The 40,520-nt window shown below is 42.0% G+C and carries 35 protein-coding genes and 7 tRNA genes; 14 read left to right on the forward strand and 28 right to left on the reverse strand.

The genetic code is table 11. The features are described from left to right. From BN3456_RS03025 to BN3456_RS03070, 10 genes are all read left to right on the forward strand, one after another. Positions 1-491, forward strand: a 491-nt coding sequence (locus BN3456_RS03025) for a hypothetical protein (RefSeq protein WP_347457625.1), incomplete at its 5' end; no start/stop codon positions are given. Between the two features lie 252 nt (positions 492-743). Beyond that, positions 744-1,055 carry a hypothetical protein gene (locus BN3456_RS03030; protein ID WP_089982689.1) on the forward strand — a complete coding sequence of 104 codons (312 nt, stop codon included), beginning with the start codon at positions 744-746 and terminating at the stop codon, positions 1,053-1,055. Positions 1,056-1,058: 3 nt separating this feature from the next. After that, a complete protein-coding gene (locus BN3456_RS03035) occupies positions 1,059-2,105 on the forward strand; it encodes a V0D/AC39 family V-type ATPase subunit (protein WP_089982690.1) in 1,047 nt (348 codons plus the stop codon). After that, entirely contained in the window at positions 2,102-4,048 is a 1,947-nt protein-coding gene (locus BN3456_RS03040) for a V-type ATP synthase subunit I (protein WP_089982691.1), read from the forward strand. Before BN3456_RS03035 ends, BN3456_RS03040 begins: the two co-directional genes overlap by 4 nt. Before the next feature lie 14 nt (positions 4,049-4,062). Beyond that, a complete protein-coding gene (locus tag BN3456_RS03045) occupies positions 4,063-4,491 on the forward strand; it encodes an ATP synthase subunit C (protein WP_089982692.1) in 429 nt (142 codons plus the stop codon). 1 nt (position 4,492) lies between these two features. Then, positions 4,493-4,801 carry a V-type ATP synthase subunit F gene (locus tag BN3456_RS03050; RefSeq protein ID WP_089982693.1) on the forward strand — a complete coding sequence of 103 codons (309 nt, stop codon included), beginning with the start codon at positions 4,493-4,495 and terminating at the stop codon, positions 4,799-4,801. Between the two features lie 26 nt (positions 4,802-4,827). Next, positions 4,828-5,415, forward strand: coding sequence for a V-type ATP synthase subunit E (locus BN3456_RS03055; RefSeq protein ID WP_242862784.1), 588 nt, complete (start codon positions 4,828-4,830; stop codon positions 5,413-5,415). Continuing rightward, positions 5,408-7,174, forward strand: coding sequence for a V-type ATP synthase subunit A (locus BN3456_RS03060; protein WP_089982694.1), 1,767 nt, complete (start codon positions 5,408-5,410; stop codon positions 7,172-7,174). Before BN3456_RS03055 ends, BN3456_RS03060 begins: the two co-directional genes overlap by 8 nt. A 17-nt stretch (positions 7,175-7,191) precedes the next feature. Beyond that, positions 7,192-8,559 carry a V-type ATP synthase subunit B gene (locus BN3456_RS03065; protein WP_089982695.1) on the forward strand — a complete coding sequence of 456 codons (1,368 nt, stop codon included), beginning with the start codon at positions 7,192-7,194 and terminating at the stop codon, positions 8,557-8,559. A 120-nt stretch (positions 8,560-8,679) separates the two neighbouring features. After that, a complete protein-coding gene (locus BN3456_RS03070) occupies positions 8,680-9,306 on the forward strand; it encodes a V-type ATP synthase subunit D (RefSeq protein ID WP_089982696.1) in 627 nt (208 codons plus the stop codon). A 111-nt stretch (positions 9,307-9,417) separates the two neighbouring features. Here BN3456_RS03070 and glgB read toward each other — a convergent pair whose 3' ends face one another. The 15 genes from glgB to BN3456_RS03145 all read right to left on the reverse strand — a co-directional run bounded on the left by glgB (position 9,418) and on the right by BN3456_RS03145 (position 30,965). Next, positions 9,418-11,343, reverse strand: coding sequence for a 1,4-alpha-glucan branching protein GlgB (gene glgB, locus BN3456_RS03075; protein ID WP_089982697.1), 1,926 nt, complete (start codon positions 11,341-11,343; stop codon positions 9,418-9,420). A 141-nt stretch (positions 11,344-11,484) separates the two neighbouring features. Beyond that, on the reverse strand, positions 11,485-14,385 hold the full coding sequence (locus tag BN3456_RS03080; RefSeq protein WP_242862785.1) for an AAA family ATPase: 2,901 nt from the start codon (positions 14,383-14,385) through the stop codon (positions 11,485-11,487). 1,038 nt (positions 14,386-15,423) lie between these two features. After that, complete coding sequence (gene metG, locus BN3456_RS03085; RefSeq protein WP_089982699.1) at positions 15,424-17,328, reverse strand: methionine--tRNA ligase; 1,905 nt, start codon at positions 17,326-17,328, stop codon at positions 15,424-15,426. A gap of 437 nt (positions 17,329-17,765) precedes the next feature. Beyond that, on the reverse strand, positions 17,766-19,172 hold the full coding sequence (locus BN3456_RS03090) for an FAD-binding oxidoreductase (RefSeq protein ID WP_089982700.1): 1,407 nt from the start codon (positions 19,170-19,172) through the stop codon (positions 17,766-17,768). A 2-nt stretch (positions 19,173-19,174) separates the two neighbouring features. Further along, entirely contained in the window at positions 19,175-20,368 is a 1,194-nt protein-coding gene (locus tag BN3456_RS03095) for an electron transfer flavoprotein subunit alpha (RefSeq protein WP_089982701.1), read from the reverse strand. 16 nt (positions 20,369-20,384) lie between these two features. After that, the gene (locus BN3456_RS03100; protein WP_089982702.1) at positions 20,385-21,173 is read right to left on the reverse strand and encodes an electron transfer flavoprotein subunit beta/FixA family protein; all 789 of its coding nucleotides are present in this window, start codon (positions 21,171-21,173) and stop codon (positions 20,385-20,387) included. A 194-nt stretch (positions 21,174-21,367) separates the two neighbouring features. Continuing rightward, positions 21,368-22,063, reverse strand: coding sequence for a FadR/GntR family transcriptional regulator (locus BN3456_RS03105; RefSeq protein WP_242862786.1), 696 nt, complete (start codon positions 22,061-22,063; stop codon positions 21,368-21,370). Next, entirely contained in the window at positions 22,029-22,586 is a 558-nt protein-coding gene (locus tag BN3456_RS03110) for a transcription repressor NadR (RefSeq protein WP_347457734.1), read from the reverse strand. The genes BN3456_RS03105 and BN3456_RS03110 overlap by 35 nt, the downstream gene beginning before the upstream one ends. A 126-nt stretch (positions 22,587-22,712) precedes the next feature. Continuing rightward, positions 22,713-23,687, reverse strand: a complete 975-nt coding sequence (locus BN3456_RS03115) for an NYN domain-containing protein (RefSeq protein WP_089982703.1) — start codon at positions 23,685-23,687, stop codon at positions 22,713-22,715. Then, on the reverse strand, positions 23,663-24,217 hold the full coding sequence (gene yfcE, locus BN3456_RS03120) for a phosphodiesterase (protein ID WP_089982704.1): 555 nt from the start codon (positions 24,215-24,217) through the stop codon (positions 23,663-23,665). The genes BN3456_RS03115 and yfcE overlap by 25 nt, the downstream gene beginning before the upstream one ends. Before the next feature lie 206 nt (positions 24,218-24,423). Continuing rightward, a complete protein-coding gene (locus BN3456_RS03125; protein WP_089982705.1) occupies positions 24,424-25,101 on the reverse strand; it encodes a TIGR00266 family protein in 678 nt (225 codons plus the stop codon). Between the two features lie 96 nt (positions 25,102-25,197). Next, positions 25,198-27,894 carry a cation-translocating P-type ATPase gene (locus BN3456_RS03130; RefSeq protein ID WP_176699086.1) on the reverse strand — a complete coding sequence of 899 codons (2,697 nt, stop codon included), beginning with the start codon at positions 27,892-27,894 and terminating at the stop codon, positions 25,198-25,200. 103 nt (positions 27,895-27,997) lie between these two features. Further along, on the reverse strand, positions 27,998-28,444 hold the full coding sequence (locus BN3456_RS03135; RefSeq protein WP_089982720.1) for a GAF domain-containing protein: 447 nt from the start codon (positions 28,442-28,444) through the stop codon (positions 27,998-28,000). Between the two features lie 26 nt (positions 28,445-28,470). Next, positions 28,471-29,079: a nucleoside recognition domain-containing protein gene (locus BN3456_RS03140; RefSeq protein WP_089982707.1), complete on the reverse strand. Its 609-nt coding sequence runs from the start codon at positions 29,077-29,079 to the stop codon at positions 28,471-28,473. Positions 29,080-29,213: 134 nt separating this feature from the next. Then, positions 29,214-30,965 carry a DUF885 domain-containing protein gene (locus tag BN3456_RS03145; RefSeq protein ID WP_089982708.1) on the reverse strand — a complete coding sequence of 584 codons (1,752 nt, stop codon included), beginning with the start codon at positions 30,963-30,965 and terminating at the stop codon, positions 29,214-29,216. 162 nt (positions 30,966-31,127) lie between these two features. On the opposite strand from BN3456_RS03145, the gene BN3456_RS03150 reads away from it, so the two are divergent. Both BN3456_RS03150 and BN3456_RS03155 read left to right on the forward strand, forming a co-directional pair. Then, entirely contained in the window at positions 31,128-31,658 is a 531-nt protein-coding gene (locus BN3456_RS03150; RefSeq protein ID WP_089982709.1) for a spore maturation protein, read from the forward strand. A 59-nt stretch (positions 31,659-31,717) separates the two neighbouring features. Then, the gene (locus BN3456_RS03155; RefSeq protein WP_089982710.1) at positions 31,718-32,389 is read left to right on the forward strand and encodes an ABC transporter ATP-binding protein; all 672 of its coding nucleotides are present in this window, start codon (positions 31,718-31,720) and stop codon (positions 32,387-32,389) included. A gap of 78 nt (positions 32,390-32,467) precedes the next feature. On the opposite strand, the gene rsmI is transcribed toward BN3456_RS03155, so the two are convergent. The 4 genes from rsmI to BN3456_RS03175 are packed head-to-tail and all read right to left on the reverse strand — an operon-like array spanning position 32,468 to position 35,916. After that, positions 32,468-33,310 carry a 16S rRNA (cytidine(1402)-2'-O)-methyltransferase gene (gene rsmI, locus BN3456_RS03160; protein ID WP_089982711.1) on the reverse strand — a complete coding sequence of 281 codons (843 nt, stop codon included), beginning with the start codon at positions 33,308-33,310 and terminating at the stop codon, positions 32,468-32,470. A 12-nt stretch (positions 33,311-33,322) separates the two neighbouring features. Beyond that, positions 33,323-34,021 carry a tRNA1(Val) (adenine(37)-N6)-methyltransferase gene (locus BN3456_RS03165; RefSeq protein ID WP_089982712.1) on the reverse strand — a complete coding sequence of 233 codons (699 nt, stop codon included), beginning with the start codon at positions 34,019-34,021 and terminating at the stop codon, positions 33,323-33,325. Further along, positions 34,011-34,916, reverse strand: coding sequence for a PSP1 domain-containing protein (locus BN3456_RS03170; protein ID WP_089982713.1), 906 nt, complete (start codon positions 34,914-34,916; stop codon positions 34,011-34,013). The genes BN3456_RS03165 and BN3456_RS03170 overlap by 11 nt, the downstream gene beginning before the upstream one ends. Positions 34,917-34,920: 4 nt before the next feature. Then, positions 34,921-35,916: a DNA polymerase III subunit gene (locus BN3456_RS03175; protein WP_089982714.1), complete on the reverse strand. Its 996-nt coding sequence runs from the start codon at positions 35,914-35,916 to the stop codon at positions 34,921-34,923. 172 nt (positions 35,917-36,088) lie between these two features. Between BN3456_RS03175 and BN3456_RS15810 the strand changes: the two genes are divergently transcribed. Further along, a complete protein-coding gene (locus tag BN3456_RS15810) occupies positions 36,089-36,244 on the forward strand; it encodes a hypothetical protein (protein ID WP_176699084.1) in 156 nt (51 codons plus the stop codon). 34 nt (positions 36,245-36,278) lie between these two features. On the opposite strand, the gene BN3456_RS03180 is transcribed toward BN3456_RS15810, so the two are convergent. Continuing rightward, entirely contained in the window at positions 36,279-36,872 is a 594-nt protein-coding gene (locus BN3456_RS03180) for a guanylate kinase (protein WP_089982715.1), read from the reverse strand. Continuing rightward, complete coding sequence (locus BN3456_RS03185; RefSeq protein ID WP_347457739.1) at positions 36,865-38,310, reverse strand: aminotransferase class I/II-fold pyridoxal phosphate-dependent enzyme; 1,446 nt, start codon at positions 38,308-38,310, stop codon at positions 36,865-36,867. The genes BN3456_RS03180 and BN3456_RS03185 overlap by 8 nt, the downstream gene beginning before the upstream one ends. Positions 38,311-38,768: 458 nt before the next feature. Between BN3456_RS03185 and BN3456_RS03190 the strand changes: the two genes are divergently transcribed. Then, positions 38,769-39,656 (forward strand): SDR family oxidoreductase, encoded by an 888-nt coding sequence (locus BN3456_RS03190; RefSeq protein ID WP_347457741.1) that lies wholly within the window; start codon positions 38,769-38,771, stop codon positions 39,654-39,656. A gap of 79 nt (positions 39,657-39,735) precedes the next feature. Here the strand turns inward: BN3456_RS03190 and BN3456_RS03195 are convergent. The 7 genes from BN3456_RS03195 to BN3456_RS03225 form a co-directional block, all read right to left on the reverse strand. Beyond that, a tRNA-Lys gene (locus BN3456_RS03195) sits at positions 39,736-39,808 on the reverse strand. 32 nt (positions 39,809-39,840) lie between these two features. After that, a tRNA-Phe gene (locus tag BN3456_RS03200) sits at positions 39,841-39,913 on the reverse strand. Between the two features lie 24 nt (positions 39,914-39,937). Next, positions 39,938-40,011 (reverse strand) — tRNA-Met (locus BN3456_RS03205). Positions 40,012-40,042: 31 nt separating this feature from the next. Then, positions 40,043-40,115, reverse strand: a tRNA-Thr gene (locus tag BN3456_RS03210). A gap of 16 nt (positions 40,116-40,131) precedes the next feature. Continuing rightward, positions 40,132-40,213: transfer RNA gene (locus BN3456_RS03215), tRNA-Tyr, on the reverse strand. A gap of 14 nt (positions 40,214-40,227) precedes the next feature. Next, positions 40,228-40,300, reverse strand: a tRNA-Val gene (locus BN3456_RS03220). 5 nt (positions 40,301-40,305) lie between these two features. After that, positions 40,306-40,379 (reverse strand) — tRNA-Asp (locus BN3456_RS03225). Positions 40,380-40,520 lie beyond the last annotated feature (141 nt).

Here is a 40,520-nt window from a genome sequence, read left to right on the forward strand (position 1 = left end):
ACCTCTCCCATGTGAAGGTACAGATTACTGCATCAAGAAAAGATATTTATCTTGTGCTGGTTTATGGCATCACCGAACATCCAATGATGCTTGCCACCAATAAAAAAATTGAATCAAAAGAAGATGTGATCCGTGTAGCACGAACATACTTTTCCAGATGGAAAATTGAAGAATATTTCCGTTGTAAAAAACAGATGTTCCAGTTTGAAAACTTCCGCGTACGGAAGCTTTGTGCAATCAATGCACTTAACTTTTATATCACCTTATGCATGGCGTTTCTGGCCTTGATCTCAATGGAAGAAGAGACAAATGCACTCAAGGTTTCAATCATAAAAACGGCAGATCCCATCAAGGAAAAAGTTTTCTTCTGCTATTACCGATTGGCAAAAGGCATCTCAGGCATACTGTCGTATGCGAAAGAGGGCGTCAGACTCTGGTTTCGGACAAAACGTCCGGCATACCGTCAACTTTGCTTTAAGCTGGTCGCTTAGATAGAGGGTCTGCCCCATTGGGCATAAAAGAATAATTCTCCTAAAGTCCGGTTCCGGCGGGGCTTATTTCAGTACCTCTATTCACAATACTGTCTTTTCATTTTTTTCAAAAATAGGACAGATTGGTACTTTAGAAGAAGTTATCTCTTTTGAAATTACATTTTGCGGAAACTCAAGTGTACTCTCCTTGCTTTTTTTTCTGAAGGGTGTATTATAGAGATAATTACTAACAACGAGTACAGGAGGCTTACTATGGACTCTATTGTAAAGAGATTAACAGAGATAGAATCTTCTGCCGCTGCCATTGTGGATCACGCGGAAGAACAGAAAGCTGCCCTGGATGAGGAGTACCAGGAAGCACGCCGCAAATTTGACGAAGAGCTTGAGGCAGAGACACAGAATAAAATCGCAGAGATACGAGAGGCACTGGAGCGCAGCAAGACAAACCGCCTTGTGGGACAAACCGGGGCAAACAATGATTTCATTACGGCTTTGCACCATGAATATGATGAGAAGCACACAAACTATGCTCAGGATATCTTAATGAAGATAACAGAGGTGTAGTCTATGGGAAATCTACTTGTTTACAGCGGAATTGTGACGAAAGTTCGCGCTATGGAAGCCAAGCTTTTAAAACCGGAGCAATTTGAAGAGATTGTCGGACTTCACAGTGTACCGGAAGTTTTTTCTTATCTCAAGGAAAATTCCTCCTATGCCGGCACCCTGGAGGCAATCGATCAAACCAGACTTCACAGAGGTGACATCGAGAAGATTTTAACTCTGTCCTTGTATCAGGATTACCGGAAGATCTTTAGCTTCTGCAATCTGGATCAACGTAGATTTTTAAAGCTTTACATGAAACGCTATGAAATTGATCTAATCAATTATTGTTTTCGCATCGTAATCAATCATTATTCACAGCCCTTTGATATTGATTACAAGAAGCCGTTTTTTGACAGATATTCCAGCATTTCGATTGAGAAGCTGATTGAATCAAGAACTACGGACGAGCTGGTTGAAAATCTGAAGGGAACGGAATATTATCTGCCGTTAAAGAGGTTGCAGGAACGGCAGCCAATCACCTTATTTGATTACGACCTGACACTGGATTTATATTACTTTTCCACTATATGGAGAGTGCGGAAAAAGGTACTGAAGAAGAAAGAACTGGAGATTTTTACCCATGATTACGGTTCACAGATAGATTTACTGAACATGCAGTGGATATACCGTGCAAAAAAATACTACGATATGCCCCCGGCCCATATCTATTCTCTTCTGATTCCCATACACTATAAGATCTCTATAGATTTAATAAAGGAACTTGTGGAATCAGCCAATATGGATGATTTTTTTGCGGCCATGGCAAAGACATCTTATTCACGTCACTATGATTTTGAGCAAAACCTGACGATTGAACAGATGTACACCAATTGTCTGTATCATCTTTACATGGCGGACAAAAGGAGTAATCCTTATTCCATTGCCACAATTAATACCTACTTGTTTCTTAAAGAAGAAGAGCTCAGAAAGCTGACAACCGCCATAGAATGTATCCGCTATAATCTTACACCCGGCGAAACGCTGGCATATGTTGGAGGTATAACTCAATGATTGTTAAAATGAAATTCGTTAACATCTCCGGCCCTCAAAACGATATTGATCGGGTGACTGATCTTTACCTGTCAAGGTATGAGATTCAATTGGAGTCGGCCCTCTCCGAATTGAAGACCGTTGATGATCTCAGACCCTTTGTGGAAATGAATCCATACCGGGATGCACTGAATAAATCAATACAATTTGTAGACTATCTGCCCGATTCTGAAAATATCACACCGGATGATTCACTTTCTCTCAATGATATGTTTGAGGTCATCCGAAATGCAAATCAGAACTACACAGGTTTTCAGGAAAAGAAAGATAAGCTGAAGAAGAAAATGGATGATTTGAAGAAGAAACAGCAGATCATCGCACCTTTCAGGCCAATGGACTGTTATTTGGATCAAATTCTGAATTTCAGGTTTATCGCATACAGATTCGGCCGCATTGCCATCGAATATTTCGACAAGATGAATAAATATCTGATAGATAACCTCAGTGCCATATTTGTAGAGGGAGAAAGAGATGACAGCTATGTCTATGGGGCTTATTTTTTATCTCCGGAGGACACCCAAAAGGTAGATGCTGTATTCCGTTCTCTTCATTTTGAAAAAATAGAATTGACCGATGAATTCCGAGATACCCCTACAGAAGAATATCAAAGGTGTATTCGCGAAATTTACAATACGAACCAGGAGATGGACGATCTGGATAAAGCCATTGGCGAAATGTTTCTCTCCCAGGCCCCCCAGCTCATTGCAGCCAGGGACCGTCTGGAGGAGTTGGCCAATAACTTCGACGTCCGCAAAATGGCTGCCCGTATGGAGAACAAAAAGGAAGACTATTATATTTTATGTGGGTGGATGGCTGAAGATGATGTAGGTAATTTTCTGCAGGAAATAAAAAATGACGATAAAGTATTTGTTGTAGTGGAGGATGATCGAGATACTTATTTCGGTGATCCCCCGACAAAGCTTGAAAATCCGGGAATTTTTAAACCTTTTGAAATGTTTATCCGAATGTACGGACTTCCTTCTCATGATGAGATAGACCCTACAATATTTGTAGGCCTTACCTATTCTTTCATATTCGGTATCATGTTTGGGGATGTAGGGCAGGGCCTTCTGCTTCTGATCGGCGGCAGCCTCATTTATTATATTAAAAAGGCTCCCCTGGCAGGAATTATAGCAACAGCAGGCATCCTTTCCACAATCTTTGGATTTATGTTTGGCAGTGTATTTGGATTTGAAGATATTATCAAGCCTCTCTGGCTGAGGCCTATCGACCATATGACCACATTGCCTTTCATTGGAAAACTGAATACAGTCTTTATTGTATCCGTAGCCTTCGGCATGGGAATCATACTGATAGCAATGATTTTGCACATTATCAATGCCATCCGGAGCAGAGATACCGAAAATATCTGGTTTGATTCCAACGGACTCGCCGGATTTGTATTTTATCTTTCCATTGTTGTTACGATTGTATTATTTATGACCGGTCATAAAACTCCCGGTGGGATTGTCATGGGCATTATGTTCGGGGTACCCCTTCTGCTCATTCTCTTTAAAGAGCCAATTACTAAGATAATACAAAAACGAGCCAGGAAAATGGACGAAGGTGCCGGCATGTTTCTGGTACAGGGATTTTTTGAATTATTTGAGACCTTGTTGAGTTACTTTTCCAACACTCTTTCTTTCGTCCGTATCGGTGCCTTTGCAGTCAGCCATGCTGCCATCATGGAAGTTGTGCTTATTTTGGCTGGAGCAGAAAACGGCTCCCCCAACTGGGCAGTTATTATACTGGGGAACCTGTTTGTATGCGCTTTTGAAGGTCTGATTGTAGGAATTCAGGTACTTCGTCTGGAATATTATGAAATGTTCAGCCGTTTTTACAAGGGAGGCGGCAGAGCCTTTGAGCCATATACTAAGAGAACAAAAAAAGCAAAGAAAAAGTAGGGAGGACCTTAATTATGACATTGGCAACAAAAATTGTTTTTATTGTAGCTTTAATCCTGAGTATTATTATTCCGTTTGGTTACTATCTGATTGGAGAAAAGAACAAAAAGCGCTATAAGAAAACCATCGGTGTAAATGCATTTTTCTTTTTTGGTGCATTCGCCATTGCCTCTATTATGATGTTTGGCGGTGACGTGCAGGCAGCTGACACTTCCGCTGCCGCATCCACAGCAACAGGACTTGGCTATCTCGCAGCCGCTCTGGTTACCGGTTTATCCTGTATCGGCGGAGGTATTGCCGTGGCAAGTGCAGCCAGTGCGGCTTTAGGAGCTATTAGCGAAGACTCCAGCGTACTGGGTAAGTCACTGATTTTTGTAGGTCTTGCAGAAGGTGTCTGCCTCTATGGGCTGATCATCTCCTTTATGATCCTGGGTAAACTGTAATATGAAAATGTATCTGATCAGTGATAATGTCGATACCTATACAGGAATGCGCCTTGCAGGGGTAGACGGAATCGTCGTTCATGAGCGCAGAGAGCTCTACGATGCTCTCCAGAAAGTTCTGCAGGATAAAACCATAGGCATTGTTCTCCTCACAGAAATGTTCGGGCAGGAGTTCCCCGATATCATCGATGAATTCCGGCTGGAAAGAAAAATGCCTCTTCTTATAGAGATTCCTGACAGACACGGAACCGGACGTAAAAAAGACTTTATCACCTCTTATATTACAGAGGCAATTGGGCTAAAACTATAGGACAGAACATAAAGGAGGTACCCAACTTGGATCTGGAAGAGAAAATTTCGCGCCTGCGGACTACCTCTATGAGAGAGGCCAGAGCAGAGGGAAATGCCATTATTGACAAATACCGGGAAGCATTACAAAAAGTATTAGAAGATCACAAAGAAGAAGCGCTCCGTCAGTCTGAAACCCGGGTTAAGGCTGAAAAGATCAATGCCAGGCTTCAGTTAAATCAGGCTATGGCTCATTCTCAGCTTGAACTAAAGAGAGTGCAGGGAAAAGTTCAGCAGGAGTTAAAGGATAAGATTTTTAAGGAAACCGACGCCCTGGTGCAGGATTTTATGAAAACAGATGCTTATAAAGAATATCTGATAAAATGTATCCGCAAATCAGCAGCTTTTGCAAACGGGGATGATATCGTCATCTATATTAATCCTTCTGACGAAAAGCTTCTCCCTGCTTTGGAGGAAGCTGTCGGGACAAAGCTTACAGTCAGCAAAGAAGATTTTACTGGCGGCATCCGTGCCGTCATTCGAAGCCGTAATGTTTTAATAGATGACTCATTTAAAACAGCTCTTCGAAATGAATATGGCAAATTCTTTTTCTCAGGAGGTGGCACTATTGGTTAATACTGAAAAAATATACGGAATCAATGGTCCCATTATCTACCTGAGAGGCAATACCGGCTTCCGCATGTCGGAGATGGTATATGTGGGAACTGAAAAACTAGTAGGGGAAGTTATTGCCCTGGACAAAGATATAACTACGATACAGGTTTACGAAGAAACAACCGGACTTAATCCCGGTGAAGAAGTGATTGCATCGGGCAGCCCGGTCTCTGTGACCCTTGCCCCTGGAATTTTAAATAATATTTTTGATGGCATCGAACGTCCTCTGGAGAAAATTTCTGAGACAAGCGGAGCATTTATTACACGCGGTGTCAGTGTAGATTCCCTGGACAAAGACAAGAAATGGAAAACTCATATTACCGTTTCAAAAGGAGCATATCTTCATCCCGGAGATATTATTGCAGAGGTCCCCGAAACCCACGCCATTGTCCACAAATGTATGGTTCCTCCCGACATTCAGGGCACCGTTGTGGAAGTTGTGCCAGATGGAGACTACACAATTCAGGATACCCTGATTACACTGGAACTTAACAATGGAACAAAAACGGAGCTGACTATGACCCAGCACTGGCCTATTCGTACTGCACGACCGGTTCAGGAGAGATTTTCTGTGTCAAAGCCTCTCGTCACGGGACAACGTATTATAGATACCATGTTTCCCATTGCAAAAGGGGGTACGGCAGCCATTCCCGGTGGGTTCGGCACCGGAAAAACGATGACACAGCATCAGATAGCAAAGTGGTCCGATGCTGATATTATTGTTTACATCGGCTGCGGAGAGCGGGGAAATGAAATGACCCAGGTGTTGGAGGAGTTTGGAAAACTCATAGATCCCAGATCAGGCAATCCATTGATGGACAGGACAATTCTTATCGCCAATACTTCCAACATGCCTGTAGCTGCCCGTGAGGCCAGTATTTATACGGGGTTGACGCTGGCGGAGTACTATCGGGATATGGGCTATGATGTAGCGATTATGGCGGATTCCACCTCCCGCTGGGCAGAGGCACTGCGTGAGCTGTCCGGCCGTCTGGAAGAGATGCCCGCAGAAGAAGGGTTTCCTGCATATCTTGCCTCCCGGCTTTCTGCCTTTTATGAAAGAGCCGGCATGATGCAGAATCTGAATGACACTATCGGCTCTGTCACAATTATCGGCGCTGTTTCACCCCAGGGCGGTGATTTTTCCGAGCCTGTCACCCAGAATACAAAACGTTTTGTCCGCTGTTTCTGGGGATTGGATAAGAGCCTGGCATATGCGAGACATTTTCCAGCTATCCACTGGCTGACAAGTTATAGTGAATACCTGGGTGATCTGGCCTCCTGGTATCACGACAATGTTTCTCCTAAATTTGTAGACTACCGCAACCGCCTGATAGCTCTTTTGAATCAGGAAAGCAGTCTTCTGGAAATTGTGAAACTCATCGGAAGTGATGTGCTGCCTGATGATCAAAAGCTGGTGCTTGAGATTTCCCGTGTCATTCGGCTGGGATTTTTGCAGCAGAACGCTTTTCACAAAGATGATACTTGTGTTTCCATGGAAAAGCAATTTCTCATGATGGACACGATTTTATATCTCTACAAACAATCCCGTTCACTTGTAACTATGGGGCATCCAATGTCTGTATTGAAATCAGAGGATATTTTCGACAGGGTCATTGCTATTAAATATGATGTGCCAAATGACAAACCGGAATTGTTTGCCCAGTACCTGCGTGACATTGATGCCTTTTATCAACGAGTACTGGAAAAGAATGCTTAAGGAGGAAGACACGTCTTATGGCAATAGAATATTTAGGACTCAGCAGCATTAATGGCCCCCTGGTAGCTCTGGAGGGAGTTCAGGATGCCTTTTACGATGAACTCGTAGAATTTGTCGTGGGCGACACAGAGCATAAAATTGGGCGTATTGTCGAGGTCTATGAAGACAAAGCAGTGATACAGGTATTCGAAGGAACCGGAAGCATGTCCTTAAAGAATACCCATACCCGCCTCACAGGGCATCCCATGGAAATTGCCCTTTCACCAGAGATGCTGGGGCGCACCTTCGATGGTATCGGCCGCCCAATCGATGACCTGGGGCAGCTTACATCTACTCTAAAAAGAGATGTAAACGGCCTGCCCCTTAATCCCGTTAAGCGGGAGTATCCACGTAACTATATCAACACCGGCATTTCCGCCATCGACGGATTGACAACACTGATTCGTGGACAGAAACTCCCTATTTTTTCTGGAAACGGACTTCCACACGACCAGCTTGCTGCCCAAATCGTAAAGCAGGCATCTCTCGGCGAGGACTCTGATGAACAGTTTGCAATCGTATTTGCAGCTATGGGTGTCAAACATGATGTGGCTGACTTTTTCCGCCGCACTTTTGAAGAAAATGGAGTCTCCGATCATGTTGCCATGTTCCTGAATATGGCAAATGATCCTGTGGTGGAGCGCCTCATAACACCAAAAGTAGCTCTTACCGTAGCGGAATATCTGGCTTTTGATCAGAACATGCATATTCTGGTTATTCTTACCGACATGACCTCCTTTGCCGAGGCCCTCCGGGAAGTCTCCTCTTCCAAGGGAGAAATTCCCAGCCGGAAAGGATTTCCCGGATATCTCTACAGCGAGCTTGCTTCCATATACGAACGAGCCGGTATTATACAGGGGGCAAAAGGTTCCGTGACCCAGCTTCCCATACTGACCATGCCAAACGATGATATCACCCATCCCATTCCTGATTTGACCGGTTATATTACCGAAGGTCAGATTGTACTGGAACGAGGGCTTCATGGACAGTCCATCTACCCTCCAATCAACATTCTGCCCTCCCTCTCCCGCCTCATGAAAGACGGTATCGGAGAAGGTTATACCCGGGAAGACCACCAGGATCTGGCAAACCAGCTCTTCTCTGCCTACGCAAAAGTAGGTGATGCCAGAAATCTGGCATCTGTCATCGGAGAAGATGAGCTTTCGCCAATCGATAAAAAATACCTGGAATTTGGAACAGCCTTTGAAGAAAAATATATCGGCCAGGGACAGCAGGAAAACCGCAGCATAGAGGAAACATTAAATCTGGGATGGGAACTGTTACGGCTGCTGCCAAAAGAAGAACTGGACAGAGTAGATACAAAAATACTCGATAAGTACTTTTAAAGGGGACTGTCCCTTTTGCAAGCCGTTTTCAGAATATTCTGAAACTAACTGGAAGGACGTAATCGAGCCGGCCCTTCGGGTACTGATAATTGGAAGAAAACATTAGAGAGGAGGACACATATGGATCCACGTACTTTTCCTACAAAAGGGAATCTCATGCTAGCCAGGAATTCTCTTGCCCTAGCCCGGCAGGGCTATGATCTGATGGACAGAAAGAGAAATATCCTGATTCGTGAACTGATGAATTTAATTGACGAAGCCCGAGACATCCAGGATGAAATAGACAGTACCTTTACCTATGCCTACCACTGTCTGCAGCGTGCTAATATTGAGCATGGTATCAGTATGGTTTCCCAGCTCGCTTATACCATACCTATCGAAAATTCCATCACAATACAGACTCGAAGCATTATGGGTACCGAGATTCCTCATGTGAAATATACTCCCAGAAATAACGCCCCCACCTACTCCTTCCACACAACGAAGGAATCTATAGACATTGCTGTACAAGCCTTTCGAAAGGTAAAGAAATTGACTATCAAACTAGCTATGGTAGAAAATGCTGCCTACCGTCTGGCAGCTAATATAAAAAAGACTCAGAAGCGTGCAAACGCCTTGCAGAATATTACAATTCCAAAATATTCCCAGCTGGTGTACGATATTACAAACGCATTGGAGGAAAAAGAACGGGAAGAATTTACACGGTTAAAAGTCATAAAACGTACAAAAGAAAAAAAGAGGGCCTGATACCCAAAATATCACATGGGCCTATATTCGAAAAAGAGGAAAAGTTCTGTGTTTCTGCAGGACTTTTCCTCTTTAAATCTTCTTTTCCTAAATATATTCTAATTCGATAACTCAAAATTCAAATACCGCAACTCCGTATCCCGGCAGCGGATAAGCAAAAGAGTAAGCCCTGCCGTCACATTCCTTTGTCTCAGCTTTATATATAACCGGCCTTTCTTCACCTGTACCCCCATATTCTTTCTCATCGCTGTTGAGTATCAGTTTATACTGCTTTTTCCTCGGCACCCCTACTCTGTAATCAGAGCGCTCCACAGGTGTAAAATTACATACAAACAAGAGATTTTTTTCACTATCCCTTGAATGTCTTACAAAGCTAAAAATGCTCCGGAAGGTGTCGTCTTTATTGATCCATTCAAACCCCTTTGGTTCGTTATCCAGCTCATACAAAGCCCTGTTCTTCTTATACAAATGAAGCAAATCCTTATAAAATCTCTGTATCTGCCGGTGAGGCTCCTCTGCCAGTAAAAACCAATCCAGTTCCCGTTCTTCGCTCCATTCGCGAAGCTGCCCAAACTCCTGGCCCATAAAAAGCAGTTTCTTCCCCGGATGGCCCATCATAAATGCATAGGCAACCTTTAGATTTGCAAACTTGTCAAATCCATTTCCTGGCATTTTATTAATCAAGGAACGTTTCAAATGTACCACTTCATCATGGGACAACACTAGTATATAATTTTCACTGTATGCATATTCAATAGAAAATGACATCTGGTAATGTACATTTTTGCGAAACAGAGGGTCCAGCTTCATATATTCCGTAAAATCATGCATCCATCCCATATTCCATTTCAGACTGAAGCCCAGGCCGCCATCTTCCGGTGCACCTGTGACCCTGGGCCATGCGGTAGATTCCTCTGCAATCATCATAGCTCCGGGGTTTCTGCCCAGGACTACAGAATTCAAATGTTTAAAAAATGCAACTGCCTCCAGATTCTCATTTCCTCCGAATTTATTCGGAATCCACTGCCCTTCCTTTTTTCCATAGTCGAGGTAAAGCATAGAAGCCACAGCATCCACCCGCAGACCGTCCACGTGATAGTGCTCAATCCAGAACAACGCATTAGCTATAAGGAAATTTCGCACCTCCGGTTTGCCATAATCAAACACTTTCGTCCCCCAGTCGGGATTCTCTCCTTTTCTCTGATCTGCATATTCAAATACCGGGGTCCCGTCAAAAAGAGCAAGTCCATGTGCATCTCGGGGAAAATGGGCCGGTACCCAGTCGAGTATAACTCCAATCTTGTTTTTATGAAGGTAATTAATCATATAGGCAAAGTCTTCCGGCGTTCCATATCTGGATGTAGGTGCATAATATCCTGTCACCTGATACCCCCAGGAGCCGTCAAAAGGATGTTCTAAGATGCCCATCAGCTCTACATGTGTATAGCCCATATCTTTGACATACTTTGCGATTTCCCCGGCAAATTCCCTGTATGTGTAGAAACCTTTATCCTCCCTGTCCGGATGCCTCATCCATGACCCCATATGAACTTCATACACTGAAAGGGGATTATTCTTATTCTCCCACTCTATTCTGCTTTTCATCCAGACTTCATCAGTCCAGGCTAGATGGGAAACATCCATAATACGTGATGCGGTCCCCGGCCGCAGCTCAGCATAGGTGGCAAATGGATCTGCTTTAAATATACGTTTTCCCTGTGTAGTTTCTATGCAAAATTTGTATAATTCGCCCTGCTGCCTCCCTGGGATAAAGCAGGTATATATGCCAATCTCTCCCTGGCGCTTCATATAATTCTTTTCAAAACACCAGTCGTTGAAATCGCCCACGACAGACACCCGCCTTGCGTTCGGAGCCCAGACTGCAAAATATATCCCTTCTTTTCCCCTCGCTGTTACTTTGTGAGCACCAAGTTTTTTATAAATCTCATAATGAGTTCCCTGTCCAAACAAATACTCATCCAGTTCCCCAATTTCATATGCATTTGTCTTTTTCCGTACAGTTTTACTTTTCCCCATAAACCCACCTCACAGCTCGTATTTTATACTTATCATTATACTTGAAACGACCGAAAAAATAAAGGCAAACCCAATTCTATATACATAAAAACAGACAGACCCATAAAGAGCCTGCCTGCTGATTTTATGCTTTTATTTACCTTAAGCATTGAAATCTTTTTCTGTCAATATAATTCTGTCGGAATCATCTGTATTTTTCCCAAATACCCGCTTTACCAGTTTCTTGGCGGATGCCTTCTGTGAGTGGTCCATAGCACTGTCCATGACATCCTTTACCTCAGCAATCGATACCGCATGGTCTTCCCTCTGCAGAGCATCAATTCTGCTGTAAAGTGCCAGGATTCCCATCTCATCGATCCGATAGCCATTTTCCTGGGCATAGGTCTGGCCGAATGTTACAAGTTCATCATTAATAAAAACAGGTACCTCCAGGCGGGCTGTAAACTTTCTGCGGAACTGCCTGTTAGATGAGAGCAGTCTGTCCAGAGGTTTTCTCTGTTCCTCAAGTACAATCAGCATCTCTCCGGTATCTTGTTCCATAGCCTTGTTCATCCTTGCCACTGTTTTCTCATTCAGCTTACCGGCCTTTTCAATAATCAATGCCCCGCCGTGAAGCTTTGCAAATATATCGCTGATCCTTTTCTTGTTCAGTGAATCACCTGTTATAATTGCCACTTTGCCCTGGTGGATATCTCTTTGTTTCTGAATCGCCTTCACAACATCTACAGCCAGAACAGTTTTTCCATTTCCTTTATTTCCTATAATCAGTAAATTACCTGTATTGGAAGTTCCCTGTCGATTTGTACAATTGCGGTCCTGTTCAAGAACATCCACAAGCTGTTCGCTCATTCCTCTCACAGGCACAAAATATGAAAACAGCTTCTTCTGTTCTTCTGTAAGCCCTGCCCTCGTTCCGACACCACTCTGGGTTTCCAGTTCATAGCGTCCATGTACAATGAATCCAGTATCAGACATTGAAAGGGCATTGGAAATATCGTCCAGGGGAAGTGGTGCTGTCTTTCCTGTAGCAATCAGCTTCGCCGTCTCCTTACGGCTCAGCGGAGTTGTCGCAGACATAATATCTATACCATCATCGTCATCATCAGGAATTTCCCTGTCATCCGGTTCGTTGATATGCTCTGGCTTCGGGCGGAATTCTTCTTCAAAGCTGGCCTCAATATCTTTCAGATCATCTTCGGCGATTATCCGGTCACCATACTCATCATATTTCTCTTCAGGTTCCTCATAATCCCCCTCGTCAAAATCTTCTTCCAGTTCCTCATAGTCATCTTCGGAATAGTCTTCTTCAGGCTCCTCATAGTCCTCCTCATAAGAACCTTCTTCCAGTTCCTCATAGTCATCTTCGAAATAGTCTTCTTCAGGCTCCTCATAATCCTCCTCGTAAGAACCTTCTTCCAATTCCCCATAGTCATCCTCGGAAGACTCTTCTTCCGATTCGTCAGACCTTTCATCATAAAGTTCTTCTTCAGGATCATCTTCAATCAACTCATCATCAGTTTCTTCAACTTCCTCCGGCAGGTCATCAACAAAATCTTTTAGTTCATCTTCCATATCTTCTTTAGCGGATGTCCTTGTCTGCACCGGCTCTGTCTCTTCAGGGAACACTCCCTCAATTTCATCGATCATACGCTGTATATCTGTAGGCAGTATTGTCTCCGACTCAGCCTCTTCTTTTTGCTTATCTTCCATCTTAACCTCTTCTATCGGTTCTTCTTCTCTGTCCCAGCCCGACAGAATATCTTCAATACTAATCTGTCCATCAACCTGCTCGTCGTCTTCCGGCACACCAGACTCTGCTCCTGCATTCTCTGGTTCTACATCTTTTGGCTCTATATTTTTCGGTTCCTTATCTTCAGAATCTATATCCTCAGGTTCTGGATTCTTAGCATTTACAGCTTCAGATTCTTCAACTTTCTCATCCTCCTCAAACGGTTCTGCCTTTAGTTCCTCCAGATCTGTGTCAAACGACTTTTCTTTATCACTTTTCCCTGTAAGTTCATTTACAAGCTCGAGATCTATTACTGACTCAATCTCTTCAATTTCATCCTCCAGACCAGAAACATTTTCATCATTCTCTGATGTGTCGTCATTATCTGATTCATTTTTGTCTTCAGCCATGTTTTTATCCTTAGGCTTCAAAAGTCTCTGCAAAGCATCCTCCAGTTTCATTGTACTGCCGATGCCCTTTTTAGTCAGCTTCTGTATACTCTTGTCTTCATTGGCCGGTTCTGATTCGTCAATAGACTTCTCAGTCTCTTCCTCCGGAACCTGTTCCTCGGGAGCAGCTTCTTCAGCAACTTCCCTAATTGCCTTTTCTTCTCCAGTCTTTATATTATTCTTGGCCGCATCTATCATGCTTGCCTGATATTGTGTTAAGTCAGGAATTTGCTCTGTCTCCGCTTCAACTTTTTCATAGCGATGGTCATACCGCTCCTGCTGTGACGGAGTCAACGGCTTATACTGCATCTTTAATTCCATTGCTTTATAAACATACTTTCCCTCACTGAACCAGAGAATCAAATCATCACATTCCTCCAGACACTCTGCAGTCATTCCCGCTTCCTGGTACAACTTTGCAAGTTGAAATGCCCACTCTTCAATATATTCTGCTTTCTTAAATTCCTCAAGTGCCTCTATCTGCTGCTCAATTGGCGCTCTGCGCGCTCTAAGTATCTTATACTTTAAAACATGCTGGTTTGGATCTTTTGGAGCTATCTGCATAAAATCATCGTAATAATCTATGGCCTCATCCACATTGCCTGTCTTAAGCGCCAGCGCACACAAACGGTAAAGTACTTTCCTGCTGCCCTCTGCACGGTGATAAGCAATATTCAATACCTCATAACTTTTTTGATAATACCCGCTCTTTTCATATATATCGCTGACATTCATCAACATTGTTACATTTCTGACTCTTTTCCAGTCTATGACATCTGCAATCTCTGCCGCTTTACTATATGCACCGCTTTCCATAAGTTCAAGCATCTGTTCTGTCTTTAACTTATATTCGTACTTATCCACAGCACTCACCTCGTTAATATTATTTATACTCCTAATGGTTTTCAGGATAGTTAACTATATTCTTTATCCGGCATACGCCCGTTTATACGCACCTGTGCAGATAATTCTGAACCTAGTTTACCATAAGCACCCCATAATGTCAAAAAAATGCATCCTCAATTAGCATTGAAGATGCATTTTAATTTTTATTTAGTTTTCTCATAATATATATTTTATAAATCAGAGAAATCGTCTGATTTGTGTTCCTGTAAGACCTTTACCACTTTGTCTATTGAAACTTCAATCTGTTTATTAATACTGGCTTATTTAACCTCCTGTTTCAATATCCAAATTAGTTTATAACTAAAATCCGGTTACTTTCGTTCCCGGTGCCGATTCATAAGTTCTAAGTGTAATTCTAAGTTATTCATCCTATAACCTTTTGTCTTCTGCAGTATTGTGCTGCAATATTCCAAAAGACTATTACGCTATTTATCCTATAACTCTAACACTTCTTTGAAACGACATCCTCTTCATGTTTCTTTACACATTTGAGAACTTTTGTTATACGTGGTATCTATATTCAATACATTGGCAAATGTTAAATCATTGTTGTTCATCCAGTTTCTTGAACTCTCCGATTAGAATTATTATTATTCTATGTACTGGACTCCTTTATCTTTAGTTGGTAAAGGTCTCTTCTTCACAGGAACCTTCATCTGCCGTACCACTAACATATTGAATTGTAAATGATGCTACACTGTCCATTGGACCTCTGCCTCCTTATGCTAATATTTAATCAATGAACATCTCTTATTTGATGTTCTATTTGATAATATCCTTTAAGAGACTTTTAATATCTCTTTTGGATTGATTACATAGTAACATGGCTCGTTCTATTTGTCAATGCATTTTATATCATTTTCATAAATAAATTTATTATTGTATATTTTTTGGTGAATTGTCTGTATTATTACGGCTCTTGGTCAAGTTTTCTCCATTCTATTGTTAGAATTCGAAAACAATTCTGAAAAAGGGCGGTAAAAGGGTCTGACCCCTTTACCGTATTTCTGCTCCTGCAGGCATGTCTTTTTCTGGAGTTACTATTGACAGATTTCCGTCCTTGTCTTCTGCGCAGAGAATCATTCCTTCTGATAATACGCCTGCCAGTTTTGCAGGCTTTAAGTTTACAAGTACCATCACTTTTTTGCCGATCAGCTCCTCCGGCTTGTAATATGCTTTAATGCCGGATACGATTTGTTTTATCTGGCTTCCGATTTTTACCTGTGAGCATAGTAATTTTCTGGATTTTGGCACTTTCTCACAAGCTATAATTTCACCTACCTGAAATTGCATTGTTTCAAACTGATCAAATGTAATTTCTGGTTTTTCCTCTATATTAATCACATCTTCTTCCTCTTTAGCTTCTTCATTTACAGACGGATGAAGTTCTTCTACTTTCTTCATAACCTCGTCGAGATCCAGTCTCTGGAACAATATTTCCGGCTTCTCTGTGACATGTCCGCCATTTAACTGGGACAGGATTTTTTCGCCGGTGGAGGGCATAAAGGATTTAAGAAGCCCTGCACCTGTAGATATACTGTCTATCAAATTCCAGAGCACGGTTTCCAGTCTGTCTCTTTTTGCCTCATCCTTTGCAAGTACCCAGGGCATAGTTTCATCGATATATTTATTACAGCGTTTGAAAAGATTAAAGATTTCTGTGATTGCATCAGCAACACGCAGGTTATTCATTTTTGCTTCTACTGCCTTTGGCATTTCATCGGTAACTACTTTCAGGTCCGCGTCTACTTTTTCTGCTGCACCCTTGTCTGTCACCACACCGCCAAAATATTTGTTCGTCATGGATATGGTACGATTTACCAGGTTCCCCAGCGTATTAGCCAGTTCTGAATTCATGCGTTCTACCATTAATTCCCAGGTTATGACTCCATCACTTTCGAAAGGCATTTCATGAAGCACGAAATAGCGCACTGCATCCACGCCGAAGAAATCCACCAGTTCGTCTGCGTACAGGACATTTCCTTTTGATTTGCTCATCTTGCCGTCTCCCTGGAGAAGCCACGGGTGGCCGAAAATCTGTTTTGGCAGAGGCAGATCCAGCGCCATCAAGAAAATAGGCCAGTAAATTGTATGGAAGCGGATGATGTCCTTTCCGATCAGGTGCAAATCTGCCGGCCAATATTTTTTAAACTGCTTTGCTGAGTCTCCGTCGCAGTCATAACCAATACCTGTAATATAGTTTGTCAGGGCATCCAGCCATACATAGACAACATGTTTTGGATCGAAATCTACTTGTATACCCCAGTTAAAAGATGTCCTAGATACGCACAGATCCTGCAGGCCGGGAAGCAGGAAGTTATTCATCATCTCATTTTTGCGGGATACAGGCTGAATAAATTCAGGATGCTTGTTGATATGCTCAATCAGGCTATCCGCATATTTACTCATTTTGAAAAAATAGGCCTCTTCTTTTGCCGGCTGGACCTCACGTCCGCAGTCGGGACATTTCCCGTGTACGAGCTGTGACTCTGTAAAGAAAGACTCACAGGGAGTACAGTACATTCCTTCATAATAGCCTTTGTAGATATCTCCCTGATCGTACAGCTTTTTAAATATTTTCTGAACCTGCTTTTCATGGTCCCCATCTGTGGTACGGATAAACTTATCGTAGGAGGTATCCATTAGATCCCATATTCCCTTAATCTGACCGGCCACGTTGTCCACAAATTCTTTAGGGGTAATGCCTGCTTCTTCCGCCTTGAGCTCAATCTTCTGACCGTGCTCGTCTGTTCCTGTTTGAAAGAACACATCAAAACCCTGACTTCTTTTGTATCTTGCAATCGCATCTGCAAGAATAATTTCATACGTGTTCCCGATATGTGGTTTGCCCGATGTATAGGCAATCGCTGTAGAAATGTAATATTTTGGTTTTTCTGACATAGTAATCTCTCCTTTAGTATTATTGCGTAGTGCGCATCCCCCGGAAGGTTCTTGCATACCAGGAAACGAAGATTCCTAATATGTAAAAAACCGCCTTCTTACTATAATTAATATAGATAAGAAGACGGATCATTCCGTGTTACCACTTCTAGTTCATTCTGCCCTCACAGACAGAACCTTGTTAAGTGCATGCAGGCACCCCTCCGCTGTAAAGGGCGGATCCCCTCGCAGCCTTGCCGGAAAAAATATGATGCTCCCTGTTCGGTGCGCCGCTCAAAAGCCATGTTCACCTGCTTTTCATCCATCCCTCTCAGCTAAGGTTCTGCTATAGAACCGATGGGATTTCTCTGTAAGATATCCGGTAGGCTACTCTCTTTTTCATTGCGTTTGATTTTATTTGTCCTGTTAAAAAACAGTATCACAGCATTTTGAAAATGTCAAGGCTGAGCTACTTTATGAGGGTTCAAAATGTTTTTCGGATCAAATACCTTCTTAATACCATTCATAAGATTAATATTGTCTTCCGAAAGAGATTCCTTTAAATATGATTTCTTGGCATACCCGATGCCATGTTCCCCGGATACCTGCCCTTTAAGCTCGTATGCCTTTTTATAAATCTTTTCCATGGCAGCTTTCATCCCTTTTTCCCATTGCTCATCACTTAAATCATCTTTCAGGATGTAAGCATGAAGATTTCCGTCGCCTGCATGCCCGAAGCTCTTAATACGAACATCCACTTCATCGTGGAGACTGTGGAGATAGGTCACCATTTCATTGACACTGTTTCTGGGCACTACCATATCAACCTCATCCATATAGGTTGTGGATCCCTTAATGGCTTCGAGAAATGCACCTCTCGCTTTCCAAATAGACTCTTCTCTCTCTTCCGTATCTGAAATCAGCACATCCAACGCACCCTGGTCCAGACAGAGCCTTGCCACCTTGTCGTATGCTTCTTCAATTTCTTCAACAGAGTTACCGTCAAATTTCAAGAGTAGGTAAGCATCGGACTGTTTATCTGGAAATGCCTTGCCTAAATATTCTTCCGCATCCATGATAACTTCTCTCTGCATAAATTCTATGGCTGTCGGTATGGATTTTGATTTGATAATCAAAGGCACTGTATCGATAGCCTGCTTTAAAGTAGGAAATGGTATCAGAAGACTGATAACCTTTTTCGGCAGAGGTAAAAGTTTGAGAATAGCTTTTGTAATAAAACCAAGGGTTCCCTCAGAACCGATCACCAAATCCTTCAGGTCATATCCTGAGCTGTTTTTCACTACTTTTCCACCAAATTGTGTGATATCTCCATTTGGAAGTACCACTTCAAGACCCATTACATAGTCCCGGGTAACTCCATATTTTACAGCACGCATCCCACCTGCATTGGTGCTGATGTTTCCGCCGATTGTGGCTGATTTTTCGCCTGGATCCGGAGGATAAAAGAAATCGTGGTCTTCCACATATGCTGCCAGTTCCATAAGCAGAACCCCGGGTTCTACTGTAATTGTCAGATTTTCTTCGTCCAGCTCCAGAATCTGGTTCATCAGACTTGTGTCAATCATGATTCCCTGTTCCATTGCTACCGATGATCCTACCAGACCTGTCCCTGCGCCTCTCGGTGTTACCGGAATCGTGTTCTCGTATGCGTATTTCATAACTTTGGATATTTCTTCCGCAGATTTAGCCTGTATAACAATATCGGGATAGCTGCTGGTACCGCTTAGCTCATCATGGCTGTACTCTTCATTAATGTGCTCACCTGTCAGGATACGCTCATTATCTTTTATCATTTCTCTGATATAACGGATATCCGTTTCGTCTATCTTTTTATAATCCCCCATGGTTATGCTCCTTTCTTCTCTTCTATCTTTTGAATCAGCTGAGGAACCACTTCATAAAGATCGCCTACCATACAGTAATGTGCTGTCTTAAAAATAGGCGCCTTTGCATCCTTATTGATAGCAAATATATTTTCTGAGTGGTTCATACCTGCGGCAAACTGAACTGCACCTGATACCCCGCAGGTAATAATCAGCTTCGGCCGCACAGTACGCCCGCTTAAGCCAACCTGATACTTTGCATCCATCCATCCGTTTTCTACCATGGGTCTTGTACATGCCAGCTGTCCGCCCAGGAGATCCGCCAGTTTTTCCAGCATCTTCAGGTCTTCTTTTTTCTTTACTCCCCGGCCGGCAATAACCAGAACATCGGAGTTCTCTATAAATTTCTCTTTTTTCTTTGGTACAATGTCCAATACTTTTATATTTGAATCTAATTTTTTACGGTCAATTATACCGTTGACAATTTCGCCTGACTCCTGGTTCATACGTTCCGGTGCGTTCATAATCTTATATCTGACTGTTGCCATCTGTGGACGGTGATTTGGTGTCTTAATGTGCGCCATGATGTTTCCGCCGAATGCCGGTCTAATCTGGGACAGATCTGTATTTTCATTCATCTGAAGAATCGTACAGTCCGCAGTCAGCCCTGTTTTCATCCTGGCAGCAACTCTGGGTGCCAGCTGGCGACCTACGGTGGTTGCACCAACTAATATGGAAGAGGGCTTTACCTTGTTAATAAAATCTTCAAAAACAGCGGCGTAGGGTTCCATTTCAAATCGCCCCAATTCCGGTTCGTCGTAAACATAGATTTTGTCGGCACCGTAGTGTAAAAGCTCCCGGCTCTTTTCTTCGATATTACGGCCCATGAATAGTGCATATACGGGATAGCCAACCTCGTCTGCCATCTCTCTGGCCTTACCGATAAGCTCGAATGTGACCGGATGGATCACACCATCCACGTGATCCACATAGACAGCGATTCCCTTCCACTCATCTTTGTTTATCTCTTCCTTTACCTGATCCTCAACATATTCAACTGCGCCTTTGGCTCCCTTTTTTACACAGAGGCGGCACATCCTGCAGGCTGCATTGATGACAACCTTTCCATCCTGCTCCTCCATTGCTTTAAAAGGACATATTTGAATCAGTTCTTTATTATCCTTAATCTTCTCCTGATGTACGATTAATTTAGCCATACTCTTTTCGTCCTCCTTATGCGAATTTCATTTCTACTATTTTTTCAAATAGTTTTTCTGCCAAAACATCACCGGTGCCTTCCCATACTTCCTTCTTATCATTAACTTCCGGTGGGAATATCTTCTGCACTTGGGTTGGTGAGCCGTTTAAGCCGTAATGCTTCTCGTTACTATCCTGCATATCATCCAGTGACAATACCTGTATGTCACGGTCCTTTGTCTCTGTCTTTTTCACATAAGAGGGAAGCCTTGGCTGGAAAATATCTTTATCTACAGACAGCAGACAAGGGAATTTTACTTTTGCAACCTCTATTTCCCCGGGAAGATCCATGCTAACTGTAATTCCATCATTCTCAACTCTTTGTATCTCTACAATATCTGCTACACTGGGGATGCTGAGCCATTCAGATATTTCAGGCCCTACCTGGGCTGTATCTCCGTCTGTGGTCTGCTTCCCACAGAGAATCAGGTCGAAATCTCCGCAGGCTTTAATTCCCTGGGCCAGTGTGTAACTGGTGGCGAGAACATCTGCACCGCCAAATCTTCTGTCTGACAAAAGGGTGCCTCCGTCAGCTCCCATAGCAAATGCCTCGCGTATTACCTGCTTTGCCTGAGGCGGTCCCATAGATATAACCTGGATACTTCCTCCCATCTTTTCCTTAATCCGAAGCGCTGTTTCAAGAGCATACAAATCATAAGGATTCATCTTTGATGCTGCCCCGTCTCTTTTTAAAACACCTGTAACAGGATCCACCTCTACTCTGTTACTCTCGGGTACCTGTTTAATACAAACAAGAATTTTCATATATATAATCCGCCTTTCCTATATTACCATATTATCCATAAATTGGTTGTACCAATTTTCCCATAAAATAACTTCAGTCGTAAACTACTGAAGTTATTTTACTATTGGTGCCACCAATTCATTATATATTTAGTATAAAATGACGGTAATTATATGTCAATATTTGTTTATTTTTTCACGTGTATATTTATATTTTAACGATATTGCTGTCCCTTGTCCAAAATGTTATCTATCATGTCAAAATGCTCCCTTAATGCTTTTTGTCCCTTTTCCTCATTCTTTTCCTTCATACCTTGGACAAGCTCCCTGTGACACTCATTCAGCATTCCTTTTTGTTCCTCCGTGCGAAGAATTTCATACCTCATGTCTTTAATAAACTCATCGATAACTCCGGAACAGGCCTCCAGAATATTAAGAAGAAGCGTATTTCCGGACGCTTCTGCAAGTGTATAATGTATTCTTTTGTCTAATTGGGCATTTACTTTGTCATCCGTACTTTTATCCAATCTGGCTACGTACTCCTCCATCTGCTTAATACTTCTCTCGTCCCCATTGTCCAGTGCAAGCGAAAAAGCCAGTCTTTCCAGTGAGTATCGAACTTGACTGATCTGTCTGTGATCAATTTGATTCATGGCAGCCATCATCGCCATTGTCTCAGTTATACTCTTCTGAAATTCACAGGTAATATAATTGCCGGACCCTTGTCTGGAGGATATAATTCCTGCCATATCCATAATACGTATTGCTTCACGAACCGAATGTCTGCTGACATGCAGCATTTCTGCAATCTCTCTTTCAGGCGGCAGTTTATCCCCTGGCTTAAAATCTCCCGAAATTATTCTTTTCCTGAAGTGTTCAATTACTCTTGCATAAGCCTTTTGTTGTTCCATAATCTGATTCCTCCATATGCACAAGGTAGCCTTTTCTGCGAAGCATTTCTTCTATCATATCAAGGGTTTCCTCGTTCTCAGCCTCTACCCTGTGGTAATGATAATTTGATGTAATGTTTTTGAGAGGGCTGGACTTTCCTCTCCTGATATCTTCCAGAAATTCCATCACCTTTCTTCTGGAATTAATGTTAAGTTCAGCTTCCAGATGACCATATACCCGGTGATTAATCATCACATTTGCCACACAGCCTCCCAAGTCTACAATGGAACACAACTCCTGCTCCAGCTCCTCGTCTGTATGATGAACCTTAAATATTCTATACGCTACGTGAGGCATGTGCAATACATATCCACGGTTCGTAGACAAAATATCATAACCGGATGCCCGAATCAAAGCAATGTCCTGCACAATAACCTGACGGCTCACTTCATATTCCTTTGCCAACGTACTGCCGGATATCGGAACGGTACTACTTTTTATTTGATTGATTATTGCTTCCCTTCGCTCTAAACCTGTCATCATATGGTGCTGTCACTCCTTTCTTTTCGTTCATCTCTTTCAACTATTCCTACACGGCATGGGTGCTGAGGGGGTCAGTCCCTTTTGCAGTCCGTTTTCCAGCAATTCTGACAATTTAACGTGAATTTGTTAGTCGGCTTTTAAATTCTTGTTATAAACCGCCCAATTCTGTTCCCCGTCATCTCGAATCCGAATCTTAGAAAAACTTTGTATATATTGCTTAAACTGGGAAAACCCATAATCTCTTACTTTAAAATCCCCAAACTGATTTCGGATTTTATTTCCCAGAGTGCCCAATGACACACCCTGTGTACCTGCGTTTTGTACAAGCATAATAATATATTCTTCCAGCATATCTTCTTTACTTTTATCCTCATACAATGTGACACTAACCTGTGTTCCATCCTGAGTCAGATTCAGCTTCGGAAATGTTTCAAGAAACTTTGACAGCAGACTGTACCCGTAACGGCGCACATCGAAATCAGGGTATAGTTTGACCAGGCGACTCCCCACTTCACCCAGACCGGTTTCTCTGTCATTGTTCTGGTTTTCTGTAATAATCTTAACAACGGCCTCTTCTATCTCGTTCTTAGAAACCACATCCGTGTGATTCTTCTTATTTTCTCTGGCCGTTGCATGTACTGCACTCTTTTCTTCTTTTTCTATAGTATTATCTTCCAGCAGCAGCTCCAAAACTGTGAAAATGTCGCAGGCTTTTCTAAATGGTGCGGGAGTTTTATCCTCCCCCATGCCAATTACTGTCTTCCCGCTCTCTCGAAGTCGGCTGGCAAGCTTTGTAAAATCACTGTCACTTGATACCAGACAAAATCCTTCCAGGTCGCTTGTATAGAGCATATCCATAGCATCGATAATCATGGCAGAATCAGTGGCATTTTTGCCGTGTGTATAGCTAAACTGTTGTATCGGTGTGATAGAATTCTGCAGAAGTTCCTCCTTCCAGCTGGAATTGTACGTACTGGTCCAGTCTCCGTATATCCTTTTGTATGTCACATTTCCATATTTAGACAACTCGTCAAGTATGGGCTTGATATATTTCGCAGAAACATTATCTGCATCAATCAGCAGTGCGTATTTGTCTTCCATGTGTTGTACACCTCTCCATTCATATCTTTCCATTCAAATAAATGTTCATCATATATCATATAGCTATGCGCTGAATTCTCTTTTGGGATAGAAACCGAACCCGGGTTCATATAAATATATTCTTCTCTCTCTTCACATGCTGGAATATGGGTATGCCCATTGAGCAAAATGTCCCCCTTTTTCAACATTGGAAGATGGTCTGGGTTCATATTATGCCCGTGAGCGGCAAAAATTGTCTGACCGTCCAAATTCAACAAACAGTATTCTGCCATAATTGGAAACTTCAGCACCATCTGATCCACTTCTGTATCACAATTTCCCCGCACACACAGCAGATTCTCTCTGCCGGAATTCAGCATTCCTATCACCTCTTTGGGAGCATATTCTCTTGGCAGATCATTGCGTGGTCCGTGGTATAGAATGTCACCCAGTAGCAATAGCCTGTCCGCCTTTTCTCTCTCATATGCATTCAGCATCTGTCTGCAGTAAAATGCAGAACCGTGAATATCTGATGCAATCATCAATCTCATATAAAACTCCTTTCTCATCAATAGGGTCATCAAAAGGGTCTGACCCCTTTGCGGTTCGTTTTCAGAATATTCTAAAAACTTCCTTTTATATTACTTCTAAGTATAGTTTAAAGAAACCCCGGCCGTCAAATCATTTATTACTTAAAAACTAAAAAAACAGCTGGAAAGGTACTGATGTCTTTCCAACCGCTTTTGCTATCCTGCTATCAGGAGTCCCCGTTCGGTATGAATGGACGTATGGATGCTGCTACACTGGAGATTGGCATGGTCTGCAGCCAGATTTTGCCCGGGCCGGTGAGTACAGTATTGAATATCCCCTCACCTCCCAGCAATTTATTTTTCAGACCGGGCACCTGCTGTATTTCCATCTGCACACCCACTTCAAATCCGGCAACATTTCCCGTATCTACAATAATTTTCTGACCAGTCTCTAGCTGATATTCCACCAATTCTCCGTCAATCTCAATAAAGGCCACTCCTCTCCCTGACAACCTTTGCATAACGAACCCTTCGCCACCAAAAAGGCCTGCCCCCAGCTTTTTGTTAAAGTGAATCGAAAGCTCTATTGCTGCTTCAGACGCAAGAAATGCGCTCTTTTGCACAATCATTCCACTGGCAGGTGTGATTTCAAGAGGCAATATCTTCCCCGGAAAACTGGAACCAAACGCGATAAGTCCTGCTCCTCGTGCCTTATAAATGTTTTGAAACATACTTTCCCCTGAAAATGCCTTGGAAAACATTTTCCCAATGCCACCACCTGATGTATCCATCTGCATATTTGGACTCATCCAGACCATAGAGCCTTTTTCAGTAATCATTTGTTCCCCATCTTCAAGATGGCACACAACTATAGGGAATGCGCCCCCTTTAATCTCATAATTCATGTCTTACCTCCGTTTGAAGTTAGTGTTTACAGAACCCCTGAAACTACTACTATTTTTTATTTCAAGATTACTTCACAAATACTTTACTGTCAAGCTTCAGACTCTTTTTGTATCCGCAGGTTTTTTATGAATTTTGAGAATATTCTGAAAACCGCCCGCAAAAGGGTCAGTCCCCAAAAGGACAAATATTTCATGGGCGATAACCGGGAATATTGCAAGTATAATCAATCCCCCCCATTCTTCAAGTGAAAGTGCCGCTGTACCGAACATGTTGGTCAGAACCGGAATTTCTGTCACAGCTGCCTGCAGGAAAAGTCCCACGCCAAAAGCTGCAGCCATCACAGGATTAAACTCCCTCCTACGAGAAAATACGGATGTGTGTATATCCTGCATTCCCTGGGCGTGGAATAGCTGGGACATTCCCAGTACAGTAAAAGCATAGGTCTGCGAGCGTGTTAGCAGTTCTCCGGACTGAAATACCACAGAAATGTTTTCCAGTGTAAATGCCCTCTGCTGCTCTGCAAGTACCATCCATGGGATTTTTAAAAATGCGGTCAGGCTGATTGCCGCTATAAGACATCCGTAAAAAATGGTACAGGCAGTCCCTCCGTTTGAAAATAATCCTTCTTTTGCCTTTCTCGGCGGCCGTTTCATCAAGGCCTCTTTATCATTTTTGTCTACTCCCAGGGCCAGCGCCGGCAGAGAGTCCGTAATCAGATTAATCCATAAAATATGGCTTGCCTTCAGGGGCGAGGACATCCCCAAAATGACAGCAAAAAACATAGTAATTATTTCACCAAAATTTGAGGACAACAGAAATAAAACTGTTTTCCTGATATTTTCGTAGATACTGCGGCCTTCCTCTATAGCCTTTTCAATTGTGGCAAAATTATCATCTGTCAATATCATATCCGCCGCATTCTTTGCCACATCTGTGCCAGTGACTCCCATGGCAATCCCAATATCTGCCATACGCAGAGAAGGCGCATCATTCACGCCGTCCCCCGTCATGGCCGCAATGTTTCCGGTCTCTTTCAAGGCTCTTACAATGCGTACTTTATGTTCCGGTGACACTCTGGCAAAAACATTGATTTTCCTGAGTTTTTCTTTCAGCTTCACATCTGAAATTTTTTCCAGCTCTTCCCCTGTCATGCACTCATCTACTTTCTTTGCAATTCCCAGCTCCCTTGCAATTGCAAACGCAGTATCTATATGATCTCCTGTTATCATAACTGTACGGACAGATGCGTGTTTAAATTGCTCAACTGCAGCCTTTGCCTCCGGTCTGACGGGATCAATCATCCCTGCCAATCCAATAAAAGTCAAGCCCTCTTCACACACTTTCTTTTCCCCCTGCCTCATTGCGACGGCAAGGACTCTTAATGCCTGAGAGGAAAACTCATCCACGGCCTGACATATTTGTCTGCGATGTGAATCTGTCATTGATTGCACTTTCCCGTTTATCATAATACTACTGCACTTTTCGAGAACTCTTTCGGGAGCGCCTTTTGTGTAAGCTATAAACCCCTGGGATCCGTGGTGTACCGTTGTCATCATCTTACGCTGGGATTCAAAAGCTTTTTCCTCAACCCTTGGAAGTCTCTCCTCCAACCGCTCTGTTCCCTTCCCCGGATACCCTCGGGAAAACCTGAGCAGTGCCAGTTCTGTAGGGTCACCCAGCTCCTGTTGTTTTGTAATCACCGCATCATTACAGAGGGCCATGCCCTCCAGAAATTCTTCCGGCATATTGGAGGCTGTTTCACTAGCCTTGTAAATATGCTGATTTATATAATATCTGATGACAGTCATTTTATTCTGGGTCAATGTGCCTGTCTTATCAGAGCAGACAACATTCACCGCTCCAAGTGTTTCCACAGACGGCAGTTTTCTAACAATCGTATTGACCTTTACCATCCTGGATACACTCAAAGCCAGCACTATTGTAACAATTGCAGGCAGACCCTCCGGAACTGCTGCCACAGCCAGTGATATTGCAGTAATAAGCATCTCCAGAATATTTCGTTTCTGGAACACAGCAATGCCAAAAAGGGCGGCACACAAAAGTATTGATACAATACTGAGTACCTTTCCCAAATCTGCCAGCTTTTTTTGGAGGGGTGTAAATTCTTTGGGGACATCTTCAATAATAGAGGCAATTTTTCCAATCTCTGTCTCCATACCGGTTGCTATTACCACACCCTCCCCTCTGCCGCTGGTCACAAGAGTAGACATAAATACCTCATTTCTTCTGTCCCCTACCGGCAGTGTCTTTGATGCCTGAAAAGCAGCGTCCTTATTAACCGGAAGAGATTCCCCTGTCAGAGCAGACTCTTCTACCTTCAGATTCCAGGTCTTAATAAGCCGTAAATCTGCTGCAACTAAAGCCCCGGCTTCCAAAACCACTATATCTCCCCTTACCAGCTGTGACGCATCAATCTCCCGGATAACACTATCCCTGCGTACAACAGCCTTGGGGCTTGTCAGCTTTTTAAGCGACTCCAGTGCTTTCTGTGCCTTTCCCTCCTGTATCACTCCAACAGTAGCATTCACAATTACAACAACTGCAATAATAATAGCGTCACTGATTTCTTTTAGTAGAAAAGAAACCAGAGCTGCCACAAGAAGCACACAAATAAGCGGGTCATTCAACTGTTCCAGAAATGATTCTGCCGCTGTCTTTTTCCTGCCTTCCTTCAGAACATTTGGGCCATTTTCCTGCAATCTCTTTGCTGCCTCGTCCTCTCTGAGACCCCTTTCTTTATTTGTATGAAGCAAATCCACTATCTCCCGCATCGCCTTCTCTTCAAACAAAAAATATCCCTCCTTCTGCGCTTGTACAATATCCGTATAAATATCGGTATTGTATCTTATGCAGGAGAAGGGACAGTTAGTCCTACTAATTTGAAAACACATCTACAATCAATTCCAAATATTTCTCTAGATATTCCCGATCCACTGCATCATAATTCTCTGTCCTGTCACTATCAATGTCTAACACGCCAAGCAATTTTCCTTCTTTACACATTGGTACAACAATTTCTGACATAGCAGCTGAATCACAGGAAATGTAATTTTGGTGTTTCTTCACATTATTTACGATTAAAGTTTTTCTCTTTTCGGCGGCCTCTCCACAGACCCCCTTCCCGATTTGAATTCGTGTGCAGGATACATGCCCCTGGAAAGGTCCCAAAATCAATTCGCCGCCTTCATAGAGATAATACCCTGCAAATACTGTATTGTGCAGTGTCTCATTTAACAGGGCAGAAGAATTAGCCAAAGTTGCAATTCCATGGTTCTCTGCTTCCAAAAGCCCTTTCTGCTGTAATAATAATAGTTCGTACATTTTCCTTTTCTCCGTGGTATTCAAAATTATCTCCTCCTTTGATCCATTATCTTACAGTATACCACAGCCGCAACAGTACTCATAGCCGTAGCCACAATCCCCGCCCCTACAATTCCTGCCGGATTTACACTTCCATATTGGCTTCTGTAGGCAATTACATTTACCGGAATCAATTGCAGGGAAGAAATATTCATAATCAAAAATGTACACATTTCATTGGACGCTGTTCCCTGTTTCACGGTGTGAATTCCTTGCCTTCTCCGCTCCTTTTCCAAATCAGCCAGTGCAGACATACCCTGCAGGCCTGCAGGGGTTGCCGCCCAGCCCAATCCCAGAAAATTAGCGATAAAGTTTGTAGTTATATATTCATTTGCTTTATGTCCTTCCGGAATCTCAGGAAACAAAAAACGGATAAGCGGTCTCAACTTTTTTGATGCCATCTGAATAATGCCGGCTCTGGTAGCTATCTCCATTATCCCAACCCAAAATGACATCACTCCCATCATTGTAATACAAAGGGAGACAGCCTCTTTGGACGAATCCAGAGCGGCATTTGTGACATCCGGCATCTTTCCATTGAAGGCACCGAAAATGACCCCTACAATAATCATCCCTGCCCATAGATAATTTAGCATTTACTTTCTCCAAAAGTCTTTATATGATTTTATGAGCCCGATAAAATCAATATACCGATAAAATTTTGGCTTCACTTTTTGTAAGTGATGAGAATACGGATACCTTTTGCCTTAAATAAAAGGGAATTAAACTATCATTTATCCATGTTCTTCCACATATATTCCTCTACTAGTGCAAAGGGCGCCGGTCCTACCGACAAAACTGCCTCATGAAATTCTTTTTGACTGTAATTTTCTCCCTTCTTCTTTATCCATTCTTTCTTTAATTCCAGAAACTCCACATAACCTATATAGTATTTTAAGTAATTTCCCGGGGAACCAATAATCAGTTCATAAATTTTGTCGACTGTCTCTGCGTCTTTAATACCATAATTCTTAAAAAAAGCCATTGTATCTAGTCTATTCCAACCCTCATAGTGAATCCCCATATCTGCCAGCGCATACAGACCTAATATAATAGAGCTGTTTTTCTGCAGCATAATGGCCTGTTCCTTACTCAGCGATGAAAGATAATAACTGCACATTTCTGCATATGTAGCCCAGCCTTCCACATATCCTCCAAAGTTGAATATACTTCGCAGGGGATCCGGGTTTTTTCCTGCATAATATATTGTCTGGTACAAATGCCCCGGGTATCCTTCATGTGCAAGCGTTGTATAAAGAACAAGATTATTATTCATTTGGGCCTGATTGACATAAATTACATTTTCATCTGTATTGTCAATCGCCGGTATCATGTAAAATGCTGGACTTAAGTGCTTCTCCATCGCCTGGGGAACATACTTAATCTGAGTGACTGTTTCCGGAGGAGCCGGAAATGCTTCTCCAGTCTTTTTTTCCAGTTCATTGAGTATTGTAATGGGATTTTCTTCCTTCATCGCTGCTGTTTCTTTCGCCTCACTTCCGGCTTTCTGGAGTACAGACTCCATAGCTTCAAGGTCAGAAACAATCTGTTTTCTGGTCAGTTCTTCCATATCCCGGACAGAGCGGTCTGATCCCGTGTCTTCAGCTACTATCTGTTCATAGTATGCTTTTCCGTCAGGCAGATGGCATAGTCCCTCTTCATTTTTTCCCATGCCTTTCAGTTTCTGAACAGCCAAAATCAGTTGATTATACGCCGGCAGCACATAACCCTGCAGCATCTGGGCATTACTTTTGATATACTGGGTCTGTTCCTTAGGAGAAAGATCCAGTTGACTGATACGGTCCACAAATGTTGATATCAAGTAATTATTTTCTCCCATTTCCATAAATGATGTGCACTGGGAAATAACTGTATCTGCTGCAAAGTCTGCCATAAATAGGCCTGCATCGGACTTCTTTTTTTCTAACTCAATTATTGAATCAAAATATTGAGGCGTTGACTTCATTAGTTTCAGGTATGTATCCACATCTTCTGTATTATAAAACTGATATTCTGAAAGAAGTACAGGAAGCTGCGTCTGAATCCCACTGACCAGAGCCAGGGGCTCCTGATATAATAAATATTCTGTATTTTTTTCGGCTGTCTGTAAATAATAATCTAATACATCATAAGTCAGTTGATTTTCCACGGACAGCATATCATAAGAGAACTTTCCAAGAGCAGCCCGTAGGTTTTCCAGAGAGGCATACACAGTTTCGGAATCGGAAGAAATATCACCAAAGGATATAGGTGTTTCTTTTATTCCATAATTTTCAGGATTTTTTAATGAATAATGAAGGCTGATTGTATTTGAAGATACCTCCCGACAGAATAATTCTTTTGTAAATGATTGAAACGCTTTATTTTGGCCGGAACTTGTAATGGAACCACATCCTGTTAAAATGATAGAGGCGGTTATACAAATTGTAAGAAAGACGGACACAAGCCGTTTGGTTATATTTTTGGGAAATAGAAATGGCATAAAAACTCCCCCGAAATCTTTAGTTTATTTTATGAAATAATAATGCCTTATATACCTGTGCCACCATTTACCTCGTTTCCATTCGTTGTTTTACGAGAACAAACATATAAATCAGACAATATTAATATAAATGAAACAATACTATAAGCAGCTGAGGTGCTTATGCAGTTTTTCTTATACATTACAGATTTTATTGTCCCGTTTATCATTCTGGCTATCGTCACATATGGTGTCCTTAAAGGGACAAATGTCTATGATAATTTTATTAAAGGGGCCAAAAGTGGGTTTTTTACTGTGATAAAAATCATGCCTACATTGATAGGACTGATGGTGGCTGTAGGAATTTTAAGAGCTTCCGGATTCCTTGATTTTCTATCATCTATCATCGGACATTTTACTGCCTATATTGGATTTCCTGGGGATCTTGTCCCTCTTACCATCGTAAAAATGTTTTCTTCCTCGGCTGCCACAGGACTTCTTCTGGACATCTTTAAAGAGCATGGCACAGACTCCCGGCTTGGGTTGATTTCTTCTATTTCTATGGCATGTACAGAAACAATTTTTTATACAATGAGTGTTTATTTTATGACAGCAAAAATTAAAAAATCAAGATATACCCTGCCAGGTGCTCTTCTGGCCACCTTTGCCGGGCTGACAGCAAGTGTTATCTTGGCAGATATGATGTTAAAATGATTGTTTTGCCATGGGAGATATGCTAAGATTACATTACATAAATAGATGGAGGTGTTTCTATGGCAAGTGTGACATTTAAAAATCTGAATAAAACTTATCCAAATGGATTTGTATCTGTAAAAAACGTTTCTCTTAGCATAGAAGATGGCGAATTTGTCACCTTTTACGGTCCCAGCGGCTGTGGAAAGTCCACAATTCTGCGCATGATCGGCGGACTTGAAGATATCACCTCCGGTGAAATATATTTAGGAACCGAACTGCTCAATGATACCCTTCCCAAGGATCGAAGACTGGCAATGGCCTTTCAGAATTATATACTGTACAAGTATTTAAATGTATATGATAATATGTCCCTGGGACTACGGCTGCGCAACCTTCCCCGGGGAGTTATTGACACTCGTGTAAAGATAGCGGCTGAATTTTTAGGAATAGCCAGTGTAATTGACAAGAAGATAAAAGCTATCTCAGAAGCGGACAAGCAGAAAGTTGCACTTGGACGTGCAATTGTATGTGACCCAAAGGTACTTCTTGTAGATGAAGAATTTGCAAGACAGAGTGAACAGAGAAGAAGTGAAATGATTGCTGATATAAACAAAATAAATAAAGACAGAGGGATCACTGTGTTATATGTAACAAACGACTATGATGAAGCCATAACTCTGGGACACAAAGTCATCTTTATGAAAGACGGAGAGATAACGGAAGTCAGAAAGAACTGCAAAAGGGTCTGACCCTTTTGCAGTTCTTTTTCAGAATATTCTGTATATATTTGCTGAAAAGGTAACCACCTCTTTTGCGATCGAATTACTTTACTTTCTCTCAAGATAATTATAAATCTCTCGTTTCTGGACTCCACGGTCTCTGGCTACCTTCCTCATTGCCTCTTTCTTATCCATCCCCTGTGAGACATAAAATTTCATATGCTCTTCAATACTTGTTTCTTCCCATTGCCTCTGTTCTTCCAACACAACCTCTGCACGATTCCGGCCTTCAATTACAAGAACACATTCCCCCTTTGGTTCATTATTCTCATAATAATCAACAGCCGATTCAAGGGTTGTCGCAAATACAGTTTCATACCGCTTTGTCAATTCCCGACAAACCGTAACCTGTCTGTTCCCCAGATGTTCCAGAAGAAGCCTTAAAGTCTTCAAAAGCCGGTGAGGCGCTTCATACAAAACAATCGTCCGAAACTCTCTCTCCAACTCTTCCAAAACCCACCCCCGCTGTTTTTTATCTATCGGCAGGAATGCTTCAAAGGCGAATCGCCTGGTAGACAATCCAGACAACGTAAGAGCCGTAATACATGCCGCCGGGCCTGGTAAAGATGTTACCCGGATGCCGTTTTCATAGCATATTTTTACCAGTTCTTCTCCTGGATCTGATATTCCCGGAGTACCTGCGTCTGTAATCAGTGCTATATTCTGACCCTCCAAAAGCTTGTCTGCAAGTTTCCTGCCCTTCTCAAACTTATTATACTCGTGATAGCTGGTCATGGGTGTCCGTATATCAAAATGATTCAGAAGCTTTATACTGTTTCGTGTATCTTCCGCTGCAATTAAATTGACTTCTTTTAACGTTTTGATAGCACGAAACGTCATATCTTCCAGGTTTCCTATGGGAGTCGCACATAAAAATAATGTTCCCGGCATAAATCCTCCTTATTAATCATTATACATGATAATTGGTGGTTCTATCTTCACCCGCGATTTTCCACCTTTTATTCCCTCTATTAAAACCATAGAGGGTTCTTTATCTACATACGGGTGAATGAATTGCAGGCGCTTCGGTTCTATCTTATAACTGTTCATTTTTATCAGGATTTCTGCAAGCCGGAAGGGTTTATGTATCATATAAAACCTTCCCTTGCTTTCCTGTAGAAGCTTACCACTCTCACGTAATATATCATCCAGTGTGCACATTACCTCATGCCGGGCAATGGTTTTCGCATCCTGAAAATTTTGCAGTCCATGCTGTTCCAGCATATATGGAGGGTTTGTTACAATTACATCAAAAAAGGCAGGCTTAAAAATGCTTGCAGCCTCTTTGATATCTCCTGTTACTATATCAATTCTGTCCTGAAGTCTGTTATGTTCTACGCTTCTGACTGCCATCTCCGCACTTTCTTTTTGAATTTCCAGTCCAGTAAAATGTTTTCCAAAAGTCTTTGCAGCAAGCAAAATAGGCAGAATCCCGGTTCCAGTTCCCAGATCCAGAACAGTTTCTTTCTTTTTTATCCTTACAAAATCAGAAAGCAGTACTGCATCTACGCCAAAACAAAATCTTTCCGGATTCTGAATAATCTCATAGCCCTTCAATTGAAGGTTATCCAACCGCTCTCCGGGTTTTAATTTAGTTATCATCTAATTTTGAGGTTCCTCCGCCTTTTTCCAGTTCAGAAAGCTTTTTCATCTCTTCTTTAGACACCCTTGTCTTTTTACGCCTTGGACGGAACTTTAAATCCTCTGCTTTATATTCCCGTATTTCCTTTTCATCGTTCTCCAGAGTTACAACTACCTTTACCAGCTTACGCAACACACTTAAGGACTGTACTGTCCCTGTAAGTCCTTCTGTTGTCTTTACAGTATCCCCCACTGACGGCAGCTGACTGTTCAGTTCTTCGTATGTTTCTTCCTCATTGGTCAGGCAGCACATCAGACGGCCGCAGACTCCTGATATCTTAGTTGGATTCAAAGACAAATTCTGCTCCTTTGCCATCTTGATAGACACTGCAGAAAATTCAGAGAGATATGTGTTGCAGCAAAGAGGCCTCCCGCATATCCCGATTCCGCCGCGTATTTTTGTTTCATCACGGACACCAATTTGACGCAGTTCAATTCTGGTGCGAAACACAGCGGCCAGATCCTTTACCAGTTCTCTGAAATCTATTCTTCCGTCTGCAGTAAAATAAAATAATACTTTATTGTTGTCAAATGTATATTCCGCATCAATCAGCTTCATTTCCAAGCCATGTTTTTGAATCTTCTCAAGACATATCTTGAATGCTTCTTTTTCTTTCTTCCGGTTCTTTTCTTCTACCCGGACATCCTGCTCTGTCGCAAGTCTTATCACCGGCTTCAGGGGCTGTACAACCTCTTCTTCCCGAACTTCTCTTGGGCCGCTTACAACATGTCCGAATTCGACGCCCCTGGCTGTCTCTACAATTACGTTATTTCCCTGTACGATGTCAAATTTCCCCGGTGCAAAAAAATATATCTTTCCGGCCGTACGGAATCTCACACCTATAACCATAGTCATTCTATTAATTCTCCTTTATCGTCAATAAAAGTAACTCCATTGTCAGTTCATAGTTCACATTAGCTTTGAGGCGGGACTTTGCCTTCTCAAGAGCATCTAAGATAATTTCAATTCCCTCATAAGAGCTCTTGCTCGCCCTGTCTTTGATATATTTTAACTGATCAGAAAAAACAACTCTGTCCACATTCATTGTAGCTTTATAAATCAAAACATCCCGAAACCAGATAGCCAGTACATCCAGATAATCTGAAATCTCCAGCTTATAAGTGGAGCACCTCTTTACTGCCTCCAGAAGGTTACTTAATTCCATATCATTTATTTCCCGCAATAAATGAACTGCCTCTTCCTTGATCTCATTAAAATGCTCGGAAGACGCAAGCATGATTGCCTTTCCCATGTTTCCCTGGGCAAAAGCCACACAGACATCCGCTTTATAATCCGGTATCTGCATCTGCTCCATCAAGTATTTCTTTATAAGCTGATCTTTGATATTGCGCAGCTTCAGCATCACACATCTGGACCTGATGGTAGGAAGGAGTGTCTCCGCATTCTCTGTTAGCAGCATAATCACCGCATATTCCGGAGGCTCTTCTATAGTCTTAAGTATCGCATTCTGTGCCTGCACCGTCATCATATCTGCATCGGCAATAATATATATCTTATATTTGCTGCTGTATGGCTTAATAGCTATATCGCCATTTACCTGTTCCCTGATATCATCAATACTAATTGTATTTGGTTTTTCATGAATTACCTTGATAATATCAGGCTGATTAGAGTTCATGGCCTGTTTACAGGACTTACACTTACCGCAGGCATCACCGTCTTCTTCTCGGTTCTCGCACTGCAGACTCATAGCAAATAAATTGGCTAGCAGCTTCTTTCCTGAACCTTTCTCTCCGTTCAGTATATAAGCATGTGAGACCTTATCCAACGTCACTGCATTTTCAATATATTGTATGATGTCATTGTGTCCGACTACATCCTTAAAACTGCTCATAAGATCACCTGCTGCCTCTCTGATTCCTGCTGTAATTAAAGTTTCTTGATTATTGTACTACAGGTAGCTTACCAAGTTGTAAACTACTCATTAAGTATATCATAAATATTTATGAAGATACAGTTATAAATAATTTTAGCCAAACATGGGCATCCTATACCGAGGTGATTTTATGGCATCCTACGTTGCTCCCGAAATTCGGGAAAAATTTGAATCTTTACCAATCAACTTAAAAAACTGTATTCTCGAGAAAAATGTTCAGCTTAAGAACATTTATGATTTGATACATGTACTTGAGGATATAGTCGCAGAAGGAGAGGCAGGGTAACCTGCTTTTCTTTCTGTTATTTATAAGGAAACTTTTAGGCTTCTGTCAATTGCTCTTTTAAGTAGATACACACATCCTCCAGGCATTCCTCCATTATATAATTTTTAAATCGTCTTTTAATTCCTGCTTCATCCAGATTTTTATCTGAGAAGTCCGCCTGATCAGCAAGAAACCGTCTGCACATTTCGGAATATTTAGGTTCATTTTGTCTTTGCTCTCTTTGCAGCGCTCTTTTAAGGCGGAGACCATCCTCCACTTCGATATAAACAGGAATGAGTCTGTCCTGTGCAAAATAGCGGCACATTGCTGCATAGGATTTTAGTGTTCCTATTACAATATAATTATGCCTGCTCAGATCTATTTGACCATCGTCTGCCGTAAAGTATTTCCACACGCCATATTTTGTATTATAAGCTCTTACTTCAATGACAATCCCTTTATGTTCCATTTCCTCCAGGCATTGTTCATCCACAAAATAATATTCAATTCCGTTTATTTCACCCTCCCGGGCCGGCCTCGTAGTGTATGGTGTAATCTTCTTAAGGTCAGGCATCCTTTCTCTAAGTTTTTTAAATATAGTATCTTTCCCGGAGGAACTTTTTCCCATAATGTAACAAATCTTACCCATCAGTCAAAACCCCGATTCTCCCTTTCTTTTCCGGTCCTTCTATCGAAAATCCCAAAATTTCATATTTACTTATAAGTTCAACAGCTTCCCGTGAAATTTCTTCCCCCGGTACAACCAATGGTATTCCCGGCGGATACAAATAAGCATATTCCGCAGAAATATATCCTTCTGCATTCTGCCACTGCAGGCTTACTACTTCATTGCCCGAATTTTTGTTTAATAACTCATCCACTTCCGCGCTTATATATTTTTTTCTTAGCTTAGGAAGAGAAAAATTTAACCTGCTTATTATTTTTTTATCTGTGTGCGTAGCAGTCCCCGTTCCTAGTCTGTTATCTAACAGGGAATCTATTTCCAACAGTGCATTTGTCAATCTGTTCATTCCCTTGCTGGAATCCCCCACAGAGGTCATTGCAACCACATAGGAGCCCGCTGCCATCTCCAACTGAAGATGATATTGGTTCAATAACTTTTCATACAACTCATGACCATTCATAGCAGTTCCTTTAACAGAGATAACTAGCTTAGATTTATCATACATTTTCGTTTCGATTAAACTTAAATGTTTCATTTCTCTTAGCCTGTCACGCATTTTATTAAGCATAACCGTATATTCGTCAAAAAATTCTCTGCCCCTTTTAGAAAGCAGATCTATACATGCATCCATACTTGCCATAAGCACATAAGAAGGACTGCTTGTCTGCAGCATATGTAAATATCTTTTTATTTTCTTTCTATCTGCCAGTTCTCCGTTCATATGTATCAAAGCTGTCTGTGTCAATGAAGGAAGCGTTTTATGAAGACTATGAATTACCACATCTGCCCCACATACATTTGAGTTTTCTGGAAAATATGGATGAAATCCCAAATGTGCGCCGTGGGCCTCGTCCACAATAAGCGGTATATCTCTCCTGTGTACTACATCAGTAATTGCTTTCACATCGGATAAAACTCCATCATAGGTGGGAGACGTAATAACGACTGCACGAACATTCTGATTCTGACTAAGGAGTTTATCTATGTCAGATGCCTCCACGGGTCCATTTAAGTCCCCTTCCTCATAAAACCTTGGATAAACATACACGGGATCCAAACTATTCATAAATATAGCATGATACACAGACTTATGGCAGTTTCTGGAAATCAAAATCTTATCACCCTGCACTGTGGATCCCATAATGGCGCTTAAAATACCTACAGTGCTCCCGTTCACCAGATATGAAGTCTCCTGAGCATGATAAAGTAAAGCTGCTCTGTTCTGAGCTTCTTTAATAATACCTTCCGGATGATGGAGATTGTCAAAACCATCAATTTCTGTAATATCAATATTGTAGGGAAAATCACATCCCATCAGATTCTCATTTCGTTTGTGCCCAGGCATATGGAACCCATAATAATCTGTATTATTATAGTTTCTTAACTTTTCATATAAATTCATAATTTCAGCTCCTGCTTTTCCTGTCAACTATACCCTCAAATCTCACCATTCTATGATAGTGTGAAAAAATAGAAAGGTCAAGCTGAACCGATAATTTAAGAATAATGTAAAATGGTAATTAATATAATAGATTGAAAATGTAAATTCAAGAGGTATGTTATGTTAATGCTCAACTTACACGTAAAACTACTGCTCTGCAACTATTCGAACGAGACCGTGTGTGGTCAATACCTTAACTTTGTGTGGAAAATGCCACTTATCGGCCCGAGACCTCCATTCTATACCAATCCAAGATACAATCTAAATTATCCCCAAATTTAAAAAATAGCGAAAGGTTATATAAGGAAATTAAAATGAATAGAAAAGATTTTTCTTCAACATGCAATGATAATAATGATCAAATTATGGATAAATTATTGGATGAATTCCAAAACAATTTGATACTCCATCCCTATCCAATGTATCCAAACTATGGTACCATCACACGATATGAAGATATTCCTATCAGTGTCCCTGAACAACATCAATTTCGTCAGCCCGGACTTGAAGAGCTAATGGTACCACGCCCAATCGTAGAAAATCCAAATTACAAAGGTTCTGATAAACTTTTAGATAAAGTAGCCTTGATTACAGGAGGAGACAGCGGTATCGGTGCAGCAACAGCAATAGCCTTTGCAAAAGAGGGTGCTGATATAGCAATCTCCTACCTTGATGAAGAAAACGATGCAAGGAGAACCAAAAACCGTATAGAAGAACTGGGGCGCAACTGTATTTTACTGCCTGGAGATTTAAGAAAAAAGCAGCATTGTAATGCCATAGTAAATGATACTATGGAAGCCTTTGGACAGATAGATGTCCTATGTAATAACGCAGGTGTACAATTTCCGCAGCCGAGTCTTTTAGATATCAGTGACGAACAATTTGACGAAACATTTAAAACAAACTTTTATCCCCATTTTTATGTTACAAAAGCCGCACTTCCCTATATGTGTCCGGGTAGTTCCGTAATTGGTACAGCTTCCGTTGTAACTTATATGGGATCAGATCAGCTTATTGATTATACTTCTACCAAAGGAGCTATCGTTGGTTTTACAAGAGCTTTGGCCAGAAACCTGGGCAAACAGGGCATACGAGTCAATGCTGTAGCACCGGGTGAGATATGGACACCTTTGATTCCTTCAAGCTTTTCTGCCGATGTAACAGCTATACCTCAGGATAATATGCTGATGCGTATTGGCCAGCCATTCGAACTTGCACCTACATATGTATACCTGGCATCTGACGATTCCCGTTTTGTAACCGGCCAGGTGCTTCATGTTGACGGCGGACAGACAACTAATTCATAAACAGCTTCATTTTATAAAAGGGTATATAAAAAGGGAGAAACTCAACATATCTTGAATTTCTCCCTTTTTTATATACCCATGAGCGTGCGGGGATTCGAACCCCGGACAACTTGATTAAAAGTCAAGTGCTCTACCACCTGAGCTACACGCCCCTATTCAATTTTCTAATCTTCAGCGAAAAAAATGCCCAAAGCCGGAATCGAACCAGCGACACGAGGATTTTCAGTCCTCTGCTCTACCAACTGAGCTATCTGGGCATTAGACTTGTAATAAGTCTTGAATTGCGGGGGCAGGATTTGAACCTGCGACCTTCGGGTTATGAGCCCGACGAGCTTCCAGACTGCTCCACCCCGCGCTATTTAATTTATTTATCTCTTTCGAGACAAAGCCGATGATCGGACTCGAACCGATAACCTGCTGATTACAAATCAGCTGCTCTGCCAATTGAGCCACATCGGCACTAGCCTTACGGCAATGGATGGAGAAGGATTCGAACCTTCGAAGGCGTTGCCAACAGATTTACAGTCTGCCCCCTTTGGCCACTCGGGAACCCATCCATTTTTTTATTAAGTGGGACCTATAGGGCTCGAACCTATGACCCTCTGCTTGTAAGGCAGATGCTCTCCCAGCTGAGCTAAGATCCCACAAACGACCCAGAAGAGACTCGAACTCTCGACCTCCGCCGTGACAGGGCGGCGCTCTAACCAACTGAGCCACTGGGCCTTACATAAAATGTGCACCTTCAAAACTACATACAAAGAATCATCCTTATTATCTCCTATCACCTTGTCTGGTTATGCCCTCGACCTATTAGTAACAGTCAGCTCCATGCATTGCTGCACTTCCACCTCTGCCCTATCTACC

Source organism: Clostridium sp. C105KSO13 (genome assembly GCF_001517425.1).
Classification (GTDB): domain Bacteria; phylum Bacillota; class Clostridia; order Lachnospirales; family Lachnospiraceae; genus Muricomes.

Bases quoted from the DNA above. Each gene is read 5' to 3' on its own strand.
- BN3456_RS03030 (WP_089982689.1), top strand. From the start codon at position 744: ATGGACTCTATTGTAAAGAGATTAACAGAGATAGAATCTTCTGCCGCT.
- BN3456_RS03035 (WP_089982690.1), top strand. From the start codon at position 1,059: ATGGGAAATCTACTTGTTTACAGCGGAATTGTGACGAAAGTTCGCGCT.
- BN3456_RS03040 (WP_089982691.1), top strand. From the start codon at position 2,102: ATGATTGTTAAAATGAAATTCGTTAACATCTCCGGCCCTCAAAACGAT.
- BN3456_RS03045 (WP_089982692.1), top strand. From the start codon at position 4,063: ATGACATTGGCAACAAAAATTGTTTTTATTGTAGCTTTAATCCTGAGT.
- BN3456_RS03050 (WP_089982693.1), top strand. From the start codon at position 4,493: ATGAAAATGTATCTGATCAGTGATAATGTCGATACCTATACAGGAATG.
- BN3456_RS03065 (WP_089982695.1), top strand. From the start codon at position 7,192: ATGGCAATAGAATATTTAGGACTCAGCAGCATTAATGGCCCCCTGGTA.
- BN3456_RS03070 (WP_089982696.1), top strand. From the start codon at position 8,680: ATGGATCCACGTACTTTTCCTACAAAAGGGAATCTCATGCTAGCCAGG.
- glgB (WP_089982697.1), bottom strand. From the start codon at position 11,343: ATGGGGAAAAGTAAAACTGTACGGAAAAAGACAAATGCATATGAAATT.
- metG (WP_089982699.1), bottom strand. From the start codon at position 17,328: ATGTCAGAAAAACCAAAATATTACATTTCTACAGCGATTGCCTATACA.
- BN3456_RS03090 (WP_089982700.1), bottom strand. From the start codon at position 19,172: ATGGGGGATTATAAAAAGATAGACGAAACGGATATCCGTTATATCAGA.
- BN3456_RS03095 (WP_089982701.1), bottom strand. From the start codon at position 20,368: ATGGCTAAATTAATCGTACATCAGGAGAAGATTAAGGATAATAAAGAA.
- BN3456_RS03100 (WP_089982702.1), bottom strand. From the start codon at position 21,173: ATGAAAATTCTTGTTTGTATTAAACAGGTACCCGAGAGTAACAGAGTA.
- BN3456_RS03105 (WP_242862786.1), bottom strand. From the start codon at position 22,063: ATGGAACAACAAAAGGCTTATGCAAGAGTAATTGAACACTTCAGGAAA.
- BN3456_RS03110 (WP_347457734.1), bottom strand. From the start codon at position 22,586: ATGATGACAGGTTTAGAGCGAAGGGAAGCAATAATCAATCAAATAAAA.
- BN3456_RS03115 (WP_089982703.1), bottom strand. From the start codon at position 23,687: ATGGAAGACAAATACGCACTGCTGATTGATGCAGATAATGTTTCTGCG.
- yfcE (WP_089982704.1), bottom strand. From the start codon at position 24,217: ATGAGATTGATGATTGCATCAGATATTCACGGTTCTGCATTTTACTGC.
- BN3456_RS03125 (WP_089982705.1), bottom strand. From the start codon at position 25,101: ATGAATTATGAGATTAAAGGGGGCGCATTCCCTATAGTTGTGTGCCAT.
- BN3456_RS03130 (WP_176699086.1), bottom strand. From the start codon at position 27,894: ATGCGGGAGATAGTGGATTTGCTTCATACAAATAAAGAAAGGGGTCTC.
- BN3456_RS03135 (WP_089982720.1), bottom strand. From the start codon at position 28,444: ATGTACGAACTATTATTATTACAGCAGAAAGGGCTTTTGGAAGCAGAG.
- BN3456_RS03140 (WP_089982707.1), bottom strand. From the start codon at position 29,079: ATGCTAAATTATCTATGGGCAGGGATGATTATTGTAGGGGTCATTTTC.
- BN3456_RS03145 (WP_089982708.1), bottom strand. From the start codon at position 30,965: ATGCCATTTCTATTTCCCAAAAATATAACCAAACGGCTTGTGTCCGTC.
- BN3456_RS03150 (WP_089982709.1), top strand. From the start codon at position 31,128: ATGCAGTTTTTCTTATACATTACAGATTTTATTGTCCCGTTTATCATT.
- BN3456_RS03155 (WP_089982710.1), top strand. From the start codon at position 31,718: ATGGCAAGTGTGACATTTAAAAATCTGAATAAAACTTATCCAAATGGA.
- rsmI (WP_089982711.1), bottom strand. From the start codon at position 33,310: ATGCCGGGAACATTATTTTTATGTGCGACTCCCATAGGAAACCTGGAA.
- BN3456_RS03165 (WP_089982712.1), bottom strand. From the start codon at position 34,021: ATGATAACTAAATTAAAACCCGGAGAGCGGTTGGATAACCTTCAATTG.
- BN3456_RS03170 (WP_089982713.1), bottom strand. From the start codon at position 34,916: ATGACTATGGTTATAGGTGTGAGATTCCGTACGGCCGGAAAGATATAT.
- BN3456_RS03175 (WP_089982714.1), bottom strand. From the start codon at position 35,916: ATGAGCAGTTTTAAGGATGTAGTCGGACACAATGACATCATACAATAT.
- BN3456_RS15810 (WP_176699084.1), top strand. From the start codon at position 36,089: ATGGCATCCTACGTTGCTCCCGAAATTCGGGAAAAATTTGAATCTTTA.
- BN3456_RS03180 (WP_089982715.1), bottom strand. From the start codon at position 36,872: ATGGGTAAGATTTGTTACATTATGGGAAAAAGTTCCTCCGGGAAAGAT.
- BN3456_RS03185 (WP_347457739.1), bottom strand. From the start codon at position 38,310: ATGAATTTATATGAAAAGTTAAGAAACTATAATAATACAGATTATTAT.
- BN3456_RS03190 (WP_347457741.1), top strand. From the start codon at position 38,769: ATGTATCCAAACTATGGTACCATCACACGATATGAAGATATTCCTATC.